Here is a 57,671-nt window from a genome sequence, read left to right on the forward strand (position 1 = left end):
GTCGCGCTGAACTTGAGAAAGCTGAAGCTGATGTTTTAGCTGCTGCTCAAGCACGTGCTAGCCAATTAGACGAAGTTAACATCGTAATCACTGCGAAAGCTGGTGACGAAGGTAAACTATTCGGTTCTATCGGTACTCGTGATATCGCTGACGCGTTAACAAATGCTGGTCTTGAAGTTGACCGTGCAGAAGTTCGTTTACCGAACGGTGCACTTCGTCACACTGGCGAATTCAACATCGCAATCCAATTGCACCATGATGTTGTTGCTGAAGTTCTCGTTACTATCGTATCTGAGTAATTTTTTGCAAAAAAAAGAGCATGCTTTTGCATGCTCTTTTTTTTATCTCTATGAAAAAGTAGTTTCTTCGCTCAGCTTAAAACTTCATCAGCCTGCCCCGCAAAATGCCAAATTTGAATATTATGGGTTTTATCCATAAGCCTTGAATTCAGCACACAGCAGCTGCATTTTTTGATAAAGTGCATAGAGTTAAATGGCTGTAATTTTTTCCAAATTTACAGTGAAATTTATCTTAAGTTATCCCTCTTACTGTATTAAAAATCAGGGCGTTATATGTCACAGGCGAATGCCACTGCTCAAAAGAGCTCATCGAAACAAGACAATAAACCGAATGAGTCAGGGCAACTGAAAGAATTCCGTACACCTCCGCATAACTTAGCATTGGAACAAGCCGTACTTGCCGCTTTAATGACGGTTGCTGAATCCTTTGAACAAGTTGGCGATGTCCTAACTGAAAATGACTTTTATGCGACGCGCCATAAATATATTTTTCGTGCGATTGCGCAACTCTCCAAAGACAGCTCACCCTATGATGCGGTTTTAGTCCATGACTGGCTCACCACACAAAACCTACTCGATGCGGTTGGTGGTGAAGAGTACCTGATGCAATTGATGGCAGACTCCCCGTCTAGTTTCTATAACATGGAAACTTATGCCACCAAGATCAAAGAATTTTCAACTTTGCGTAGCATGATTAAGGTCAGCTCTGAAATTTTACAAAATGCCTATGACACCAAAGGTCGTAACGTCAGTGAAATTTTAGATTTGGCCGAAACCAATATTTTCTCCTTGGCAGAACAACACAATAACAACGCCAAAGCTCAAGGGCCTAAAGCCATCAATACAGTTGTGGCCGATGTCTTTGATAAGCTGAATGAGCTGTCGCAAATGGAAGGCAGCATTACAGGCTTAACCACAGGCTTTCTTGAACTCGACAATAAAACTTCGGGTATGCAAGCAGGTGATTTGATTATTGTTGCAGCGCGTCCATCGATGGGTAAAACCACCTTTGCCATGAATTTGGTTGAAAGCGTGCTGTTCAATAATGACCTACCTGCCTTGGTTTACTCCATGGAGATGCCAGCCGACTCCATCGCCATGCGTTTGATTTCATCTTACGGAAAAGTCCATCAGGGCCATTTACGTTCGGGTAAACTCGATGGTGATGAATGGTCAAAAGTGACCGGGACCATTTTGCAACTGCAAGAGAAAAAGCTCTATATCGATGACTCCTCTGCTCTTCCACCTACAGAAGTTCGAGCACGTGCACGTCGTATTGCCAAACAGCACGATGGTAAACTCGGCTGCATCATGGTCGATTACTTACAGCTGATGAAAGTACCAGGTATGGGTGATAACCGTGTCGGTGAGATTTCAGAAATTTCACGAAGCTTAAAAGCTCTTGCCAAAGAAATGATGTGCCCTGTAATTGCACTATCGCAGCTTAACCGTTCCCTCGAGAATCGTCCCAACAAACGTCCCGTGATGTCAGACTTACGTGAATCCGGTGCGATCGAGCAGGACGCCGACTTGATCATGTTTATTTACCGTGACGAAGTCTATAACAAAGAGTCCAAAGAAGCGGGCACCGCTGAAATTATTATTGGTAAACAACGTAACGGCCCTATTGGTACCGTTCGACTTGCTTTTGAAGGCCAATATACCCGCTTTAGTAACTTATCCCCTGAGTTTTATGCTCAGTACGATGATGAGGAATAATTAAAGCCTCATCGTCGCCCTTCCATGACCCTGTAGGAGTAATTAGGGTGCGTCAAGCAACAGTTTATATTGATAGCCAAGCGCTCCAATATAATTTAAACCGTGTCAAACAACTTGCCCCAAACGCGAAAATCGTCAGCATGGTCAAAGCCAATGCTTATGGACACGGAGTCAAAGACTGTTTAGCAGCCTTAAGTGAAACCGATGTCTTTGGCGTCGCCTGTTTAGAAGAAGCACTAGAGATTCGTGCACTCGGCTTTACACAACCGATTACACTGATTGAAGGTGTATTCTCAGCAGATGAAATGCCAACCGTCATTGAGCAAAATATCGAGTGTGTGGTTCATCAGCAACAACAAGTCGATTGGTTAATCTCACATAAAACCGCGTATATCGCACAAAAGCTTAAAGTATGGGTAAAACTCAATAGCGGTATGAACCGTTTAGGCTTTAAAGTTGCCGAAATCATTGATGTCATCAACACTTTAAAAGCAGAAGGCTTTACATGTGTACTGGCAATGCACTTTGCTAACGCCGATGCGGATCACCCACTCAATGAGCAGCAACGTGCGCAATTCCTACACATCAAAGAAGCGTGCTCACCCATCCTAGCCTCATGTTGTAACTCAGCTGCTATTTTTAAATGGCCTGAACTTCATTTTGATTTTGTTCGTCCCGGCATCATGCTATACGGTGCATCACCTTTTGCCGATAAAAATGCACACGACTTAGACTTAAAGCCAGTTATGACCTTCACGGCGGAAATTATTGCATTAAATACCATTCAAGCAGGTGAAGGTGTCGGCTATGGTTCACATTTTGTCGCAAACCAAGAAACTGAACTGGCCATTGTTTCGATTGGTTATGGTGATGGCTATCCACGTGCATTTCCAAAGCAAAACTATGTTGCTATAGATGGTCAGGCAGTAGCTGTTGTGGGCCGAGTAGCAATGGACATGATTGCAATCGATGTGACGGGGTTAAACGCCAGACTCGGTACAAAAGTTGAGCTCTGGGGTGAAAGCCGCTTAGTTGACGATGTTGCGGAAGCCAATGGAACCATTGGCTATGAGCTACTTTGTCGGTTAAGCAATCGCCCTACACGTAAGCAAATCTAACCATAAAAGCCCAAGTAGAACTTGGGCTTTTTTCAACCTAGACTCTCATCAGACTGGGCATCATAAAGGTCTTGCAATAGTTGATCAATTTGTTGTTGACTCATACTCTGCGGTTCAAATTTTGCAAAACCCATCTCACGCATTTTGGTATGTACGCTACTCATACGTTGCACATACTTCATGCCCCAAGCTCTAAAATGTGCCGCGTGAATCGTTTTCGCCTCAAAGACTTTAATATCTTTATGTCTAGGGTCTTTCAATAATTTTGACATTAATAATTCTAAAGCAGCTTCATCCCCTTCTAAGCACTGGAAATAATGCTGATCTGCATAATAAAGAACGCCTGAAATATTATGTACTGTATTAAAATCACATGCTTCGCTTAAAATGTCCCGAACATCTTGAAGAAGCTGTACATGATCCGAAGTTGAAGTACTTGCATAGCAAATTTGCCGCATAGACTTCCCCAATTGATTGATTTCATTATTTTTAGCATCTAACACGTTTATACTAAATAGTCATCCGTCGGCTTTGCCAATTCTTGCAATCCTTTTCTTAAGGTATCTGACCATTGCTTACTAATGCTTGAAAAATACGGATCTTCTTCATCAATCCGCTTACCCACTGGAATATGTAAACTATCTTTCGTATATACTAAAGCATCTAAGGGCAATCCGACAGAAACATTGGAACGTAAGGTTGAATCAAAAGAAATCAAACTACACTTCACCGCTTCGGCTAAGGGCATGTCATACCGTAATGCACGATCTAGAATCGGCTTGCCATATTTACTTTCACCAATTTGAAAATACGGCGTATCTTTGGTCGCACAAATAAAATTCCCCTGCGGATAAATATTATAAAGTTGCATTTCTGCCCCTTTAATTTGTCCACCGACCAATAAGCTACAGTAGTAATTACTCTGTTCTTGCGTGTCTGGTGCCATATCCGCCAAGACTTTTTTCAAAGTGTGCCCGACCAACTCAGCCGCTTCGAACATGGTATTGACACTATATAAATTCGGTTCTTGGCTTAACTCCAGATGATTTTTTAAATGTCCAATCACCGCTTGGGTCGTGGCTAAGTTTCCTGAGGTTTGAATCGCAATAAAGCGTTCACCCTCTACACCAAAGGTATACAGCTTCCTAAACACGGATATATGGTCTACACCTGCATTCGTACGCGTATCACTTATAAAAACCAAACCATCTTGAAGACGAAGTGCACAACAATAGGTCATAGAACATCCTTTTTCAGCTAAACCTTAACAACTTAAAACTTGTACCATGGAATGCATCGATTCCACTCCACCTTTTTCACGTACACCACGAACGGGAGCCACATCCCAATAATCGCGCCCAATAGCTACATAGATATGTGACTGTGGTTTGAACAATTGATTACTGGTATCAAAACAATACCATGCATCATCAATGTACACCTCGGCCCACGCGTGACTGGCGAGGTGTGAAGTTTCAGGCACATGCAAATACCCCGATACATAACGTACCGGTAAGCCAAGATGCTTACACATGGCAATAAAAACATGACTATGGTCCTGGCATACGCCTTGCTGCCCATTGAATGCATCGATTGCTGAAGTTAGCACCGAGGTTTCAGCAGGTACATAAGGAATATGCGCTAAAACTGCTTCTGACAGTTTCATCAAATTTTCCCGATTCAGCTCAGGCACATACTGATGTGCAAATGCCTTCATTTCGGCATTGCACTGGGTATTGTGCGTCGGCTGTAAAAATAAATTGGGATTCAGACGATCTTGGATGCCATGTTCTGCCAAGCTATTAATTTCAACAATGCCCTGTGCCATTATGGTCAGCTGTTGATAGGCTTCACGTTGCGAACTGGTAATCCAAATATTTTGGAAGGCATCCCGTTTTTCTTCACGCTCTCCTGGCACACTCACATGCCAGTGACATACCTTTTGGTGTGAATTATTCGTGGGTGTCATTTTGATATATTGAATGCTATTCAGGGCCAATTCACTATATTGATAATGCGTTTGATGATTGATCATAAGTTTCATACATCAACCTCAAACAATTGTTGAATATAATCACTAAAATGATAAAAATTCATCGCATCAGGTTGTGATTTGAGCTCTAGCCAAGCCTGTGCCAAATTTAGCCAGCCCATTTCTTTTAACAACATGACGATGTTTTCTATTTCAACTAAAGTATTTTGTGCATCCTGTTTCAGGCGAATTTGACGGTCGAGCTGCTCAATCATTTGCCCCAAACTAAAGAATAAAAAGACATCACTGGCTTCAGACTCAAGCACATCTTGACACTCTCCAACCACATCACAAATATAGGCGGTGTTTTCAGTGGCATTTTTGATAAATTGATTCAGTTCCGCATATGCCTTTGCAGATAAAATCCCGCGCAAGTCTTGAACATTACTCTTAGCGCTTTGAAATTGCTGGTTAAATGAAGCAGGATTGTTTGGGTTTAAAATCAGCTCATTCAGTGAGCACGCATCAAAAGCAGGCAAACAAAATGCATGCGCATAATCCATTGCAGGCTGGTCTTGGGTAAAAGGAAACTGAGCACACAAATATTGAGTACGTGTTAAATAACGCCCTAACCAAAAAATATTTTCAGCATTGGTGCTTAATAAAATCATAGTTCTACCCTCATATTTGTTTATTTTATGAATGTAAGTTTTCCACGACCCAAGTGTCTTTAATTCCTCCTCCTTGGGATGAGTTGACCACCAACGAACCTTCTTTCATCGCAACACGTGTTAAACCGCCAGGGACAATTTCGGTACGATACGGTGAACTGAGCACAAACGGTCTAAGGTCAATATGACGCTCAGAAACACCCGATTCAGTCATGGTTGGACTGACTGAAAGCTCTAAAGTGGGCTGGGCAATATATAAATGCGGCGTCGCCATGAGGTTATCTCTAAATTGCTCAATTTGACTTTTACAGGCTTGCGGTCCAATCAGCATACCATACCCACCCGAACCTTGCGCCTCTTTGACCACTAACTGCTCAAGGTTCTCCAGTACATAAGCCAAGTCTTGCTTGTTACGGCATTGATATGTCGGAACATTTTTTAAGATAGGTTTTTCACCTAAATAAAACTGAATCATTTTGTCGACATAAGGATAAATCGATTTATCATCCGCAACCCCTGTGCCTGGTGCATTCGCAATAACCACGTTATGACTCAGATAAGCTGACATCAACCCTGCGACACCTAAAGTGCTATTCGGCATAAAGCACAGCGGATCAAGATAAGCATCATCCAAACGTCGGTAAATCACATCTACTCGTTGACGGCCACGAATGGTTTTGACATAGACTTTATCATGCTCTACAAACAAATCACGCGATGTCACCAAAGGCACATCCATTTCACGGGCTAAAAAAGCATGTTCATAATAGGCACTATTAAAACGTCCCGGTGTCAACACCACGATGAAAGGCTGATCGACATAAGCATTTTCAGCCAAGATTTCTTTGAGTAATTGTGGGTATTGTTCTATGCCTAAAATATGGTTCTTCTGCATCAAATCAGGCATAAGTTTTTCACTAATCTTACGACTTTCAAGCATATAAGATACGCCCGATGGCGTTCTTAAATTATCTTCAAGTACATAAAACTCTCCCTGCCCATCACGGATAATATCAATTCCACTAATTTGGCTATAAATCTGACCTTTTAAACGGTGCTCATACATATGCGGTTGATAAGCTTCATGCGTCAAAACTTGCAGTTCTGGAATAATTTTAGCTTTGAGAATGTCTTGTTGATGGTAAATATCATGTAAAAATAGATTTAAAGCCCGCACACGTTGTGCAGAGCCAAGGGAGATTTTATTCCATTGTTGTTTAGCGATCACACGTGGAATTAAATCATAAGGAATGGTGCGCTCAATGCCCTCAGATTCACCATATACAGTAAACGTAATACCTTCATATAAAAAATGCTGTTTGGCAATTTGGTTCAGTTCTTCGAGTTCTTCTACACTATGCTGTGACAACCAGTGCTCAATACGCGCACAAGCCTCACCAGACATCGCTTGGTCATCTGTCATTTCATTAAAGAAATTCGAGGTCATTTGATGAAACAATCCAACAGACTGGCTCGATAGACGATCATGAGAGTGTATCGGATTTAATACAGGAGAGTTAAGCTTATATCCGTCCAACATCGTATTTACATTTGTATCTTTATCTTCTTTAAACATACAAACCTCTCAATTGTTATCGATATGTAACCCATACGTAGCAATATCTATGCCATGGATTTCTAAAGATGCTTTGTTTATTAATCGATAAAAAACGCATTGCTTCAATTCTATTTCGCATTAAGTTGTGTCAAAAAATATAACTGAAAAATTTCAAGCAAAGCTTGCTTAAACGAATGAGTTTTCTTATTGTGTTCACATTCAAGTAAGTAATTTCGACTCCTATATTTTATTAAACTATGTCTATACAAGAAAAAGAAACGTCCAATAGTCTCTATCGCCAATGGCAAATTTTGTCTCGCCTTTCCTCTGGAAAATGGATGGGCACTCGAGAGCTGCAAGAGATTTTACAACGTGAAGGCATCGATATTACTTTACGGACCATTCAACGTGATTTAAACCAAATCTCTCAACGCTTTCCGATTGAAAACAATGGGGCTGTGCCTCAAGGCTGGCGTTGGCGTTCTGATGCCCCGATTCAAAGCTTACCGCACATGACCAGCTCTCAAGCGGTGACATTTATGATGGTTGAAGAACACCTTAAACATCTTCTTCCACCCAGCTTAATTGAAGAAATGAATCCATGGTTTGACTTAGCACGTCGTAGCCTATCGACCCAAAACAATGTGCGCCAATGGATTAACCGCGTACGCATTGTGCCTGCGACACAACCGCTGATTCCCCCAATTGTGGAGAAAACAGCACAGCAAGCCATCTATGAAGGGCTGCTCCAAGACAAACAACTGGAATGCGTTTATCAAGGTTTAAACCAAGCGGCTGAAGCAAAAACCTATACGCTCAATCCACTCGCATTGGTTCAAAAAGGTGCAATTATTTATCTAATTTGTACGCGCCACGACAAAACCGATATTCAAACCTTTGCACTGCACCGTTTCAAATCAGCGACGGTTTTAAACACACGTGCCTTACACCCAGTCAATTTTGATATCGATGAATACATCGAATCGGGTGCATTAGGTTTCCGTGTAGACTTTTCAAAACCTACAGAAACCGTTGCACTTACCCTGACTATGACTGAAATAGATGCGCTGTATTTGGAGGAAACCAAACTCAGCACCAATCAGGTTTTAGAACCGCTTGGAAATGGGCAAATCTTGGTTCATGCGACCGTACCTTTTACCAATCAACTGGTGTGGTGGTTACGTAGTTTTGGGCATAAAATTAGTCACATTGAACCCAAAGAAGTTCGTGATGCAGTTAATCAGACCATCACCGACTAAAATAAAAAAAGCCCCAAGTATTAGGGGCTTTACAGTCTTTTTAGTATTAGATATTTGAATTGCTTGGGTTTGTCGTTTTCATTGCTCATCTTGGTTTAATGCCTCCCCTAAACCAAGATAAGTGCGCTGTTTTTGGTGATTGATACAAACTAGCATTGGCATGCAAGCTCTCCACTGTTAAAACGGATCGATTTCATTGTCATGGTGTTGACCTCATGTTAAGAACGTAAAATCAATTTAAAAGACGGCGATACTTTTGTGAAATAACATGATTGGCTATTTTTATCTGTTTTTATGTTAAACAACTCTTATGCTTAGTTTATCTGTCAAAACAAAAAGCAGGTCTATTAAATAAGACCTTAATTTGATAGTTTGAATCTAATACCTCAACTTTTCAAAATTTATCGTATAATAAAATTAATCATCAATTTTAATAACTTAAATAACATGAGCTTTAACGTAAAAGAAGTCGCACAGCTTTTAAAGCAAGCCAAAGAAAATGAAAAACCGTATGTATTCTTTACGGGTGCTGGTTGCTCCGTGAGAGCAGACGTTCCAACTGCAACAGAACTTATTCAAGAGATTTGTAAGAAATTCCCAATCCAAGTCAAAAATATTGACCCTAAAAAAGACAAATTCAATTACGGCAAGTATATGTCTGCTTTAGATAAATCTGAGCGTAGGGAATTACTTAAACCACATATTATCGACAATAAAAAAATCAATTGGGCGCATATTGCGCTCGCTTGTCTTATGCAAAGCGGATATATCCAACGTGTTCTAACATTTAATTTTGACAGCATACTATCACGTGCTTGTAATCTGCTTGGTTTACATCCTTCTATTTATGATTTTGCAACAGCGAATCCACATCTTTATCATTTAATTAATGATCCATCTATTGTTCACTTACATGGGCAAGGTACAGGATTTGTTCAACTGAATACTCAAGAAGAAACACTAAAACATACCGAACAATTGGGTGATTTTATTGCCTCAACATTAAATTCCAATCCAAGTTTATTTATTGGTTATAGTGGAAACGCAGACGAATTTTTCCCCCTACTCGAAAAAAAATATTCAGAACAACATCGCTTAATTTGGACAGGGCGAAAGGAAAATATTGATCAAATTGAAGCTGAGTCTGTTAAAGGTTTCTTAAAAAAAAATAATAATTTAACACATTATATTGGTGGCGTTGATGCTGACGACTTTTTAATTCAACTTGCAAAAGAATTAGACTGTTTCCCACCTCAATTATTTTTAAATCCCTACAACTTTTTAGAAAAACAACTACAAGTTATTCAACCATATCCACTGGATGATGGTCTCGATATGTTATCTAACTTATCAAAATACTTAAAACGGCGTTCAAAAAATTCATTAACAAATATCTTGTATACTTCATTTATACATAAATACCCTTCAAAGGACTCTACGCAACATTTAACAGTAGATGAAATTGATGACGTCATGTGGGCTTATGACAAACAAGCTTGGTTACTCCATAGCACAAAAAAAGCAAAACAATGCTTTGCTTTATATGAAAAAGCTTTAAATATTGAGCCAAATCATTTTGGGTGTTTACATAACTATGGATTAGCTCTATGGAATCAAGGAGAAGAGCTAAAAGATGCTAAGCTTATATCGCATTCCCTTGAAAAATATACAAAAGCCTTAGACGTAAATAATGAAGATTCAGGACTCTTGCAAAATTACGCACATGCATTAAATAGCTTAGGAGAATTAGAAAAATCAAAAGACAATTACCATAAAGCTTGGGAAATTTATATGAAGCTTTTAGACATTGATGAGGATACAGATATATTAGGAAATTACTGTCACTCGCTATTAAGTTATGCCAATACTTTCAATGACAGTAACATATACGAAAAATCTAAATATTACTTAGAGCTATATATTGAGAAAAATCAGGACGACCCATCTGCCCTAGTTAATTACGGGTTTACATTGTACAAACTTGCTACTTTTAATACGGATATGCAAAAATATCAAGATTGTCTTATTATTTTAGAAAAATTGATAAAATTAGGCCAATCAGATAACTTTATTACTAAATTATACGTAAATACCTTAATTCGAATTGCATCACTAAATAATGACGAAAAATTTTATGAAAAAGCATTTGAACATCTAACCACTTTAATTAAAGATGATCCTTATGCAACTTACGATTTAGCCTGTTATTACAGTGTAAGAAAACGTTTTGAATTAGCAAAAAAATATTTGCTAGATTGCGAACTAAACGGTTATTTACCCAAATCTGGTCATAATCATCTAGTCAACGATGAAGACTTATCGAACCTAAAAAATGAACAATGGTTCATTGAGCTTCTCGAACGATTAAAAGAAAAAGAGTTGAAGAACAAAGCTGCCTAAATAAAAAAACCCGCTCTAAAGCGGGTTTTCTCAAATCAAATGAACTTAAGCAGATTTTTTCGCTTGTGCATTTTTACGGATCGTAATCATGATTAATTGCACTGCTGCAGGTGTTACCCCCGGAATACGATTTGCTTGAGCTAATGTCTCAGGACGTACATCTTTCAATTTTAAAGTAATTTCACGAGATAAGCCTGAAACGACATCATAATTAAAATCGGCTGGAATTTTAGTTTCTTCCAAACGCTTCATTTGCGCAACATCTTCATGTTGACGGTTAATATAACCTGCATATTTCACCGCGATCTCAATTTGATCGCCCACTTGCGCAGAGACTTCAGAACCTGTGAGTTCCGCAATTTGAGCAAATGAAATATTCGGACGTTTTAACAAATCAATCGCCGAGCATTCTTTCGATAAATCTGCACCCGTCATTTCAACAAACTTTTTGCCCATTGGGTTGTTTGGTGCCGCCCAAAGGTGTTGTAAACGGCCTGTTTCTTGTTCAACAGCTTCCATTTTTTCACAGTAAGCAGCCCAACGCTCATCATCCACCAAGCCCATTTCACGACCCACTGGCGTTAAACGTTGATCCGCATTGTCTTCACGTAGCATCAAACGATATTCGGCACGTGAAGTAAACATACGGTACGGTTCTTTCGTGCCTAGCGTGATCAAGTCATCCACCAATACGCCCATATAGGCTTCATCACGTTTTGGTGTCCATTGCTCTTGATCCCACGCACGACGCGCAGCGTTTAAGCCTGCAAGCAAGCCTTGTGCACCCGCCTCTTCATACCCTGTCGTACCATTGATTTGACCGGCAAAGTACAAGTTATTGATGGCTTTGGTTTCTAAAGTAAACTTCAACGCTTGCGGGTTGAAATAATCGTATTCAATAGCATAGCCCGGACGTAAAATGTGCGCATTTTCCATCCCGCGAATTGAACGAACCAGCTCAAACTGCACATCAAACGGAAGTGACGTTGAAATACCATTTGGATAAAGCTCATGTGTATCTAGACCTTCAGGCTCTAAGAATACTTGGTGCGAGTCTTTATCGGCAAAACGGTGAATTTTGTCTTCAATGGATGGGCAGTAACGTGGCCCCACACCTTCAATAACACCAGTGTACATCGGTGAACGGTCTAAACCGCCGCGGATGATGTCATGGGTTTTTTCATTGGTATGTGTAATATAACAATTCACTTGTTCAGGGTGCATAGATGCATCACCCATGAATGACATAGTCGGTGATGGGAAATCACCCGGCTGTGGAATCATCACAGAAAAATCAACCGAACGCGCATCAATACGTGGTGGCGTACCTGTCTTTAAACGACCCACGGGCAAATTCAATTCACGTAAACGGTGTGCCAGTGAAATTGAAGGTGGATCACCTGCACGGCCGCCACTTGATTTTTCAAGACCAACGTGGATTACACCACCCAAGAACGTCCCTGCGGTGAGTACAACTGTTTTCGCATCAAAGCGAATACCCGTTTGAGTTACAACGCCCTTTACAGTATCACCCTCAACAATCAGGTCGTCTGCGGCTTGTTGGAAAATATCGAGATTTGCTTGGTTTTCTAAAGTGTCACGAATCGCGGCTTTATAGCGAATACGGTCTGCCTGTGCACGTGTTGCACGAACGGCTGCACCTTTACGTGAGTTTAGGATACGGAACTGAATACCACCTTTATCGGCAGCCAATGCCATTGCACCGCCCAAGGCATCAATTTCACGCACCAAATGCGATTTACCAATACCACCAATTGCTGGATTACAGCTCATCTGCCCTAAAGTCTCAATATTATGAGTTAAGAGTAAAGTCTGTCGCCCCATACGTGCCGCAGCCAATGCTGCTTCTGTACCTGCGTGACCGCCGCCGATAACAATGACATCGTAAACTTTAGGATAATGCATAGTGGTAAAGGAGATTAAAAAATGATAACGAAAGATTATAGCAAATTTTCGATTGTAAGTTGACAGATTCCGTGGAATTTATTGTATATACGGTGCTGTGCTTACTGCGCCAGCGCTAGGTTTATGTAATTTTACTTGCAGAGTAGTAGCAAAAACTCAACAAAGGATGCGTTTTGTTACCTGAAAAGCCTTGTATTAATTTGATCATTTTTTATCCTATAAGTTGATCATACAACAACCAAAGGTAAGCATTATGAATAAGAAGATTTTTTTTTCATCCATTCTCTGCGGTTTATTTTTTTCGCCTTTTGTATCAGCCAACGACAAAGTTGAAAAGGTCTATGATAGTCAACGTTATCAACAAGTCTGTAAAGGTAAGTCACAAGGAACAGCGGTTAGTTTTGCCTATCGAGGCATTATTTGGAATGGTACCTGTGAACCTCAATTTTTCCCAAGCTCAAAAAATGCCAATATTCATGGTGATGAAGCTGAGTTAGCCAGCATTTGCCAAGGCGACTCAAAAGCGACATCAATCAATATCGAAGGTAAAGAAATCAAAGGCAAATGTGCCCTTGGTTTTGTAGCACCTAAACCAAGAATGTAAGCAAAACAACTTAAAGTTCATGCTGTATTGAGGGTAAAAAATAGTCCATTTTTTGCCCTTTTTTCTACCTTGTAAATTATTGAATTCTGTATACACTCAAAAACACAAAAGATAAAAACGAATAAAAAAGGTATTCCATGGATTCGGAATTGTTTACAGTTTTTTTGCCTTTGACTTTGGCCTTGATGATGATGGGTCTTGGTTTACACCTACGCCCAGCTGATTTTTATCGCCTCACCCTGCACCCCAAAGTCATTTTCATCGCGCTATTTTCACAGTTAGTTCTACTGGTGGGCATTGCGTTCCTCATTTGCCAATTTTTAAATTTAGCGCCTATTTTCGCGATTGGTTTGATGCTCGTTGCAGCTTCACCAGGTGGACCAACGTCAAACCTATTGACCTATTTATTTAAAGGTGATGTTGCGCTCAACATTACTCTTACAGCCACGAACTCCATCATTTCAACACTAACTCTCCCTTTTATTATTAATTTTTCACTGATGTACTTTCTACAAACATCACAACCCGTTGACATGCCCGCCATGAAAATGATGAAAGTTTTTTTCATCACTCTACTTCCAGTCAGCATGGGCATGTTTTTACGTTATTACTTTCCAAAACTTGCCGACAAATTAAACCGCCCAATGCGTATTTTGTCTGCAAGCTGTCTTCTTTTTATCTTTTTTCTCGCACTGTACTTAGAGCGACATAATTTTGTTGAATATGTGTTTGAGATTGGGCCTGCCGTAGCCTTATTCTGCTTCTGTAGCATGTTTATTGGTTTTTTTGTGCCACATCTTGCCAATATTCCAGAAAAACAAGCCTTAACCTGCTCTTTTGAGATCACCATTCACAACACCGCACTTGCCATTACGGTTGCCCTGTCAGTCTTAGGCAACACCGCCATGGCTATTCCTGCCGGTATTTATTCTATTTTCATGTTTGTATTTGCTGCGTTATTAGGCCTATTAATCTCGCGAAGAAATGACAGTTTATTTTTGAAGAAAGAGACCGCAGTTGAATAATTTCACGGTCATGATTTATATAATTTTAAGGAGAATATACACCTATGGATTCAGGAATTATCACTATTATGTTACCCCTAGCTCTTGCCATCATCATGATTGGTTTGGGCTTAGAGTTAACCCCGAAGGATTTTGCACGCGTCAGCAAACATCCCAAAGCAGTATTGGTTGCTTTATTTTGTCAGTTGGTACTTCTTGTTGGGATTGCCTTTGTAATTTGCAAAGTACTCAACTTACCGCCACTGCTTGCCGTCGGCTTAATGCTCTTAGCAGCTTCTCCAGGTGGTAGTACTGCAAACTTATTTAGCTATTTGTTTAAAGGTGATATTGCGCTCAATATTACTTTAACCGCAATTAACTCCGTTATTGCAGCGTTTACCTTGCCGCTAATTGTCAACTTTGCCATTCAGTACTTTATGCAGGATGGACAACACGTCAGTATGCAGTTTAGTAAAATCTTGCAGGTATTCTCGATTATTCTTATCCCCGTCTGTATTGGTATGTTGATTCGCCACTATGCACCTTCTTTTACCAAGAAGCTGAATAAGCCATTGCGTATTTTTTCTGTTGTATTTTTGGTCTTAATCATTGTTGGAGCAATAGCCAAAGAACGCGCACATATTCTGGAGTATCTGACTCAGGTCGGTTTAGCCACCGTCATTTTCTGTATTTGTAGTTTAATGATTGGTTATTTTGTACCGAGACTACTGGGGATCAACAGTGCTCAAGCACGGGCTTGTGCCTTTGAAATTGGCATTCATAACAGCACCCTTGCCATGACCATTGCACTCACCGTGATGGCCAGTACCACCATTGCCATGCCTGCAGCGGTCTATTCTATTTTTATGTATATCTTTGCTGCCATCTTTGGGACATTACTCAACCGTTTTGCCCCATCGGTTCAAACCAGTACAGAACAAGCCTAGAACAGGTGTAGATCTAAGGATGCTTCGGCATCCTTTTTTATTTTGAGGAATGCTGTCGAACTGCCCCCTGTTCCGCTACAATATTTATTTATACATAAATATTAGGTTATTCCTGTGAAGTGGTTACAAATTCATATTACGGTTGATCAAGCGCAAGTCGATTTTACTGAAACCCTTTTAGAATCTTTGGGTGCAGTCAGTGTCACATTAGATGATGCAGAAAACCAAGACTTACTTGAACCACTTCCAGGTGAAACTCCACTTTGGAATAAAGTCATTGTGACAGGTATCTATGCGCAAGAAGACGACGAAGAAATTGATGTCAATGCATTAGAAACGTTTATTCGCACTCAAATGCCTGATGCGCCGATGCGTAGTGAATTTCTTGAAGACCAAGAATGGGAACGCACATGGATGGATGCCTACGAACCGATTCAAATTGCTGACAAATACTGGATCGTTCCTGAATGGATGGAAGCACCAGAACCAGATGCAGTCAACATTAAACTTGATCCAGGCTTAGCGTTTGGTACAGGGAACCATGCATCTACTTTTCTTTGCCTGCAGTGGTTAGGTAAAACTGATGTTAAAGATAAAATCGTGATCGACTATGGTTGCGGTTCAGGTATTTTAGGGGTTGCTGCTCTACTCCTAGGTGCAAAAAAAGTCTATGCGACAGATATTGATCCACAAGCAATTTTAGCCACTGAACAAAATGCGGCACTCAATGGTGTGGCTGAGAACCTTTATGTCGGCTTACCAGACGAGTTCAATTTAGAGCTGGCTGACCAAAAGGCAGATGTCTTTGTTGCAAATATTTTGGCAGGCCCGCTTATGATGTTAGCGCCAGAATTCGCAACTTTGGTCAAATCTGAGGGAGAGTTCGCACTTGCAGGTGTAATTGAAGAGCAAGTTTCTGATGTTTCTAGTGTTTATTCTGAGTTTTTTGATATATTAGAGGTCGAGAAACGTGATGAAAACTGGTGCCGAATCTCGGGTAAACGCCACACCCTTTAAATGAACCCTTAATACACTATGAGCGACAAACAAACCTCTTGCCCTAAATGCCTAACCATCTACAAAGTAAGTGTTGCACAACTCACTGTTGCGCAAGGTATGGTTTGTTGCCCAAAGTGTTCGATGACCTTTAATGCGCTGTCGCATTTAACCACGGGTCATACTTGTGACACTGGTGAGGAAAGATCAGCGAATCAGAATGACAAGAGCCTGTCTTCAAATTCCGCATTTTCCTCTCCTCGTGTAGACAGCATTCATTTTGATTTATCACAATCTACTGCGCTTTCAATGTCGACATCAAATTTGCTTGATATTTTCAACCTGAAAGTTGAGCACTCCAACATTGACCTTAAAACCTATTTAAACAATTTAAACTATTTTAGTACCGACCCGATTGGTAACTATCCTGCCATGAATTTGGCAGACAACAATCCAGCGAAACCGCAAAAAAGCCCGATGTACTATATGCTTTGGTGTGTGATTAACTTCAGCTTATTGGCATTATTGTGTTTCCAATACCTATGGTTTAATCCACATATCCTCAATAACAGCCCAGCATTAGGTGCAACCTATAATAAAATTTGTCTCGTACTGAACTGTAGCAGCCTACAAGAACGTTACAGTCTGATCAGCATTAACAAATTAAAAGTAAAACGTCTCGATGCACAGAAAACTCAATTTTCAGGTGAACTGATCAACTATCATGACACCAGCCTTCCCCTACCAGATCTTAAGGTCATTTTAAAAGTGGATGGTGAAGTCGATTCAACCTATCAACTACATGCAAATGAATATTTGATTGATAGTCTGGTTGGAATCAAACGAATTCCTAAAAATAGTCCGTTCAAATTCAAATTTAGCCTGCCAGTCAGCCGTAAAAGCTTCAATCATTACAGTTTAGAAATAGTCCAGCCCTAAAATTTAAAAAAAATGTAAAAAAAGTGAAAAAAAATGCAGTTTTCTTGCTCACTTTTTCTTAGACAATGGTATGATACGCGCCACAAAAGCTTAGTGCTGCAATCTCCTCAGTCTTTTAATACAAATAGAACATCAGCAAAAATGCGCGTTATCGAAATATCGCGTATTTAGCAGATTTTTTTGTTTAAAAAAGGTCGGTAACAAATATTTAACTATTGTTACGCTTATATTTCGACCAACTTAGCGATATTGTGGCATGCTAAATGTACAGTTTTAGAACTAGTCGTTTTAGGATCTAAAACGAAGTTCATTTTAATTTTAGACCACTTTATATATGTCACTTTACCCAAGTGATATTTAGATTTTTCGGATTACTTCGCATGAATAGCAAATCTCCTATTTTTACTGCACAGTCTGATGTCGCTCTTCGTATTCACGTAGATCGCGCAGTTCGCCACTATTTTGCACAACTGCAAGGCGAGCAACCATCTCAGGTCTACGACATGGTGCTGGCAGAAATGGAGAAACCTCTTCTATCTGTAGTTTTAGAATATACCCGCGGCAACCAAACACGTGCTGCGGAGATTCTAGGACTTAACCGTGGAACTTTACGTAAAAAGTTAAAAGCTCACGGTTTAATGAGTGAATAAATGATAAAATGCTTGCGGCTTCCGCGGGCATTTTTTTTACCTGCTATTTTTGGCTTTTTGTTTTAATTCTTGATAACTGTGACGAAGATCATGACCATTAAACGCGCTTTAATCTCTGTTTCCGATAAAACTGGCATTGTTGAGTTCGCTCAAAACCTTGTTGCTCTAGGGGTAGAAATTTTATCTACTGGCGGTACATATAAGTTGTTAAAAGACAACAATATCGCTGTAGTCGAAGTTTCAGAGCATACCGGTTTCCCAGAAATGATGGATGGTCGTGTAAAAACGCTACACCCGAAAATTCATGGTGGTATCTTAGCTCGTCGCGGTCTAGACGAAGCTGTGATGGCTGAACACAATATCGATGCGATCGATCTTGTGGTTGTAAACCTTTATCCATTTGCTGCAACAGTCGCTAAACCAAACTGCTCACTTGCAGATGCGATTGAAAATATCGACATCGGTGGCCCAACCATGGTGCGTGCTGCTGCGAAAAACCATGCTTCTGTCGGTATTGTGGTCAATGCTACAGACTACGACACTGTTGTTGCTGAACTAAAAGAAAATGGTGCTTTGTCTTACGAAACTCGTTTTGACTTAGCCGTTAAAGCATTTGAACATACAGCACAGTATGATGGCATGATTGCTTCTTACCTAGGCGCTCGCGTAGGCAAGGAAGAAGGTCAAGCAGACAAGTTTGCACGTACTTTCAATACACAGTTAAATAAAGCTCAAGACTTGCGTTATGGTGAAAACCCGCATCAGTCAGCAGCATTCTATGTAGAAAGCACAGCAACTGAAGCCTCTGTTTCAACGGCGAAACAACTTCAAGGTAAAGAACTTTCTTATAACAACATTGCAGATACAGATGCCGCACTTGAATGTGTGAAATCATTTGCAAAACCGGCTTGTGTCATCGTTAAACACGCAAACCCATGTGGCGTTGCGGTGTCTTTAGATGGTATTCAAGCGGCATATGACTTGGCTTATGCAACAGATCCAGAATCAGCTTTTGGCGGCATCATTGCATTCAACCGTGAATTAGACGTTGCAACTGCACAAGCAATTGTTGACCGTCAGTTTGTTGAAGTGATTATTGCACCAAGCATTGCTGAAGGTGTACTTGAAGTCACTGGCGCGAAGAAAAATGTTCGTGTTCTCGTTTGTGGTGAATTACCGGCACTTGATGAACGTGCGCCACAACTTGACTATAAACGCGTAAATGGCGGTTTATTGGTTCAAGACCAAGACTTAGGCATGATCACCAAAGATGATTTAAAAGTCGTGACGAAACGCGCGCCAACGGATGCTGAAATTGATGACTTAATTTTTGCATGGAAAGTTGCGAAATACGTGAAATCAAATGCCATTGTTTATGCTAAAGGTCGTCAAACCATTGGTGTAGGCGCAGGTCAAATGAGCCGTGTTAACTCAGCGCGTATTGCTGCGATTAAAGCGGAACATGCAGGTTTAGTGGTTGAAGGTGCTGTAATGGCATCTGATGCATTCTTCCCATTCCGCGATGGTATTGATAATGCTGCGAAAGCAGGCATTAAATGTATTATCCAACCGGGTGGTTCTATGCGTGATGAAGAAACTATTGCAGCAGCTGATGAAGCTGGTATTGCAATGGTCTTCACGGGCATGCGTCACTTCCGTCACTAAGTGATAGATGCAGACCGTAATGACAAAGTCATACATGTGGTTTAAAACAGATTTCTAAATCTTACATAAAGTCCTCTCCTTTTTAGGCTGAGGACTTTATGTCATTTCGATTCATGGAGTATGAACCGATGAACATTTTAGTTTTGGGTAATGGCGGTCGTGAACATGCATTGGCATGGAAAATCGCGCAAGATAAAAAAGTTGCAAAAGTTTTTGTTGCACCAGGTAATGCAGGAACTGCAACAGAAAACAAATGTGAAAATGTTGCACTCAACATTTTAGACAATGCTGCAATTATCGACTTTGCAAAAAATAATGCAGTAGATTTGATTATTGTGGGTCCAGAAGCACCGCTTGTAAATGGTGTAGTTGATGCTTGCCGCGCGGCAGAGCTTCAAATTTGGGGGCCAACTCAGTTTGCTGCCCAGCTAGAAGGCTCAAAAGCTTTTGCTAAGCACTTCTTAAAACGCCACAATATTCCTACTGCGTTCTACGATGTATTTACTGAAGTCGATGCAGCGAAAGCATTTGTTGAAAAAAATGGCGCGCCAATCGTGATCAAGGCCGACGGTCTTGCTGCGGGTAAAGGCGTAATTGTAGCCATGACCAATCAAGAGGCTTTTGATGCGATTGATGACATGCTGGCGGGCAACAAGTTTGGTGATGCTGGTTCTCGTGTTGTGATCGAAGAATTCCTTGCTGGTGAAGAAGCGTCTTTCATTTGTATGATTGATGGCGACAACATCTTACCAATGGCAACATCTCAAGACCATAAGCGTATTTTTGAAGGCGACCAAGGTCCAAACACGGGTGGTATGGGTGCTTACTCTCCTGCTCCTGTGGTGACTGCAGATGTATTTGAAAAAACCATGAATGAAGTGATGCGTCCTACCGTTGAAGGTATGAAAAAAGACGGTCACATTTATACAGGTTTCTTATACGCAGGCTTGATGATTGATGACAAAGGTCAACCAAAAGTGATCGAGTTCAACTGTCGTTTTGGTGACCCTGAAACTCAGCCGATTATGATGCGTTTAAAATCATCATTGGTCGATCTGGTTGAAGCTGGTATTGCAGGTAATCTTCCAGCTGATGCTGAATGGGATGAACGCAAATCAATTGGTATTGTTCTTGCGGCAGCAGGCTACCCAGAAACTGTTCGTCAAGGTGACGTCATCTCTGGTCTTGGTCAATCTCCTGAAAACACAAAAATCTTCCATGCGGGCACTACAATGAGTGCCGACGGTCACATCTTGACTGCGGGTGGTCGTGTTTTATGTGTCACAGCTCTTGGCGATACCGTACTTGAAGCGCAAGTCAATGCTTTAGAAGTTTGTGGTCAAGTTACATTTACAGGTATGCAATATCGTACAGACATTGGTTATCGTGCTATTGCGCGTGAAAATGCTTAAAAACATTCATACCGTAAAAACCCGCTAAATGCGGGTTTTTTTATTGCAAACCGCTGCGAAGCTTTTTTAGCTGTCTCGGTGTTACACCAAACCAATTTTTACAAGCACGGCTTAATGCGGACTGCTCGGAAAAACCCTGTACAGAAGCGATTTGACTCATCGATGCTTTTGAGTCTGCTAAATATTGCAACAACAACTGTTGTCTGAGTTTATCTCGAATCTGCTCAAAGCTGGTCCCTTCTTCATCTAATTTACGTTGTAAGCTTCGAGGATGCATCGCGAGCATATTTGCAATATCTGTTTTATTGGCTTTTGGACCAGATAAATGAATGCGTATCGCATGTCGTACACGATCACTAAATGAACCTTGATGACTCCGAAAACTCCGCTCCAGATAACTATCGACAATTTCACGTAAGCCATGATCAATACTATCTAACCTGAGTTCGATATAAAAAAGAGTAGAAAAAAAGCCCTGAATTTATAACATATTGGTTCTCAATACAAAATGTTATAAAACAAGGCTTCTCGATGGATCATATTACCGAATTATTTTGTATTTTGGACGATTTCTGCAAAACATTTAATGAATCTTTAGAAAAAGCTTTAATTTCTGATCAAAAATCCAAGCTGAAAAAGTCAGCCTTGAGCTTGTCTGAAGCAATGACCATTGTCATTTTATTTCATCAATCCGGTTTTAGATTCTTCAAATATTTTTATTGCCAAATGATCGTTCCATTCTGGAAATCTGCTTTTACTAAACTGCTTAGCTACAACCGATTTATTGAAATCATGCCCCGTTGTTTGCAAGCTCTGAGTAGTTTCTTCCACCAGGTGAAAGGAAAAGATACGGGAATCAGTATCATTGACTCCACTAAATTGGTAGTTTGCCATAATCTTCGGATTAAAAGGCATTGTGTATTTAAAGGCTTGGCCGGCCGTGGGAAAAGTAGTACGGGTTGGTTTCATGGTTTTAAATTACATATCGTTATCAATAATTTAGGTGAAATTATTAATCTCAAACTAACATCGGGAAATGTTCATGATGTTGCTATATTAGAATCTTTAACTCAAGAATTAAAAGGAATCCTACTCGGAGACAAAGGCTATTTGAGCAAAGCAAAAGCCGAAGCTTTAGCAGCAAGAGGACTGAAAATATTGACCCCATCACGTCGGAATATGAAAAATAAACCCATCCAAACTGAAGAAGAAAAACAATTACTTTGCAGAAGAGGATTGATCGAAACCGTGAATGATCAATTAAAAAATTTACATCAACTTGAACATTCACGTCATCGTTCGGTAAATAACTTCATGGTGAATATCATGGCTGCTGTAGTGGCTTATTGTTTGAATCCCAATAAGCCAACTTTCCAAAATATGCTAAAAGGCTAAGCAGATTTCGTCGAACTCAGGTTATCTAAAGTAATATTCAACATATCTTTGTGAAAATACAAAGCTGCATGCTGTTGATCTATCATGACTTCGGCATGAAAAAACCGTTTATACACAATTAAGGGCGCAATTGGACTGTACGGTAGTGCAACTCGGAGCGGCTGATAACGCTCACCACTCAAATAACGTAGAACCCGATGACACACAGCAAGCCCCAGATCCATGGTTTGTCGTTTACTCAAAATATGCGTAGCGTCATGGAGCTGAATATCAAAAATAAGCTCTACAATATCCGAGCTGGGTTCAAATGCATCTGTGCTAACACGATCATTGATATATAAACGTAGTGCAGAACCATGTAAAAACAGTAAATCTGAACTGTATTTAATCACTTCATGAAGTGTCGATGCACTGTAAGATCAGCCCAAGTACACCCAAAATGCCAATATCTTGATACTGTGAGATCCGTAAACCTAAATCGGCACAGTTGGCCTGTTGCGCACTTTCTTCTAGAAGTTGGATTAGTGCTGTATGTGAAATCCATGCATTGTCATCTTGTAATTGTGCAAGTTGAATTCCATGCTTGGCCAACAACGGCATTGGGTCGATGCCCAAATGTTGCATTACCTCTAGATAGCCACGTAGCCCTGAACTATGCACCATATCCTCATGGATATTTCTCGGGTACTCAACTGCGATCGAATCATCCTGATTCATTTCCACAATCCCTGTCTCAATACGTCAAAAAATTGACTCATTACGTCAAGTTAGCATAAAAAAGCCACGGCAGAATAGCCCTATGAGCAATTTATTTGTTCATCAATTTTGCGCTTCAAACGGCTTTGTTGCACAAAGATTGGAAATGCAAAGCGCCCCTAATTGAGCTAAATTTAAGGCGTAACTTGGGTAAGTGGTCGACCTAATTCCGTAAATCTGTTAAGCACTGCTACACGTGCATGGATCTCATTCACTTGGCTATCAAAACTCCTTGCACTGAGTTTATCTCCTAATAATTTGATGCAATGCATCTTAGTTTCAACCAAACTTCGCCGATGATAGCCTGACCATTTTTTCCATAGTGTCCTGCCTAAACGTTTAATTGTTCGAAGTAATTCATTTCGCTCTAGCGAGCTACTCTTTGTATCTTTCCATTGTTTCGCATTTTTTCTAGGTGGAATCACCGCATGCCCTTGCCGATCTGCAATGACCTGACGGCATTGCTTGGTGTCATAAGCTCCATCGGTATAAACAGAGTCAATCCGCTCATCTTGTGGAATCTGATTAAGTAAATCACCAAGCACCTGTGAATCACTGACATTATTGGTTGTAAGCTGAACTGCTCGTATTTGTAGGGTTTTAGCATCTATACCAATATGAAGTTTACGCCATTGGCGACGATATTCAGGTCCATGTTTCTTGCGTTTCCATTCGCCCTCACCTAGAAACTTCATGCCTGTAGAGTCCATGAGTAGATGCAGTCCATCGCTACTTTTTGGTAGCTGATTACAATATCAATATGCTTTTGTCTTCTACAAAGCGTGGTGTAATCTGGAGCTATCCAATTTAATCCGCAAAGTTTAATCAGACTTTGCACAAAGCCAGTGACCATACGTAAAGACAGACGGAATAAGGATTTAATCATTAAGCAGCATTGGATGGCTGCGTCGGAGTAGGTTTGATTTCGCCCTTGTTTGCCTTTTGATGGCGCATACCATTGCGTAGCAGGATCAAACCAAATGGCAATATTTCCGCGACTCATGAGTGCTCGGTTATATGCGGGCCAATTGGTTGTGCGGTAGATTTTGTGTGTAGGCTTCTTCATTTGAAAATTATATCGCTGAAAAACCCTTTACAGATAGGTTTGTGCAACAAAGCCCTTTATACTCGTTATATCTATTTTTTGTATTTAGTTTGGATAAAATCTTATAAAGAACAAAATTTATGCAAATTATTATTTTTAAATAGATTAATTAAGAATAATATATTGTTTTCATTATAAAATTATAAACAAAATTCAAATTACTAATCTTTAAATAAGATAAGTATTGAACTTTTATGCTCTATATCGAATATTACTTTGTTGATATGATGTGCAAAATTTAACGATTGAGCAAAGATGTTTCTAGTGATTTGAAAAAGTTAATCTTTTCCAAAGTGAAAGTACATATTCGACTGATATCGAATTGCACACTTGCAAAACTCACATTACAGTCATATGCATCAAATCAGGAATACCTGATTTAAAATCAATCGATCTCTCTATTGTTCAGCTAAGTTAAGCCTCGTTTGGGTGCTTACTCGGGAAGAAAAAATGAAAAAAATTCTAGGAATTGCGCTGGGTTTATCTGTTGTTTTAACGGGTTGTAGTAAACCTGAAGCACCTGCAGCAGATGCGGCTAAAACGGATACTGCAGCAGCTGAGCAAACAGTAACCATCGCATCGACTGGGTCTGATGCAGACATTTGGCGCTATATTGCAACTTTGCCAGAAACTAAAGCAGCTGGCTTAAAGCTAGACATTAAAAACTTCACTGACTATGTTGCAATGAACACTGCTGTTGCAAACAATGAAGTCGATGTCAATGCATTCCAATCTTATGCTTACCTTGTAGCATATAACGAAGCGAACACAGCGAAAATTGCTCCACTTTCAACGACCTACCTAGAGCCAATGGGCATCTATTCAAGCAAAGTAAAAACTCTGGCTGAATTTAAAAATGGTGCTACGATTGCAATTCCAAATGATGGTGCGAACGAATCACGTGCATTGTTATTATTACAATCTGCGGGTCTAGTGAAGTTAAAAAATGACTTTGACTTCGTGAAAGGCACTTCGAAAGACATTGTTGAAAACAACAAAGCTCTCATCATCAAGCCAATTCAAATGGCAACAGCTGTACGTGTGAAAGACGAAGTGGATGCCATTGTTCTGGGTAATACCCTTGCAATGGAAGGTGGTCTAAACGTATTGAAAGATGCGATTTACTATGAGCCAATCGACCAAACCACGAAAATGAACGTCAACGTTCTTGCTGTGGCTGAAGCGCGTCAAAACGACCCTGTACTGAAAAAAGTTGGTGAGCTTTACCATGTCGCTGCAGTAGGCAAATATGTTCAAGAGCATTTTGGTGGCACAAAAATTGATGTGAACAAACCAGTAAGCTACCTTACTCAAGCTAAATAGTAATATAATCAAATCAACGAAACAGGCAAAGTCTCTTTGCCTGTTTTTTCATTTTTGTGTAGTTTTTGACGATATGATTCAATTTAAAAACATTTCAAAGCACTATCAGCTGAAAGGCCAAATCATTCCTGCACTGGACCAAATCAATTTGGACATTCCAGAAGGCAGTATTTTTGGCGTTATTGGCTATAGTGGTGCAGGTAAAAGTACCCTCATTCGTTTGATCAATTTACTTGAACGCCCAACTCAAGGCCAAGTGATTATCAATCAAAAAGACTTTACTGCATTAGATGCAAAAGCATTACGTCAAGAACGTGCAAATATTGGCATGATTTTCCAGCATTTTAATTTACTGCAAACCAAAACCGTTGCAGCCAATATTGAAATGCCCATGAAACTTTTAGGTTATAGCAAAGCTGAACGTGAAAAACGTTTGAATGAGCTACTTGAATTTATTGATCTCAAACACAAAAAAGAAGCTTATCCAGATGAGCTCTCGGGTGGTCAAAAACAACGTGTCGGTATTGCACGTGCGCTTGCCAACCATCCTAAAATATTACTTTGTGACGAAGCGACTTCTGCACTAGACCCACAAACCACCAAGTCAGTTTTAGACTTGCTCAAAAAAATCAATCAAGAGCAAGGCATTACCATCGTCATGGTGACACATGAAATGGATGTGATTCAAAGCATCTGCTCACATGTGGCCGTGATGGAACTCGGCAAAGTAGTTGAAACTGGGAAAACGGTGGAATTATTTAGTCGCCCACAACATGCAACGACACAGAATTTTATTCAAACGATTTTGCATCAACAGCTACCAATTAAACTTCTGAATAACCTCGAACATAAGCATCATCATAGTATTTACCGCTTACAGTTTCTTGGTAACTCTGCACACGAAACCGTAATTCAAAACTTAATTAAACAGTTTGATATTAGTCTCAATATCTTGTTTGCCAACATGATTGAAATTGATGGCAATGTGATTGGACAAATGTTTGTTCAGCTCTTGGGCAATGAAAGCCTGATCGCTGAAGCGGTTGAGTTTTTAAAACAACATGGTGTGGCTGTTGAACAATCAGGAGAGCTGGAATGAGAGATTTAATTGTCCAGTGGTTAACTCAAATCACAGCACCTTTTTGGAAAAGCTCTTTATCGATTGACCAGTTTATTACTGCTTTGCAAGAAACATTTCATATGGTGTTTTTTGCAATGCTATTTGGCTGTATTTGGGGCTTTATTCAGGCCATCATTTTATTGGTCACACGTCCTGATGGTATTTTGCCAAACAAAGCGATTTATCACAGCCTGAACCCAATTGTGAATGCCCTGCGCTCTCTGCCCTTTATTATTTTGCTGATTGCGGTTTTACCTTTAACCAAACTCATCGTCGGAACATCGATTGGCACGTGGGCAGCGATTGTTCCGCTCACCATTTATGTTGGACCATACATTGGTCGTTTGGTGGAAACTTCATTACTGGAAGTGAATGAGGGGATTATCGAATCTGCACAAGCCATGGGTGCAACTCCACTACAAATCATCTTTAAATTTATTTTACCTGAAGCACGCAGTTCACTGATTTTAAACTTAACCACAGCCACGATTAGCTTAATTGGTGCAACCGCGATGGCCGGTGCAGTGGGTGCAGGTGGTATTGGTGACCTTGCTATTTCTTATGGTTATCAACGTTTTGATACCAGTGTCGTGATACTCACAGTGATTGTGCTGTTAATCATGGTGCAAATTGTACAATCCGTTGGCGATTGGCTATCTAAACTGCGCTAACAAAATTAAGCTCTCAATATTGGGAGCTTTTTTTCAGGTCTAAGTTTTATATCATGCGGCAAACAAAACTTTTAAAAGCTATAACGATGAAAATAACAACTCTATTGATCAGTCTAAGTCTTTTGCCGATGCTCAGTCATGCAGCTTCAAATCCCTATAACTACGTCACCAGTGTGAAAGTGAATCAGGTTGAACTCAATGCATCTGTGACAGCACATCAAGTTAGTGAATTACTCGCTCCTCCGAATGGAATAACCAGCAAACAATATGCAGAATGTACAGGCAACTATGAATACAGTATTACAACTGCCCACCCCAAAACCCTAAAATTTGAGATTTTTAGCGAAGATAATCCCAAAATTCAGGCTGAAAAATTCTATAAAGACAAAGCGAGTTTAAAACAACTCGGTCACACCAAAGGCCGTGTTTGGCTTGACTGGAAAAGCACTCAAGCGATGAGCGAAAATATACGTGTGCAAAATATTCAGATCACACCGAATTATACTTTACAGCAGTTTAAACAAGACTTTAAATACAGTGCACAAGGTATGGCAACATCAGGGGAAGCCCTAGTTTTGCTCTTACAACCCAATGAAATCAAAGCCTTTCTGAAAGAACCGCAAGACTTTGCCCCACCCTACACGGCTTATCTCAACTTTGGTTTTAAAAATGGACAGTTAAGCAGCTTTGCCATTCAGCAAGCAGTGGCCTGCTAAAGGCTTTTATTCCAAGAAACAATGCGACTGACATTGCCTTTTTTAAGTCGTTTAGAACTTACTGACAATAAAATAAACAGTCCAAACACTGTAGCCTATTAAATTTTGCCAATTCATTTGAATCGCACTCAGAATGAAGGCAGAGCATGTTAAACTATTCAGCGGTTTTTGCAGGGACTCACTTATGCACTTTGTACATCTTGGTATTCATACAGAATTTTCAATCACAGAATCAATTGTACGTATACCTGATTTAGTCAAAGCTGCTAAGGCAGAAGGTATGCCAGCCCTTGCCATTACTGACTTATCTAACTTACATGCTGCTGTAAAATTTTATGGTAAATGCTTAGATAATGGTATCAAACCGATTATGGGTTCAGAAGTTCGCTTGAACGATGCTGAACATCGCGTGACATTATTGGCGATGAGCAATGTTGGCTGGCGTAATCTAACCGAACTGGTTTCAGAAGGTTTTATCCGAGGTCAACAGCTTGATATTCCTTGCGTTGCAAAAGACTGGATTTTAGAACAAAACCATGACCTGATTGCGCTACTTGGCATGCGATCTGATGTCGGCAAAATGCTCTGTACATCGAATCCGCAAAAAGCCGAACCTTTACTCGAAGAATGGATTTCAAAATTTGGCAATCGTGTTTATTTGGCTCTATGTCGAACAGAACGCTCAGGTGAAGATGACTTCAATTATGAAGCCTTAAAACTGGCTAAAAAATATAATATTGGTGTAGTTGCACACAACGATGTGCACTTCATGAAAGAAATCGACTTTGAAGCACACGAAGCCCGAGTCTGTATTGCCGATGGTTATGTATTAGGGGATAACCGCCGACCAAAAAATTACTCTCCAGAGCAATATTTTAAATCTGGCCAACAAATGGCGGAATTATTTGCAGACATTCCCTCTGCAATTGAAAATACTTATCAGATTGCTAAACGTTGTAACGTTACCCTGCAATTAGGTAAATACTTCCTGCCTGACTACCCTATTCCTGAAGGCCATACCATCGACACCTACTTTGCACATTTATCCAAAGAAGGTTTAGAAGAGCGTTTAGACTTTTTATATCCACCTGAAACGCGTGATGAATACTGGCCTCAAAAACGTAAAGAATATGATGATCGTTTAGAGTATGAAATCGGGACCATTCTTAAAATGGGTTTCCCAGGTTACTTCTTGATTGTCATGGACTTCATCCAATGGTCTAAAGGTAATGGCGTTCCGGTTGGTCCAGGCCGTGGTTCAGGTGCAGGTTCACTTGTTGCCTACAGCTTAAAAATTACGGATCTCGATCCTCTCCCATACGGACTACTCTTCGAACGCTTCTTAAACCCAGAACGTGTTTCAATGCCCGATTTCGACGTCGATTTCTGTATTGCTGGTCGTGATCGTGTGATTGACTATGTGGCGCGTACATACGGACGCGATGCAGTATCACAAATTGCCACTTTCGGTACTATGGCAGCTAAAGGTGCCATTCGTGATGTGGCACGTGTCTTGGGTAAATCCTATGGTTTGGCAGACCGAATCTCAAAAATGATTCCGACCAAACCTTTAGGTTTAAGCCTCGAAGAGTCGATTGAAGCAGAGCCACAGCTTAAAGACATTGTCACCAACCCATCTAACCCAGACAATGACGATGCCGCTGAAATTTGGGAAATGGCATTAAAACTCGAAGGCATTACCCGTAACACAGGTAAACACGCAGGTGGCGTGGTCATTTCCCCGACTAAAATTACCGACTTTTCTGCCGTGATGTGTGATGCAGATGGTACAGGCCGTGTTGCGCAGTACGATAAAGACGATGTTGAATCTGCAGGTCTAGTAAAGTTCGACTTCTTGGGTCTGCGCAACTTAACGGTCATTGAAGATGCCGTGAAGAATATCAATAAGCGCATTCAGCTAGATGTGCCTTTAGACATTGCGTTCATTCCGCTTGACGACAAAGATGCATACCTCATCTTTGCCAATGCCAACACCACAGCGGTCTTCCAGTTTGAATCCGTGGGCATGAAAAAAATGCTCAAGGAAGCACGTCCAAGTAAATTTGAAGAAATTATCGCCTTCGTATCCCTTTACCGTCCGGGTCCGATGGACCTGATTCCAGACTTTATCCACCGTATGCATGGTGGCGAGTTTGAATATCTCCATCCCCTACTTGAAGGTGTACTTGAGCCGACTTACGGCATTATGGTTTACCAAGAACAGGTAATGCAGGCAGCACAGTATTGTGCGGGCTATAGCTTGGGTGGTGCGGACTTACTACGTCGTGCGATGGGTAAGAAAAAGCCCGAAGAAATGGTCAAACAGCGCCAAATTTTCACGGAAGGTGCAGCAAAAAAAGATATTGATGAAGCCACTGCCAACCATATCTTTGACTATATGGAAAAGTTCGCAGGTTATGGCTTTAACAAATCGCATGCCGCAGCTTATGCCTTAGTGGCCTATCAAACGGCATGGCTCAAAGCGCATTATCCAGCTGAATTCTTAGCAGCGGTGATGTCTTCGGAAATGCAAAACACCGATAACGTGGTGTTCTTGATTGACGACTGTCGACACAATGATATAGAGGTATTGCCGCCTTCGGTCAATATGTCTATCTATCAATTCCATGCTTCGGACGACAAAACGATCGTTTATGGACTCGGCGCAATTAAAGGTGTCGGTGAAGCGGCGATGCAGTCGGTCATTGACTCGCGTATTCAAGATGGGCCTTATCGTGACTTGTTTGATTTCTGCCATCGTATTGATCTGAAAAAAATCAATAAACGGACTTTAGAAGCATTGATTCGCTCAGGTGCTTTAGACTGCCTCGGCATTGAGCGCTCAAGTCTAATGGCGCAGCTACCTGAAGCGGTACAAGCGGCAGATCAAGCTCGCTCAAACCGTGAAACAGGCATCATGGACTTGTTTGGTGAGGTTGAAGAAGTACAACGTAAACCCGCCAAACCTGTTAAACCTTGGTCAGATGAAGTCCGTCTCAAAGGTGAAAAAGACACTCTAGGGTTGTATTTAACCGGCCACCCAATTGATGTCTATCGCACTGAGTTGAAAGCGTTTATTCCGAATAAAATTAATGAACTTACCCCAACTCGTCGTGGTGTTACTACGGTTTTTGCAGGTCTTGTGGTTGATGTAGCTAACTTCCCGAACCGAATGATGGTGACCTTAGATGATGGTACCTCACGGATTGAAGTCTCTGCGAATCATGAACGCTTTATGCGTTTTAAAGACATCATTCAAAATGAAAAAGTGGTGGTGATTGAGGGTGAAATTTACGAGCGTGAAGGTTTTGACCGCCCAATGGGGCGCTTAACCAAAGCATTTACGCTGAATGAAATTCGTCAAAAACGCGCCAACTGTATTCAAATTCGTCTCGACCCAACACATAGCACAAAAACACTAAGCCAAGATTTAAAAAATATTCTTGCACCCTTTTGTAATGTCGATATGTGTAACCACATCCCGCTGCAATTGCTGTTGGACTACCCGTATGCCACGGCTGAATTACACTTAGGGATTAATTGGAAAGTGGCGCCGCAGGATGAACTACTTTCTAAACTCCGTGACTATTTTGGTAAAGAAAATCTTCATGTGGAATATCAGGTCAAATCCAAAGCCGCCAAAGCGGTGAGCTATGAAGAAGCCAAACCTGTAGATGTACCACCGCCACCTGCGGATATGAGCATGGATGATGCCATGGACTTATATCAAGCTGAAGTCGGTCAGTTCTCTTAATTATTTAAATTTTAAAGATTCATTGGAAAAATCATGAGCCAATTTGACAATGCCGCTATTTCAGCGCATCTCTCCCATGTGCGTATTGTCATGGTCAATACCACACTCCCTGCGAACATTGGTAGCGCACTGCGTGCCATGAAAACAATGGGACTCTCAAAGCTGGTGTTGGTTGCGCCAAAAACCTATCCGCATCCCGATATCGATGCTTTGGCTGCAGGTGCAACGGATTTAATCGAGCAGATTGAAATCGTTGAAACCCTTGCCAATGCCATCAAAGACTGCCATTTAGTGTTTGGCACGAGTGCACGTAGTCGTACCATTCCTTGGCCTTTGCTAGACGCACGTCCCGCGGCTGAAAAATCAATTTCAGCAGTGGTCAATGATCAGCAAGAGGTTGCTGTTGTATTTGGCCGTGAAGACCGCGGACTGACCAACGAAGAACTGGCTATGGCCAACTACCATGTCACCATTCCTGTAAATACAGACTATGGCGTGCTAAATGTGGCTCAAGCGATTCAAGTGATTTGTTATGAAATGCGTATGGCAACTCTTGCTGCTGTAGAAAGCGCTGAAAATGAAGCTGCAACCATGCCTGTCACAGATACAGAGTCCATGCAGTGGGATGAGCCTTTGGTCACACATGAGCAAATGGAACAGTTCTACCCGCACATTGAAAAAATGTTGGCCGAGATTGAATTTTTAGATCCCAAAAATCCTCGATTACTGCCTTTACGCTTGCGTCGTCTTTTTGGACGTATACAATTAGATCGTATGGAATATCATTTACTTCGTGGTATTTTTAGTCGTGTACAAGCCTTAAATAATGGCACATGGAAAAAGTCAAATACGGATCAGACAGAGGATCAATCTAATGCTTAAACAGCTCAAAGAAGATATACAAGCTGTATTCGCGCGCGATCCTGCGGCACGAAACACTTTAGAAGTTCTAACCACATATCCAGGCATTCATGCCTTGATCATGCACCGCATGGCGCATGAGTTATGGAAAAAAGAATGTAAAGGCTCAGCTCGTTTATTGTCTTCTTTTAGCCGATTTGCAACAGGTATTGAAATTCACCCGGGTGCTAAAATTGGTCGTCGTTTTTTTATTGACCATGGCATGGGCGTCGTGATTGGTGAAACCGCTGAAATTGGCGACGATGTGACCTTATATCACGGTGTCACTTTAGGTGGAACCACATGGAATAAAGGCAAACGTCACCCGACCTTAGAAGACGGCGTGGTGGTTGGTGCTGGTGCTAAAATTTTAGGCCCTTTTACTGTCGGTAAAAATGCGAAAGTCGGCTCAAATGCAGTCGTCACCAAAGCTGTTCCAGCCGACACCACCGCAGTTGGTAACCCTGCACGCTTTATTTCTAAAGATAAACCGAAAGATGAAGCAGAAACACGTCGTCGCGATTATGCAGAAAGTATTGGTTTCCAACCTTATGCTGCAACGCAAGACCAGTCTGATCCAATTCTTGAAGGTATGCGTGTTCTACTTGACCGCATTCAGCTGAATGAGAAACGGATGAACACCCTTTGCCAACGTTTGTCTTTGCTTGATCCAACTTTTAAAAAGCAACAACAAAATGAACAACCTTTTAGTGCTGAAGAATTGAAAATTTTGGAAGATGTACGCCGCGAATGTGAAGCTCAAAGCCTGCCATCTAACGACTAAACATGAAAAGTGTTAGTTTTTGAAAACCTGCCTATAGCAAACCTTGCATGTTCATCAGAGTTTTTTTAGACTGACGAACATGCCTTTTATACCACTTCTTAAAATAATGAATGGAAGAACCTTATGATGCTTAAACCCTTAGCGGTTGCTGTTCTTGCTGTCTCGTTTTTAACAGCGTGTAGCTCAAACCCAACGAAGAATAACAACGATACCATCGTTTTTACAGAGCCTGAATTAACTGCACCATTTTATGCACTCAATCCATTTAATTATGATGCGCCACCTCCATTTGAAATTAACTTAAAAAAAGCAGCGGCTCAACCCGTAACTAAAATGGAAGTGACTCGCTCTGACGACCCAACTAAAAAACTGGTTTTAGACACCAATAAACTGATTATCCCGACCGTAAACAGCAAAGACCGTCAGTTGAAGTTTGCCGTACTGGCAGGCGACAATGAAGTCGACATTACTGAAATTGATGACTTCTTACAGTTGGTTGAAGGCAAAGCCCGTCACTACCCACCACGTTTTACAGAACGCCAAGAACGTAAAGGTTTTGAGTTAAAACTAAAAGAAGTGACACAACAGCTTGATACGTTAGCATCGAAAGACAATGCCTCATTTGATGTACTGGTTCGTGCGTTCAAAGCTAGCGTTATGGCACGTAATTTAGACCTCGGTTCAGTCTATACCACCAAATCTTTGGCTTATGCACAGCGTATTTTAAAAATTAACCAAGAAGACCCTGAAGCAAACTTCTGGTTCGGTTTTGCTTTGTCTGAAGGTGGTGGCCAACGCGAAGCGATGCCATACCTCGATAAAGCAATGAAATCTGGTGTTCAAGAAGCCTATTTAGCGACAGCAAATAACTACATTGCTATGGAACAAAAGAAAAATGCGGTGCAAACCTTGAAAAACTACAAGCTGAAATATCCACAAGAAGCCGAAGTTGCGGATCGCTTGATTAATGAAATTGAAAAACAAGGTCGTTGGAATGTTTGGCAAGTTCTAAATACTGCAAAATAATTCCATCACTTCTGATGTACCTAAAAATAGACCGAATTTTCGGTCTATTTTTATTGATAAATCCGAGAATTATCGTATGATTTAAAAAATTCAAAAGAATAAACGGTAGTCGACGCTTTTTATGCCTAAATACATCCGTAGCACCTTGATGATGACCACTCTCGTTTCGCTTTTGAGTGGTTGCCAAGTGGTCAGTGTGAAAAATCAATCACTGAACGTCACAATTACCAATGAGCGTGAGAGTATTTTAACGCGGGATAAGCTCAGTGAAGCGAGTCTAAACGTACTGTCTATGACAGGTCGAGAAGCCAAAATCTGTTCAGAGCAACCTGAAGAATGTGTCAGCGAACTCAGACAAATTCCACAAATTCAGGATGAACAACTTCTCTCTACTGCCAGCGAACTGTATCTCGCTAAAGCAATTTCCTTAGAAAAATCATCTGCCTGTAAAGTGAGTATTTTAGCCAAGACCCAGTCTGCAGAAAAAAAAGCGCTACAAAAACAAAACTACCAAAGCTGCCTAGATCAGCAACTCGGCATGCTAGATAAAAGTATTCGTTATAGTTACGCCTACATGTTTAACACCAAACGTGGCCCGCAAGATCGTATTTTTGATAACCGTCAAGTCCAACTCCGTGACTTTTATAACCAAGCTATCGCTAAACTTGTAAATAGTTATGGCTTACGCCATGGGCCATCTGAAGTCGGTAATCAAATAAAAGTGGGGCAAAGTATTTACCGCATAAATTACGATAACTACCCACTTTTAAAAAACCGTCAAGTTGAACAACTGATGTCAACTTACAATATGAACTTTTCAGGCCTACGCTCTATCACACGTCGCGATGGTTTTGGTTCAGAGTTTCTGATTGTCCTCCCACCCGAGCAAAACGACACCTCCCCCGAAAAAGCCAAATATATTGTCGATCCACTGCATTATCAGTATACCAATGGTCGTAATCCTAACATTCACAATGCCCGTTATTTGGCGGCAACTATTACCGCACAGCCACGCTCTGCATCTAGTATCGATGAGATCTTAAACAACCCTGAGTTTGAAATCTCAGCTTATGATCCCTATAAGTTTGAATCTGCGAAAATTGCAGGTAAAAGTTACCCTCTTGCTGCAAACTTTTCTGCACCTTATGGCTTATGGTTGGCACAAAACAATTTAGGCAAGGCCGCGTATTTATCCCTGATTGATCGTGATGCACGCCTCACTATGCCGCACCTATTCATGCTTGAGCCGTACAACCCAAATAAAAAAGTGGTGGTGCTCGTTCACGGACTAGCCAGTAGTCCAGAGGCATGGATTCGTTTGACGAATGATGTCATGGGCGATCCCGTGCTACGTGAGCACTATCAAGTCTGGCAAGTGTTCTACTCGACCAATATGCCAATTTTAGAAAGTCGTTTCCAAATCTATGCAATCATTCAACAAAGTTTTAATTTGGTCGACAGCAAAGCGCCTGCTAAAAAGGATGCCGTGCTAGTGGGTCATAGTATGGGCGGTATTATTGCGCGGCTTTTGGTGAGCGATGCTGACTTAACCCCTGCTGCAATGAAACTGCTACCCAATCGACGTGTGCAACAATTTAAAAATGACCCTCTGTTTAAATCACGTCTCGACATTCAACCGATTCCAAACTTTAGTCGGGCCATTTTTTTGGCAGCACCACATCGTGGGACAGAGTTTGCTGACCGCTGGTTTACCCTTGCGGCACGTAAAGTCATTCGTCTACCAGGTGCGTTTTTGGGGGCACTGACCGATGTTATACAAAGTAGTGACCCTGACCTACAAGCCTTCATTAAAGATGTCGATAATGGACTCATTCAAAATGGGCCAAGTGATCTCAGTAAAAACTCTAACTTTACTCGGTTAACTAAAAATGTCGTTCCATACAAAGGCATGAAATTCCACAGCATCATGGGGAATGCGACCAAAAGTAATGACCTCAATATCATTACAGACGATGTCGTGCCTTATACGAGTGCCCATCTAGATGGTGCATTGTCTGAGAAGATTATTAAAGGTGGACATTCTATTCAAGAAACGCCTGAAGCTGTTCTTGAGTTACGTCGTATCCTACGGTTGCAGCTGACTGAACTCGGTCTGTATAAGCCTTAAATCTTAAAAAGCCTAAACAGATGTTTAGGCTTTTTTATTTTTGCTTTACACCTAATGCCTACAGCAATAATCACTTGGCTGTTTAACAACTGTTCGCTTTATAGATGATTTATTGTTTAGTCGTTTTCAATTTTGCTAAGATATTGCCATTCATACAATAGCTGTTCATAGCGCATAAATACACACGGTAAGCGGTGTCGCTCGGTCTATTTTTATATTGTGCATTTTCAAAGATTTAAGGATTTCACCTACATGAGCAATTCGGGAATCATAACTGATTTGTCCACCCTCACTCCCATGATGCAACAATATATGGGTGTCAAAATGCAACATCCGCACTCTTTGATGTTTTATCGTATGGGAGACTTCTACGAGCTGTTTTTTGAAGATGCACACAAGGCCGCTAAACTTCTCGGAATTACCCTAACCCATCGTGGCAAAGCCAATGGTGAACCTATCCCTATGGCAGGCGTTCCTTACCACGCAGCTGAAGGCTACCTTGCTCGCTTGGTGAAAAAAGGCGAAACCGTCGTCATTTGCGAGCAAATTGGTGAGGTTACAGGTAAGGCCCCTGTTGAACGTGGCGTTGTCCGGATTATTACACCAGGTACGCTGACAGATGATGCCTTACTGACTGCACATCAAAGTTCAAACCTTGTGGCGCTTTGCGTACAACAAAATGAAATTGGTATTGCATTGTTAGATTTAAGTGCAGGTTTATTCAAAGTTCAGCAACAAGAGTTTCAGCTTGAGCAACTCGGTATTGAACTGTCTCGTCTGATGCCAAGTGAAATTTTGGTCGATGAAAATATTGTCGACCCCAATATCATTGAACACATTAAAAAACTGCTCGACTGCCCTGTAACACGCCGTCCCAATGTCGACTTTAATTTAAACAATGCACAAAAAACCTTATGTGATCAGTTTGCAGTATCGACTTTAGCTGGTTTCGGTATTGACCATTTGCCGCTTGCCAAAGCAGCAGCAGCATCGCTGATTCATTATGCCAAAGAAACGCAAAAGACTGCCTTGCCGCATATTCGTTCGATTCAACTAGAACAAAGCAGTGATTTCATTGCGCTTGATCCTGTGACGCGTAGAAACTTAGAGTTGGTTGAGCCTCTGTTTGAACACGGCACGTCATTATTCCAACTCATCAATGACTGTCAAACTGCAATGGGTGGACGTTTACTTAGTCGTACACTGATGCAACCGTTACGTGATACCAAGCTCTTAGACGCACGTTTAGATGCTACCAAGAGTCTTGTGGATGGCTACCATGAATCGCCAGTCCGTTTAGTATTAAAAGAGATTGGAGACATTGAACGTGTCCTCAGTCGGGTGGCTTTAGGTAGTGCCCGTCCGCGTGACTTAGTGCAACTGCGCCAAGCCTGTGCGCAAGTCCCTTATTTACGTCATGCCATTCAACCCGTGATTCAAAGTAAACAGTCTGCACTCATTACCCAATTGAATGAAGAATTGGGAGATTTCCATGGCTTACATCAACGTTTAATGTCTGCCATCGTTGAACATCCACCTGTGCTTTTACGAGATGGAAATGTGATAGCGGAAGGTTTCGATCAGGAACTTGATGAACTCCGTAAAATCCGCGATCATGCAGGACAATACTTGATCGACCTTGAAATTCAAGAACGTCAAAATACTGGAATTTCGACCTTAAAAATTGGTTATAACCGTGTCAGTGGGTACTACATTGAACTGACCCGTGCACAAGCCGAGCAAGCGCCTGATCACTACATTCGTCGTCAAACCTTGAAAAATGCTGAGCGTTATATCACGCCTGAGCTGAAAACCTTTGAAGACAAAGTGCTTTCGAGTGAGTCCCGCGCATTAGCCCGCGAAAAAATGCTGTTCGAAATGCTTTTAGATGAACTCCGCGCCGACATTGGTCATTTACAAATGATGAGTAGCGCTATTACGCAAATCGACCTCTTAGCCAACTTTGCACATCAGGCTCGCTTACGCAATTGGTCACGTCCTGAGTATAGCCCAGAAATTGGGGTTAAAATTATTGCGGGACGTCATCCAGTGGTTGAGGCTTTGAACAAAGCCTCATTTACACCGAATGACACGACACTTGATTTTAACCACCGCATGGCCATTATTACGGGTCCTAACATGGGCGGTAAATCAACCTTTATGCGTCAAACGGCTTTAATTAGCCTATTGGCCTATTGTGGCTCATATGTACCAGCCCAATCAGCAGTCTTAGGTCCTATTGATCGAATCTTTACCCGTATTGGTTCTGCGGACGACCTATCTACAGGCAAATCGACCTTTATGGTGGAAATGACTGAGACCTCGCAAATCCTACATCATGCAACCAATCAGTCGCTGGTTCTGATGGATGAAGTTGGTCGTGGCACCAGTACCTATGATGGTTTATCCTTGGCATGGGCTTGCGTACTTGACTTAACCAAACGCATTAAATGCTTATGTTTATTTGCCACACATTACTTTGAACTAACCGAGCTAGCCAAAGAAACTGCTATTGATAACTACCATGTCACCGCAAAAGAACTCAATGGCAACCTCATTTTGTTACATAAAGTCCAACATGGGCCAGCGAGCCAAAGTCACGGCTTACAGGTAGCAAAATTGGCGGGTATTCCTGCCAGTGTGATCAAAGAAGCACAAAATCGTCTGAAAATTTTAGAGAAGCAACAACTGCAAAAACCTAAAGTCGTTCAAAATGATTTGTTTGCCGCGATAGAAACACCTGAACTTGAAATCATTGAACGTGTGGTCGAAATTGAGAAGCCTTCTGCCGCACTTGAACTACTCAAGAGCATTGATGTCGATAACTTAAGTCCACGTGAAGCCTTACAGCAGCTTTATGCATTGAAAGATCAGCTACATTCATAGTAGTTTTCTATTTTTGTAAACCGTCTAGACCGTCAAAATGACGGTCTTTTTATTGTAAAAAGCAATTTTCAGCAGAATGTTCAGTTTTTATCAAATTTAACAGCCGTGCATATAACAAATATCAATAAAAGCAATTGTTAGTTGGTGCTGTTTTTGCCTAAAATACACATTAGTTATTAGAACCATATTTTTAGGTAGCCTTCGCCATGACCTTTGTTGTCACTGAAAATTGTATTAAATGTAAATATCAAGACTGCGTAGAAGTTTGTCCAGTAGACTGTTTCTATGAAGGTCCAAACTTTCTAGTGATCAATCCTGATGAATGTATCGATTGCGCACTGTGTGAACCTGAATGTCCAGCAAATGCAATTTTCTCTGAAGATGAACTGCCAGAAGGTCAAGAAGTATTTATTGAACTAAATGCTGAATTATCACAAACTTGGCCGAACATTACCCAGATTGGTGACCAACCTGCTGACCGTGAAGAATGGAACGGTAAAGCAGATAAGTTACAATACTTAGAAAAGTAAGCCAGAAAAAGATCAGCATAAGCTGATCTTTTTTTATACCTAAAACACACATTTGATTGCAATATTTCCAATTTTTCCTCACAAATTTGGATTAAAATAATAGGCGTATTTTTTAAATATTTGATTTCTATAATGAAGAAATTTTTAAAGGGATTATTTACGGTTAGCATAATCCCCTTGGTGATGATTGGCTGTACGACTTCATCTCACAAAGGCAAGACCATCACAACACCTGATGGAAAACGTATTTTTATCCCACAAGAGCAAATTAGTTTTGACCGCCCTGCACCACCTAAAATTATTCCTTATACCTATAATGCTTGGATGTCTGTAGGTGACACACTAGCACGCGTACGTGAGTATGAAGTTTTCCTTGAACGTAATGGAGTTGGGAATATCATCCCAAGCTTTGAACTGCTCAGAACCGCTCGTGACTGGCAAAAATGTGGTCGCTCACAATATATGATTCCAAATCGTGAACTTTGGAAAAACCAAATTGCCACTTTAAAAGTATTTAAATATTTAGTTGCAGCCAAAGTACTGACCGATTTTGAAGTCACTTCAGTTTATCGTGATCTGCCTTTAAACCAATGTGCTGGCGGTGCAAACTCGTCACGCCACTTATTCAATTCTGCCATCGATTTTCGAATCGGACCTGAAAACCCGCAACCCGAAGATTATGCTTATATTGAAAATACAAAATATCGTCTATGCCAATTTTGGACCCAACATGGTCAGAGCTTAAACATGGGCTTAGGTTTATATGCTTCTGGTCAGATTCACATTGATACCCAAGGATATCGCACATGGGGCCCAGACCTCAGTCGCAATTCTTCGATGTGTAGTTACTAGTTTTTAAAAATTAAAAGAGGTCAATATGACCTCTTTTTTTGAGCATTGATTTCAACAAATATGGTCGGAAAAATTGCACTCTGAAAATAAAAGTTTAAAATGCTCCACATCGCAACCAAGGTGAACATGCTATGCAACAAATGTGGACAGAGATTGATAACTATATCGATGCACATTTAATTCCTGAAGACCCAATTCTACTGCAAACTTTAGAAAATACTGAGAAGCATGGTTTTCCAGATCACTTAGCTGTTGCACCAAACCAAGGCATGCTTTTACAAATGCTGATTCAAATGAATCAATGTAAGCGTGTGCTAGAGCTTGGCACTTTTGCTGCCTATAGCACCATGTGGTTAGCGCGCGCTTTACCTGAAGACGGCTATATTTTAACGATTGAAGGGCGTGATACGCATGCCGCGATGGGCCAAGAAAATATCGACAAAGCTCAGCTTAAACAAACCGTTGAACTCAAATGTGGACGTGCAACAGATATCCTTAAATCACTGCCTGCAGACATTGAACCTTTCGACTTTATTTTTATTGATGCCGATAAACAAAGCTACCCAGAGTATTTGGAATTAAGCCTGAACCTATCTCATTCAGGTACTTTGATTTTCCTCGATAACGTGATTCGTGCAGGCGATATTATCAATCCTGAAAATCATAAACCAAGTATTGAAGGGATTCGAAATATGTTCAAAGCGATGCAAAACCATCCGAAAATTTTGTCGTGCACCGCACTTCAAACTGTTGGTAGCAAAGGACATGATGGATTTGCCTTAGCTATTGTAAAATAAGCTAAAACTTAGATTAAAAAACAATCGATTAATTTAAGCTTATATAAATTATAAACTTACATTTACTGTCCATATAGTTATCCACAATTAATGCGGATAACTATGGATAAAACAGTTTCAATTTAGATAAATCACTCTAAATTAACGGGCGACCAGTAAAGGAACTTTGGCATTCCTAAAGATGGTGGTTGCAATGCTGCCCAAGAAGAACTGATGAATTTTACTGTGGCTGAATGCACCGAGTACAATCAATTGTATGCCATGCTCATTTTGGTATTCCAGAATATTCTCAGCCACGTCACCATAACGATATTCTGTAATCACATCTAAATTTGCATCTTTCAGATATTGTTCAGGCTCTCTTAAAATTTCAGGGTGGTCACCGACATAGACTAAATGGCATTGTAAGAGACGCAGTAGATCACTTTGCGCAATCCGTTTCATCATCTTCACACAGGTCGGTGAATACTCATAGGCAAAGATAAAGCGCGTAGGTGGCTTAAAGCTATCGCCTACCGTCATGACGGTACAGTTTGCGCCACGGATAAAGTTCTCAACATTACTGCCCAATGGTTTATTGCGTTCAGCCGATTTCTCACCCACACGGCCAATCACCACAATGTCATCTTCATGCAATAAGTTAAAACTTTGCTCTAGAAAGTCACCCTTTTCTTGAATATGCGTTGTATGTAGGCCATGCGTTTCGAGAATGAGTTTAGAAATATGATCGAGTAAATTATTGCTATAACTGAGCGCAAGTTCACTTTGTTTTTGCTCTAATTCAGCCAGCTCTTTGAGCAACATTGCATTGCTTTCAAATCCAATTACCCCGCTAATTTCACCTAAGTGATAACTTGCAGGATAATAATCCAAAACTTGTAAAAGGACCAATTCCCGCCCCGTCTGTTTTGCAATCCACGCCGCAGCTTCTGCTAGGGCATTGATACAAGGGGAAGAATCGATACATGCAATGACTCGTTTCATTATCGCCTCTCATTACACCGCATTTGGTATAAGGTCTCATTGTTGTTCTAAACTTAGCATATCTTTTTTTTTGATGGCAGGTTTTTATGTAATTAAGTATCGATAAATGTTCAATATTCTTTGATATCTTAATCACGTAAACGAATAAACTGAGCAGGATTGCCAGCAACAATCGATTGCTCCGCGATATCTTTGGTGACCATACTATTCATTCCCACCACTGCATGTGCACCAATTTTCACTCCATCTTTCACGCCCACATGCGCACCCAACCAAACATCCCGTCCAATTTCTATCCCTTGTGAACGCATAGGTTGTTGATAAATCGGATCACTGAGTGCCATACCATGATCAAAGGCATATAAGTGACAATATGCCGCAATACGCACTTGATCATGTAACTTAATCCCCACACGACCACCATCTAAAATACAATGGTGGTTGATCGCGACTTCGCTGCCAATATCTAAAGGCCCATGCAAAGTACAATCGGCAGCAATAAACGTGTTGTCCCCAATGACAATTTTTCGACCAGGCTCTGCAAATATGTGTGCCAATGGAGAAATAAAACAGTTTTGACCAATTTCAACCGTTTCCATTTCCATTAGATAAGCTTGGTATTCTTGCTGCCATACATCAGCCCACACACGGTTTTTAGGCTTGAGCGACCAATACAACCAGGGCATATAGTTTAAGCGATGCTTATGCTGCTCACGATATTTTAATAAGGGATCAGTCATGATGGTCATCCACAATTTTTAAGGCTTCACGTCCACGGGTCACATCTTGTATTTTAAGTGCGAGCACTTCAATCTGATGCACTTGTAATAATGCCTCTACAAGCACGCCATCCGCAGTATATTGCTCATTAAATTCAATCTGCTGGCTATTCAGCTCGTACTGGAAAATCGCCCATTCATTAAATTGGCAGGCAAAATGCACTTTTTTCTTTTCAATGAGTTCTATTTTTTCAGCCAACAGTAAACACTGACCTGCTGTTCCACCATAAGCACGTACCAACCCGCCTGTGCCTAGCTTGACGCCACCATACCAACGATTGACCAAAACCAAAACATTGGTCAGTTCATTGCCTTCAATGGTCGCTAAAATAGGACGACCTGCGGTACCTGAAGGTTCACCGTCATCATTGAAACGAACATTGTGGCCAATTTTCCATGCCCAGCACTGATGTGTGGTGCTGATATCTTTATATTGCTCTAGAAAATCTTTAACGGCCTGTTCATTTTCAACAGGCACAGCAAAAGCTTGAAAACGACTTTTTTTAATGTCTTCTTCATAGCTCACTAAACTAGAGATGGTAAATGGCATAGCGTAATTTTTAAAAATTTCACAAAAAATTATAACGTATTTTCAATTAGCTATCGTATGAAAATGGCTTTTCGCTTTAAGCCCACACAAAATAAATAGATATGCATACTGTGTAACATGCTGAAAAAGCGATTTCAAAAGGATGGCAGAGCGCGCAGTTTGAATATAAAGGGATGCCCTATTCTTAATTCAATGCAAAGAGATCGATTAAACATATTGGGGGGAAAATCTGCGCCAATTATTTTCATTGGCGCAGAATAATCTTATACAGTGAAGTCATCACCAAGGTAAACTTGACGCACGGTTTCATTGGCTAAGATTTCATCTGGAGAACCTTCAGCAATCACCGCACCCTCACTCACGATATAAGCACGTTCACAAATCGCCAAAGTCTCACGAACGTTATGATCCGTAATAAGAACGCCAATACCACGGTCTTTTAGGGTACGAATAATATCTTTAATATCACCCACTGAAATTGGGTCAACCCCAGCAAAAGGCTCATCGAGTAACATAAATTTTGGATCGGCTGCCAGCGCACGCGCAATTTCAGCACGACGACGTTCACCACCAGACACACTCATACCCAATGAATCTTTAATATGGCTAATTTTGAAATCCGCCAGCAATTCATGCAAACGCTGTTTACGTTGTTCTTTGTTGAGGTCTTTACGCGTTTCCAAAATCGACATAATATTTTCAGAAATAGTGAGTTTTCTAAAAATTGATGCTTCTTGAGGTAAGTAACCAATACCTTTACGCGCACGTTCATGCATGGCCAAATCAGACATATCTAGGTCATCAAGATGAATTTCACCTTTGTCCATACGCACCAGTCCAACCACCATATAGAAGCTGGTAGTTTTCCCTGCACCATTCGGACCTAGTAAACCTACGATTTGTCCACTTTGCATGCTAAAAGATACATCTTTCACTACCCAACGCTTACTGTAGTTTTTCGCGAGATGCTTAATACATAGGGTTTGTGGCTGATTGAGAGTTTGCTCCATTAGTCACGCGCTCCCGGGAAGGATTGAGAACCTGAAGGTGGGATCACAATTTGAACACGACCACTCGACGAACCACTGTTATTTGGTGTACCAATCGCTTCGATGTCACCTTTATTCATACTATAACGTAATGTATTACCGCGAATACTGGCACCATCTTGTTCTAGAAGTGCGCTGCCGGATAAGGTAATAATGCCTGTTTCTGCATTATAAATAATTTTTTGCGCCTGACCTTTGGCAATACCTTTATTGGTACTGACTTGCTGCTGGAAACGTGCAGGCTTACCATTGGCCGTAATGGTGCTAATTTGACGGGTTTGATTTAAATTGGCAACAATCGAATCCGCTTGTAGTTTCATCGTACCCTGTTCAATGATGACATTGCCTGTGTACGTCGTAACACCCGTTTTTTCATTAAACGTTGCTCGATCTGCCACCAACGAAATCGCTTTACTACGGTCACTTGGCAATGCCAAAGCAAAAGTTGAAACAGCCACACCTAAACTCAGTGCAAGTGTTTGCTTGAGGAAAGTTTTCGAAATAGAAAATTTTGGATTATGGTTCATACTTCCCTCGAATATGGAAAAAGTCATATTGACCCGTATTTAAATTCGCTTTTAAGCCCTGACTGACAAATTCAGCTTGTGGCGTCGTAACAACCACTTGATGCTGAGATTCAAGTTCGCGCGTCTGTGGAAACGCAGTCAGTTCTGCGGTCTCAAACTGCATCTGACCTTGATCCAACATTTTCTTTGCAACCACTTCATTTGTCAGAACGACTTTTTCGTTGTCGTTGATGCCATTGGCTTGCTTGGCATAGAAAGTCGCATCCACTTTTCCATCTTTATACATCTCAGCATTTAAGTTCTCTAACTTAGAGGTCTTCTTTTGCATGTCCTGCTCAAGACGGTCTACTTTTGCGCGGACGTATAAATTACCCTGCTCATCTGTTTGAGTCAGTTGGATCTGCTCAGCAGAATAGGTCATGCTTTGCGCACCATCGACCTCGAGCTTTTGCCCTTTTCCGCTGTAATAGTAATAACCACTACTGATAGCCGCAATGGCTACAGCAGTGATATATAAAACTTTAGTATCCATAAATGTTAACTAAACTCTCATGCATGCATACAGATTAATGCGGGACTGCGGTGTACTTTTCAAGTAAAGTTTCGTATACACCTTTGGCTTGTAAAATCATATCGCAGATTTCACGTACCGCGCCACGTCCACCCATCGCTTGAGTCACCAAATCGGCACGACGACGTACTTCTAAATGACCATTTGGCACGGTTACTTTCATGCCTGCAATGGCAAATGCAGATAGGTCAGGCCAGTCATCACCCATGTATAAACAATCTTCGGGTGAAATACCAAATTTTGCACAAGCCTCGCGCAGTGCAACACCTTTGTCTTCACGGCCTTGATAAACAAGGTCAACGCCCAAATCAGACATCCGTTTTTCCACGATCTGACTTTTACGTCCTGTGATAATAATCACTTTCACACCAGCTTGCTGAACAAGTTTCATACCTAAGCCATCACGGATATCGAAAGATTTGATTTCGTCCCCCGAGTTGGTCAAAGTCACAAAACCATCACTTAAAATACCATCGACATCCAAAACTAGAGCTTCTACATAACGCGCTTGTTCTAACAAAATATAAGAAGCCATTTTTTAATTTACCCCAGCTTGAATCAGGTCATGCATACTTAAAACACCAATGACTTTATTGCTCTCATCAACGACAACAAATTGGTTAATTTTCTTTTCATTCATTCGCTCTAATGCCTCAACAGCACGCGCTTCCGGTGAAATAGTAAGCGGGCTCTTAATCATCACATCAGACACCGCCAAGTTCACATCAAAACCTTGCTGTTTATCAATCAAACGGCGTAAGTCACCATCGGTAAAAATCCCCAATAGATGATCATTGTCATCCACAATTGTGGTTAAACCTAGGCGTTTGTTAGAGATTTCGTACAGAACTTTGTTCATTGCTGTATCTGGAGACACTTTCGGTAGTTCGTCTCCAGTGTGCATTAAATGCTTCACATGTAATAACAAGCGTTTACCCAAAGCACCCGCAGGATGCGAGCGTGCAAAGTCATCTGAAGTAAAGCCGCGTGCATCTAACAGTGCAACAGCCAATGCATCACCCAAAGCTAAAGTCGCCGTCGTACTCGATGTTGGCGCTAGGCCTAATGGACAAGCTTCTTGGATATTACCCAATGTCAGTGCCACATCAGCATTTTGTGGCATCGGCCCACGCTCATCCCCACTGATGGTAATTAAAGGCACGCCCAAATATTTGATCAAAGGCATCAACATCATGATTTCATCACTCTTGCCTGAGTTTGAAATCGCAATCAGCACATCACCTGCAACCAACATCCCTAAATCACCATGCCCCGCTTCACCTGGGTGCATAAAGAATGATGGCGTACCTGTAGAGGCAAATGTAGCTGCCATTTTTCGGCCAATATGCCCTGATTTACCCATGCCAGTAATGACTAAGCGACCTTTACACTTTAAGATAATTTCACAAGCACGGCTAAAACGATCATCGATTTGCTGAGCAAGTACAGAGAGTGCCTGACGCTCTATCTCTAGTGTTTCTAAAGCAACTTTTTGGAAATCAATGGGATTTGACATATTTTCAGAATTCAACGTTGTTTTACCTGAACCGTGTGACGAAATGAAACGTCAGCACATAAAAAATAATTTTCGCAATTTTATCATATCTCTGTAGACAACTAGCGCGGAAATCTTTGGATTTTCACAACATATCTACAAATGTGTTTTGCCTATGCTGGAAGACCTTTGTTTCAAGTACATATAGCTCGTTTCCTTTTTATTATTTTTTCTTTCGACCACGTATAACCTGCACACCTTTCACACTGAGAGGCTCTTATTTATTCCCTAACTTAAGTGAAATAAAAAGTAGCCATCACAAAACTAAACAATGTCGCTAATTCAATCATTTCAATACTTGCACCAATGGTATCTCCAGTCACACCGCCAATACGCTGTATAAATTTATACCGCAAATACCACAGTACCAGATAAAAAGTGGCAATCACCACAGCACCAACCCATGCCCAATACAAAGCCACCAAAGGCATCAGCAGTAAAAGTGCCATTGCAATTGGTCGTGCTAAATGTTGGCTCAACTGACTGCCGAGTCCTTTATCGCGCACATAGTCTGTACTTAAAAAGAAGAATAGCGGTACGAGACGTCCTAAGACAGGAAATAAAATGAGTGCGCTATAACACTGCTGCTGCAATAACACATACAGTGCAGACCACTTTAATATGCATACCATGATAAGACTGAGTACACCTATCGGCCCACAACTTGGATCTTTCATGATCTCAAGTGTACGCGCTTTATCGCCAAAACCACCGACCCAAGCATCTGCAGTGTCGGCTAAACCATCCAGATGTAAACCACCCGTCAGCCAAATCCATAGCACCAGAACCACACTGCTTAATAGCACAAGTGGCAAAGCATGCAATAACAGGACAATCCCATACAGAATGCCGCCTATGAGCAAGCCCACCACAGGATAAAATAACAGTGCTTGCGCATTTTGCTGAGGCGTTGGCGTTGTGCTTAAACGAACTGGGAATGTCGTTAAAAACTGTAATGCAATCCAAAAAGGTGTCATTACACGCCCTCACTTTGAATAACCTGAAGTTGCCCTTGATCGAATACAAAGCGGTTCAACTGCCCCAACTCCGCAGACATTTTTAAAAGATCGTTATCATGCTGTTTCAGCGCTTGGCATTTTAATAATTTGATTACGCCACCATGGGAAATAATCAATGCGCGTTGCCAGCCTTGCACATGCATTTGCTGGGTTAACGTCTCTACAGACTCTAGAACGCGGCTTTTAAATGCCATTAAACTTTCCGCCTGAGGCGGGGTAAAGCTTAACGGTGTTTGCCAAAATTGAGCCAATTCATCTGGGTAGAGTTGATAGAGTCGCTCAGTCGACTGAGCCTCCCATTCCCCAAAATCCATTTCTTGCAAATTCGGTTCTATAAAAAAAGGAAGCTGTTTTTGCTCCGCCCACTGCTCTGCAAATAGACGGCAGCGCTGTAATGGTGAGCTATAAATAACATCCCACGCCTGCCCAGTCTGCTCAGACTGGGTGATGGTAGAACGCATTTGCACCCAACCCTTCGCAGTCAAAGCATCATCCGTTCTACCCCGTAGGGTATGGCTTAAGCTAGTTTCGCCGTGGCGTAGAAAATCTAAATACAACATCCTTAAACTTTCTCACCAATCACGGCTGCTTCAGCAAATGTTGCCATCTCATTGTTTAAGCGACAGGCTAACTTGATCAGACCCAGTGCAGCCCCTGCGCCACTCCCCTCACCCAAACGTAGGTTCAGCTTCAATAAAGGCATCGCTTTAAGTTCTTCTAACAAACGGACATGACCATATTCAGCCGACTGATGCCCAAAAAGCATCCAAGCGCGAACATCTGGATTTAAACGTACTGCGAGCAAAGCCGAAACAGTACTGATAAACCCATCCACCACCATCGGCAGACCCAATTGCGCACAGCGAATATACGCGCCTGTCATGGCTGCGATTTCAAGTCCACCCACGGCACATAAGGCTTTAAATGGATCGTTCCCGACATATTGGGCATGAAGTGCAAGTGCTTGATCAATCACCTGTTTTTTATGTATCAATTGTTCAGTACGGATACCCGTTCCAACACCCGTGAGCTTTTCAGCGGGTTCAGCCAATAAAAAACAAGCCACGGCTGAGGCTGAACAGGTATTTCCAATGCCCATCTCACCCGCGACATAGATATCTGCCCCATAAGCGATAGCATCTTCTACACTTTTTTGCCCCAAAGCAAAAGCTGCTTCACATTCAGCTTCAGTCATGGCTTGGGTTTGAGCAAAGTTAGCCGTCCCAGCGCGGATGCAGTGGCGTTCAACCCCGACATATTCATACGCTTCACCGACTGAACCACAGTCGATGACTTGTAACTTGGCTTGATACTCTTTGGCAATCACACTAATACACGCCCCGCCAGTTGCGAAGTTCTGCAACATTTGACGCGTCACCGCTTGTGGATAGGCAGAAATATTTTCTTCCATCACCCCATGATCACTTGCAAAAATCGTAATCCATGGACGGTCAATCTTGGGTTTTACAGTGTTTTGCAAACTGGCTAATGTCACTGCAACCGATTCAAGCTCCGACAACGAGCCTGTCGGTTTGGTCAACTGTGACTGGCGTGCTAGGGCTTGAGCCAATACAGACTCACTCGGACTTTGACATGCTTCTAACCACCAACTCACACTTGTTCTCCTTTTAAAATCATGGGAAATCCTGCCACGCAGAACACCACTTTATGAGCGATTTGACCTAACTGCTGATGCAATCGCCCTGTTTCATCGACAAAGCGTCGGCTAATTTGTCCTATAGGAACCACACCTAAGCCTGTTTCATTACTCACTAAAATCAGCTCGGACTGTAAATTTCCTACAACATCTAACAACTTCTGGCATTCTTGAACTTGCAAATCAGGGTCAGCATGCATCAGTAAATTACTCATCCATAAGGTCAGGCAATCAACCAAAATAGTTTGGTTTGGACGGTCTAATTTGACCAACTGCTCGGCAAGATAAGTGGGTTCTTCACACAGCCCCCAATCTTCGGGTCGTTGTTGCTGATGGTGTTGAATGCGCACTTGCATCTCCCCATCCAAGGCTTGTGCAGTTGCCACATAAACCACAGGCTGCGCCAACTGTTGTGCAATCTGCTCCGCCAAGCGACTTTTCCCCGAACGTGCACCACCTAAAATCAGCTGCATTGCGCATTCCCCAACTCAATTTGTGCATGTGAAAACAATAGCCCTTGTAGCACATGGGCCTGATAAAAACCAAACGTGAGCTTTGAGATGTTTAAGCTAGAGTTGATATCTTCAATTTCAGCCATCCGTGCCAATACATGATCACTACTCACCGCTTCACGGTATAGACCTAATGTAATATGTGGACAATAACTTAATGCTGCGACTTCCTGCGAGGTTTGCAGCAATGTCTTTCTAATTTTATCCAACACGCCTGCGGTATCATCCACTTTTAAAAATAAGGCACTTTCAAAACTATTTAATTCACCCATCTGTAACTGAAAAGATTCTAGTTTTAAATTTTTAAGGCGTTCAAGCTGCTGATTCAGTTGCACTCGACTAAAGTCATCCGACTGTGTTGCCTGTTCTACCCAAAAACCTGCAACAAATAAAGTGATATGAAACTGCCGTTGATTTGGTTGATAAAGCAAATCTGAGAACTGCTCACGAAGCTTTGTTAAATAACTGATCAAAACGGGATCATCCACTTCAATATACCAAAGTGCATAGCGTTCTCGTCCCAAATGCCATTCAGGATAGTCTCGAGCTTCGGTCGGTACTACAGTGCTATGGGGTTGAAGAAACACAATTTTAATCACAAATGAAGATGAATAATTTAAGCATATTTTTGTCAAAATTATGGGCTGAAACACCAAGATAATTTCACATTTAAATGAATTATTTTCAACACACTCAAATTACAGGCATAAAAAAACCCCAAGTTAAACTTGAGGCTTTTTAAATTTTGGAGCGGGAAACGAGACTCGAACTCGCGACCCCAACCTTGGCAAGGTTGTGCTCTACCAACTGAGCTATTCCCGCAATATGGATGTGCATTATAGAGAGTTTCATCAAACTGTCAACACTCTATAATGCAATTGCTGAATTAATCAGCACGACGCCAGATTGTCCCTTGGCGAGTGTCTTCCAAAACCACACCTTGATCTAACAAGGACTGACGAATTTGATCCGCTTTGGCAAATTCTTTGGCTTTTTTCGCATCTTGACGTTGTTGAATCAAATCTTCAATTTGCTCTTCAGACAAAGCCAAAGCCTCTTGCCCAATGTCAGACTTCAGGAACTCTTCAACATTGTGCTGAACCAAACCTAGAATATTGGTTAAATGACGCAAAGTTGCATAGTAAATCGCCGCTTGTTCCGCTTGTTGCTCTTTCACGGCACGGTTCAATTCTTTGTTGACTTCAAACAATACCGCAATGGCTTCAGCGGTATTGAAGTCATCACGCATGGTACTATTGAAACGCTCAAGCAATGTTTCATCTAAGGTATCGACTTGTGTATCGCCATAGGCTTGTTGATAAGCTTTGAATGAATGATAGAAACGTGACAGCGCTGTTTTTGCTTCTTTTAAAGCAACATCAGAGAAGTTCACAGGGCTACGATAATGTGATGACACAATGAAGTAGCGAATCACTTCAGGGTGGAACTTATCCATCACATCACGAATGGTAAAGAAATTGCCCAATGACTTCGACATTTTCTCGCCATCAACGTTGATGAAACCAACATGCATCCAATAGTTGACATACTGCTCGCCAGTTGAAGCCTCAGACTGTGCAATTTCATTTTCATGGTGCGGGAACATGAGGTCCGAACCACCACCATGAATGTCAAAATGGTTCCCTAGGCAGCAAGTCGACATGGCAGAACATTCAATATGCCAACCCGGACGACCTTTGCCCCACGGTGAAGCCCATGCAGGTTCATTTTCTTTGGCATGTTTCCAAAGTACAAAGTCAAAGGGATGTTTTTTCTCAACTTCAACATCGACACGTTCAGATGCACCCGCCTGCATATCTTCCAGTTTACGACCCGAAAGACGACCATATTTAGCGAATTTTTCCACTTGGAAATACACATCACCATTGGCAGATGGATAAGCTGTGCCCTTTTCAACCAAATTACCAATCATGCTTTGCATTTGATCAATATAACCCGTTGCACGTGGTGCTTCATCTGGATGTAAACAACCTAGATTTTCAGCATCTTCATTCATCGCTTGAATAAAGCGGTCTGTCAGCTGCGTAATCGACTCGCCATTTTCATTGGCACGTTTAATGATTTTGTCGTCAATGTCGGTAATGTTACGTACATATTTAACGCTCCAACCTTGGCTACGCAGGAAGCGAATAATATAGTCAAATGCAACCATCACGCGCGCATGTCCAATATGACAGTAGTCATACACCGTCATACCGCAAACATACATATCAATATGCCCCTCAACACGAGGTACGAATTCTACTTTTTTGCGTTGCTCTGAGTTATATAGAACAAATGGTTGCATAGCGATTCAAAAGACTTCAAATATAAGAATGGATCATCTTAACCTAAGCATTATTTTTCATAAAGTTTTCAGAAGATTTTTCTTTCAATTATCTCGCCACTTTTCATTTATACGCAACTATTTCCAAATTTCCATTATCCAAATCTTAAACGGGTTACCGGTAAATATTGGCATTGCATGATGCATTTACTAGGGATGAACATGTACATGCTCGCAATGCTCATGGCTATGAGGTTTTGGCGCTTCATGATCTGTTCGAATACAACAGCCCTCGACATACTGACTGGTACCATCCACATAAAACTCCTCTTTCCACACAGGAACTTCATGTTTCACCCGCTCTACTGCTTCCTCGCAAGCTTGGAAGGCTTCACGACGGTGCGCGGCATAAGCCATCGCAATAATCGCAGTATCGCCAATATCTAAAGCACCAATGCGATGCACCACCCGAACATAAGACACGCCATATTTTAATTGGATCTCTTGTTCAATTTGACGAATCATTTTTTCAGCGACTGGTGCATAAGCGGTATATTTTAACGCTTTTACAGCTTTACCTTGATGATGATTCCGCACCGTACCAATGAATATGCCAATACCACCACACTCAGGAAAATGCTGAATGCCATCAAAGTCATTTTGGCTAAAAGTCACTGTTTGAATCCGTGGAAATTGTTTTAATTCCATATCAACCTCCTGCCACAGGGGACAACAACACCAAAGTACAATCTCGACTTAAAATGGTCTGCCTTGGAATAATGTCTTCACCGATTGCACAGGCACAGCGCTCCAATAATGTGTGGACCGCTGGGTATTTGGTAACGAGATCCTTTAATACCGCCGCAACCGATGAATCAGGCTCACATTGCAGCATTAAATTGCGGGGCAACTGGCGTTCAATCGCACCAAAGGCTTCAATCTTCACTCTAATCACGTTGTTTAACTCCTGAGTCATCCTAACCTCCAATCATATGCATACTGATTTTTCGCACAGGCTGATGCAACTGCTGTTTTTGAATGGCATGAAAACCTTGCTCTTTATGCCAAACATAAGTTGAAAGTTTACTTTCTAAAACAAAGGATTCGTGCTGATTGAGTTGGGCAAGTTGTTGAATGTCTGACTTTAAATTTAAGCCTTGCTTGGCAAAAAGACAATTATAAAACTCACCCTGTGCATTCAACCGCAGTCGGTCACACTCCCCACAAAACGAGTTGCTAATGGTGGAGATAATCCCAATGTTCGCACCATCTACTCGATAACTACGCGCTGGATTGGCGCCTTGTCCTTCAAGCACTTGCACCGTAAATTGCGACCTGAGTTGGGACAAAATCTCTTGTTCAGTGACGACATCGGCTTGCGACCAATTTTGATCGCCATCTAAAGGCATAAACTCAATAAAACGCAGTTCTACCTTTTGCTGCTTTGCCCACTGCACCAAAGGGACAATTTGATCGTCATTGATGCCTTTCATCAGTACGGTATTCATTTTGATGTTAAAACCAAGCTGTTGTGCGGCCTGAATGCCTTCCAGCACTGTATGTAGTTGTTTTTTTGTGAGGTGTTGAAATTGCTCGGCATCTAGACTGTCTAGACTAATATTTAAATCATCTAACCCTGCTTGCTTTAAAGCAACGGCATATTGTTTTAAATAATGACCATTGGTGGTCATGGAAATACGCTTCAGCCCCTGTTTTTTTAGGCTTTGTAACTGTTCGATAAAATGCACCACACCTTGGCGCATCAACGGTTCACCCCCCGTGATACGAATTTGCTCAATGCCATGCTGCACCATCAATTTGCAAAAATGATAAAGTTCTTCAAAACTGAGCAAGTCGTGTTTTTTCATCCATTCGGGATGTTCGGGCATGCAATATACACATTTAAAATTACAACGATCCGTCACCGAGATTCGTAGTTTGCGCTTTTCACGTCCAAACTGATCTTGGAATACTTTAACTGCGGATACATGGGTCATGCTGTTCATCTGTCTTGCCTATGCGTCCTTTGAGCGGTGTGGGTGCAGTTCATATTTCACGCCCTATTTTCTGAAGTATATTTTGCAATAACTGTTCCAACTTTGTGCACTTTCTAAATTTTGAGTATTTCAGTTCAATGCCGTATTGAGTGATCACTGCTACATACATTTATAATTTAAATAAAAAACGATTTTTCCGAAAAAAATATCAAGTTATTGTTTTATAAAAATTTAATATAAAAATAAGTATTTATTTAGTTCTTTTATAGATTTTTATTTAAACAGTCAAATCGGTTTATGGCAACATCTTTTGCTCTCAACACACACCTCCTCTCTTCAATATCTGAGGTATTTATAAAAAATTAAGTTGCCGATGCTGCTGTAACTCATCCAACGAGTTAATGCTGTGAAAAAACAGTGCATGATTTTTAAATCGTGCCACTTGTGGGTGCAAATCTGCAAAACACTGCCTTAAACTGCGCTGATTTTGCTCAAGGTGCTGAATCAATGTCGGTAAACTGCTCCGTTTTAACAAACAAAACGGATACAGTGCACGGTCATTGATTTCTACAATAACGACACCACAGTTCGGATCTTGTTGCATCGCCTGATGTAACCGTGAAAACACTTTTTTAGGAATAAAAGTCACATCACAGGGTACGAACAGCACATAGTCTGATTGCACATGTGTCCATGCACTTTTCATCCCCATCAAAGGCCCTTGAAAGCCTGTTGTCTCATCTTCAAAAAAACCAATCGACGGAATCAACCGCTCATAAATGGAATGATCCCTATGGCTGTTGACCCATACCTTGGTTGCACGTGACTTTAACTGCTGATGAATTTTGATAAGTTGAATTTCATCATCAAATTTTTGCAAGAGTTTATTAATGCCATTCATACGACGCGCCTGACCGCCCGCCAAAATGACAACTTCAGTTTCTGGGTAGCTCACGGGTTTGAATATTTTTCTTTTCATTCGACATCCTCCGTTTGACACGCTTTGATCAGACCTCGAATTTCAGGTAAGCAGGAACCGCAATTGCCTCCTGCCTTTAAGCATGCAGTGACTTGTTTTTCATGGGTGATATTTTTTTCTTTAATGACATCGATAATACGATTTTTCCCAACTTTAAAACAGCTACAGACCAGTGGGCCATCGCTATTAGTCATTGACATGGCTTGCCCTGCCAATAAAGCCTTCCGATGCATCGCGCTTAAGCGTTCGCGCTTAAACAGACTTGCCACCCAGTCTCGATCTGGCAATAACGCTTTAGGCGCAATATACAGACTTGCAACGAGGTGTCCATCTTGTAACACCACACTATGACTGATATGAGCGGTTTGATCTTCTACATTGAGCCATTCAAAACTTTCATCATCAAAAGGCAATAAAGCTTTGAGTTGTTCGGTCGTTTCCGTAAAACGTCGACGGTCTGCCAGCTCATAACGAATAGCTTTGGACGTTTTGATTTTTGTCCACCAAACGCTTTGTTCAATGCTTTGTTGCACCAAATGTTCAAAGCCCGTTCTGACATAAAATACGCCCTGCCATTGCGTATAAAACGGATGAATCATCACAGGGGTATGTTTGAACTCAGGTTCTCCTGAAATCGCATCCACCACAGGATTCACCACTTTGCCAATCCGTGCATCTGATGCGAATTGATCACTCCAGTGAATCGGTGCAAAAATCTGTCCACGGCGGATATTGTCACTGACCGTGGCACGCAGTACGCAATTTCCCCAAGCCGATTTGATCTCTACCAGTTCCCCATCTTTCAAACCATATTTCAGTGCATCATTTGGGTGAATTTCACAATAAGGTTCTGCTTTATGTGTACTTAAATTGGCTGATAAACCTGTACGTGTCATGGTATGCCATTGATCGCGGATGCGTCCTGTATTCAGCACCAATGGATACTCACTGCTGGTTGGATTCACTGCACCAACTGCCGTTGTTGCAATAAACTTGGCTTTACCATCTAGGTGACTAAACTGACCATCTTTAAATAATTGGGCAAAAGTGTTTGGTGTGGTTTGGCCATTTTTCAAAGGTACGAGCACAGGCCATTGCGTCGGTTCAAGCTCTTGGTAGTCATCAAATGAAAGATTCTTCAGACCTGCCAAATTGAAATAGCGGAATGTTTCAGTCGATGAACGTAAAGCAATTTCTGCATTTTGATAGGCTGAGAGCTGGGCATGTTCTTTGAAAATGTCATGACTACTTTCAAAGTCAAAACCCTGAAATCCTAATTTTTTCGCCACTTGTGAAACTGACCACCAATCCGCTTTAGCTTGT

At 41.3% G+C, this 57,671-nt stretch carries 55 protein-coding genes, 1 tRNA gene and 1 pseudogene (2 of these 57 only partly in view); 27 read left to right on the forward strand and 30 right to left on the reverse strand.

Annotated elements, in window-relative coordinates:
• From rplI to alr, 3 genes are all read left to right on the forward strand, one after another.
• A protein-coding gene (gene rplI / locus MN200_RS10100; RefSeq protein ID WP_004696433.1) for a 50S ribosomal protein L9 crosses the window boundary here: on the forward strand, positions 1–299 show its 3' portion. 148 nt of this gene lie to the left of the window's left edge; the window shows 299 of its 447 coding nt (coding positions 149–447); its start codon lies beyond the left edge, outside the window; the stop codon is at positions 297–299.
• A 273-nt stretch (positions 300–572) separates the two neighbouring features.
• Positions 573–2,018, forward strand: a complete 1,446-nt coding sequence (dnaB, locus tag MN200_RS10105) for a replicative DNA helicase (protein WP_004696432.1) — start codon at positions 573–575, stop codon at positions 2,016–2,018.
• Between the two features lie 47 nt (positions 2,019–2,065).
• A complete protein-coding gene (gene alr / locus MN200_RS10110; RefSeq protein ID WP_242759323.1) occupies positions 2,066–3,136 on the forward strand; it encodes an alanine racemase in 1,071 nt (356 codons plus the stop codon).
• 32 nt (positions 3,137–3,168) lie between these two features.
• Here alr and MN200_RS10115 read toward each other — a convergent pair whose 3' ends face one another.
• Genes MN200_RS10115 through MN200_RS10135 form a run of 5 tightly spaced genes read right to left on the reverse strand, consistent with a single transcriptional unit; the run spans position 3,169 to position 7,355 of the window.
• The gene (locus MN200_RS10115) at positions 3,169–3,594 is read right to left on the reverse strand and encodes a BLUF domain-containing protein (RefSeq protein WP_242759326.1); all 426 of its coding nucleotides are present in this window, start codon (positions 3,592–3,594) and stop codon (positions 3,169–3,171) included.
• A gap of 47 nt (positions 3,595–3,641) precedes the next feature.
• The gene (locus MN200_RS10120; RefSeq protein WP_205667843.1) at positions 3,642–4,376 is read right to left on the reverse strand and encodes a proteasome-type protease; all 735 of its coding nucleotides are present in this window, start codon (positions 4,374–4,376) and stop codon (positions 3,642–3,644) included.
• A 24-nt stretch (positions 4,377–4,400) separates the two neighbouring features.
• A complete protein-coding gene (locus MN200_RS10125; protein ID WP_205667842.1) occupies positions 4,401–5,180 on the reverse strand; it encodes a transglutaminase family protein in 780 nt (259 codons plus the stop codon).
• Positions 5,177–5,779: an alpha-E domain-containing protein gene (locus MN200_RS10130; RefSeq protein WP_004982053.1), complete on the reverse strand. Its 603-nt coding sequence runs from the start codon at positions 5,777–5,779 to the stop codon at positions 5,177–5,179. The genes MN200_RS10125 and MN200_RS10130 overlap by 4 nt, the downstream gene beginning before the upstream one ends.
• 25 nt (positions 5,780–5,804) lie before the next feature.
• The gene (locus MN200_RS10135; RefSeq protein ID WP_205667840.1) at positions 5,805–7,355 is read right to left on the reverse strand and encodes a circularly permuted type 2 ATP-grasp protein; all 1,551 of its coding nucleotides are present in this window, start codon (positions 7,353–7,355) and stop codon (positions 5,805–5,807) included.
• Between the two features lie 239 nt (positions 7,356–7,594).
• Here MN200_RS10135 and MN200_RS10140 point away from each other — a divergent pair, with 239 nt between their 5' ends.
• Positions 7,595–8,596 carry a WYL domain-containing protein gene (locus MN200_RS10140; protein ID WP_058869874.1) on the forward strand — a complete coding sequence of 334 codons (1,002 nt, stop codon included), beginning with the start codon at positions 7,595–7,597 and terminating at the stop codon, positions 8,594–8,596.
• 447 nt (positions 8,597–9,043) lie between these two features.
• Entirely contained in the window at positions 9,044–10,996 is a 1,953-nt protein-coding gene (locus tag MN200_RS10145; protein WP_242759328.1) for an SIR2 family protein, read from the forward strand.
• A gap of 45 nt (positions 10,997–11,041) precedes the next feature.
• Here the strand turns inward: MN200_RS10145 and mnmG are convergent, their stop codons facing one another.
• Positions 11,042–12,922, reverse strand: coding sequence for a tRNA uridine-5-carboxymethylaminomethyl(34) synthesis enzyme MnmG (gene mnmG / locus MN200_RS10150; protein WP_125274430.1), 1,881 nt, complete (start codon positions 12,920–12,922; stop codon positions 11,042–11,044).
• Between the two features lie 253 nt (positions 12,923–13,175).
• Between mnmG and MN200_RS10155 the strand changes: the two genes are divergently transcribed.
• The 8 genes from MN200_RS10155 (at position 13,176) to purD (ending at position 21,139) form a co-directional block, all read left to right on the forward strand.
• Positions 13,176–13,526, forward strand: coding sequence for a hypothetical protein (locus tag MN200_RS10155; protein WP_242759329.1), 351 nt, complete (start codon positions 13,176–13,178; stop codon positions 13,524–13,526).
• A gap of 137 nt (positions 13,527–13,663) precedes the next feature.
• Positions 13,664–14,551, forward strand: a complete 888-nt coding sequence (locus MN200_RS10160) for a bile acid:sodium symporter family protein (protein WP_242759330.1) — start codon at positions 13,664–13,666, stop codon at positions 14,549–14,551.
• Positions 14,552–14,595: 44 nt separating this feature from the next.
• On the forward strand, positions 14,596–15,477 hold the full coding sequence (locus tag MN200_RS10165) for a bile acid:sodium symporter family protein (protein ID WP_010327049.1): 882 nt from the start codon (positions 14,596–14,598) through the stop codon (positions 15,475–15,477).
• A gap of 114 nt (positions 15,478–15,591) precedes the next feature.
• The gene (gene prmA, locus MN200_RS10170; protein ID WP_004696394.1) at positions 15,592–16,494 is read left to right on the forward strand and encodes a 50S ribosomal protein L11 methyltransferase; all 903 of its coding nucleotides are present in this window, start codon (positions 15,592–15,594) and stop codon (positions 16,492–16,494) included.
• An 18-nt stretch (positions 16,495–16,512) separates the two neighbouring features.
• A complete protein-coding gene (locus MN200_RS10175) occupies positions 16,513–17,412 on the forward strand; it encodes a DUF3426 domain-containing protein (RefSeq protein ID WP_058869880.1) in 900 nt (299 codons plus the stop codon).
• Between the two features lie 380 nt (positions 17,413–17,792).
• On the forward strand, positions 17,793–18,062 hold the full coding sequence (gene fis / locus MN200_RS10180) for a DNA-binding transcriptional regulator Fis (protein WP_001086304.1): 270 nt from the start codon (positions 17,793–17,795) through the stop codon (positions 18,060–18,062).
• A 90-nt stretch (positions 18,063–18,152) separates the two neighbouring features.
• Positions 18,153–19,727: a bifunctional phosphoribosylaminoimidazolecarboxamide formyltransferase/IMP cyclohydrolase gene (purH, locus tag MN200_RS10185; protein WP_058869881.1), complete on the forward strand. Its 1,575-nt coding sequence runs from the start codon at positions 18,153–18,155 to the stop codon at positions 19,725–19,727.
• A gap of 128 nt (positions 19,728–19,855) precedes the next feature.
• Positions 19,856–21,139, forward strand: coding sequence for a phosphoribosylamine--glycine ligase (gene purD / locus MN200_RS10190; RefSeq protein ID WP_058869882.1), 1,284 nt, complete (start codon positions 19,856–19,858; stop codon positions 21,137–21,139).
• 40 nt (positions 21,140–21,179) lie between these two features.
• On the opposite strand, the gene MN200_RS10195 is transcribed toward purD, so the two are convergent.
• A complete protein-coding gene (locus MN200_RS10195) occupies positions 21,180–21,425 on the reverse strand; it encodes a helix-turn-helix domain-containing protein (RefSeq protein ID WP_004696387.1) in 246 nt (81 codons plus the stop codon).
• 245 nt (positions 21,426–21,670) lie between these two features.
• Between MN200_RS10195 and MN200_RS10200 the strand changes: the two genes are divergently transcribed.
• Complete coding sequence (locus tag MN200_RS10200; RefSeq protein WP_114392860.1) at positions 21,671–22,534, forward strand: IS982 family transposase; 864 nt, start codon at positions 21,671–21,673, stop codon at positions 22,532–22,534.
• On the opposite strand, the gene MN200_RS10205 is transcribed toward MN200_RS10200, so the two are convergent.
• The 3 genes and pseudogenes from MN200_RS10205 to MN200_RS10215 all read right to left on the reverse strand — a co-directional run bounded on the left by MN200_RS10205 (position 22,531) and on the right by MN200_RS10215 (position 24,356).
• The gene (locus MN200_RS10205; RefSeq protein WP_058870626.1) at positions 22,531–22,926 is read right to left on the reverse strand and encodes an AraC family transcriptional regulator ligand-binding domain-containing protein; all 396 of its coding nucleotides are present in this window, start codon (positions 22,924–22,926) and stop codon (positions 22,531–22,533) included. The genes MN200_RS10200 and MN200_RS10205 overlap by 4 nt on opposite strands.
• A 1-nt stretch (position 22,927) precedes the next feature.
• Positions 22,928–23,251, reverse strand: coding sequence for an AraC family transcriptional regulator ligand-binding domain-containing protein (locus MN200_RS10210; RefSeq protein WP_228290437.1), 324 nt, complete (start codon positions 23,249–23,251; stop codon positions 22,928–22,930).
• 173 nt (positions 23,252–23,424) lie between these two features.
• Positions 23,425–24,356, reverse strand: a pseudogene (locus MN200_RS10215) (IS5 family transposase).
• A gap of 489 nt (positions 24,357–24,845) precedes the next feature.
• Between MN200_RS10215 and MN200_RS10220 the strand changes: the two are divergent.
• The 13 genes from MN200_RS10220 to MN200_RS10280 all read left to right on the forward strand — a co-directional run bounded on the left by MN200_RS10220 (position 24,846) and on the right by MN200_RS10280 (position 41,882).
• Positions 24,846–25,718: a MetQ/NlpA family ABC transporter substrate-binding protein gene (locus MN200_RS10220; RefSeq protein ID WP_242759331.1), complete on the forward strand. Its 873-nt coding sequence runs from the start codon at positions 24,846–24,848 to the stop codon at positions 25,716–25,718.
• A 73-nt stretch (positions 25,719–25,791) separates the two neighbouring features.
• Positions 25,792–26,817, forward strand: coding sequence for a methionine ABC transporter ATP-binding protein (locus tag MN200_RS10225; protein ID WP_242759332.1), 1,026 nt, complete (start codon positions 25,792–25,794; stop codon positions 26,815–26,817).
• Entirely contained in the window at positions 26,814–27,509 is a 696-nt protein-coding gene (locus MN200_RS10230; protein ID WP_004696373.1) for a methionine ABC transporter permease, read from the forward strand. The genes MN200_RS10225 and MN200_RS10230 overlap by 4 nt, the downstream gene beginning before the upstream one ends.
• 86 nt (positions 27,510–27,595) lie before the next feature.
• A complete protein-coding gene (locus MN200_RS10235) occupies positions 27,596–28,225 on the forward strand; it encodes a hypothetical protein (RefSeq protein ID WP_058869890.1) in 630 nt (209 codons plus the stop codon).
• A gap of 184 nt (positions 28,226–28,409) precedes the next feature.
• Positions 28,410–31,979 carry a DNA polymerase III subunit alpha gene (dnaE, locus tag MN200_RS10240; protein WP_242759333.1) on the forward strand — a complete coding sequence of 1,190 codons (3,570 nt, stop codon included), beginning with the start codon at positions 28,410–28,412 and terminating at the stop codon, positions 31,977–31,979.
• Positions 31,980–32,012: 33 nt separating this feature from the next.
• Entirely contained in the window at positions 32,013–32,861 is an 849-nt protein-coding gene (locus MN200_RS10245; protein ID WP_242759335.1) for an RNA methyltransferase, read from the forward strand.
• Positions 32,854–33,663, forward strand: coding sequence for a serine O-acetyltransferase (gene cysE, locus MN200_RS10250; RefSeq protein WP_004696365.1), 810 nt, complete (start codon positions 32,854–32,856; stop codon positions 33,661–33,663). Before MN200_RS10245 ends, cysE begins: the two co-directional genes overlap by 8 nt.
• 123 nt (positions 33,664–33,786) lie before the next feature.
• Positions 33,787–34,689 carry a hypothetical protein gene (locus tag MN200_RS10255; RefSeq protein ID WP_058869892.1) on the forward strand — a complete coding sequence of 301 codons (903 nt, stop codon included), beginning with the start codon at positions 33,787–33,789 and terminating at the stop codon, positions 34,687–34,689.
• Between the two features lie 121 nt (positions 34,690–34,810).
• Positions 34,811–36,817, forward strand: a complete 2,007-nt coding sequence (locus MN200_RS10260) for an alpha/beta fold hydrolase (RefSeq protein ID WP_058869893.1) — start codon at positions 34,811–34,813, stop codon at positions 36,815–36,817.
• 252 nt (positions 36,818–37,069) lie between these two features.
• Positions 37,070–39,703 (forward strand): DNA mismatch repair protein MutS, encoded by a 2,634-nt coding sequence (gene mutS / locus MN200_RS10265; protein WP_114392858.1) that lies wholly within the window; start codon positions 37,070–37,072, stop codon positions 39,701–39,703.
• 206 nt (positions 39,704–39,909) lie between these two features.
• A complete protein-coding gene (fdxA, locus tag MN200_RS10270) occupies positions 39,910–40,233 on the forward strand; it encodes a ferredoxin FdxA (RefSeq protein WP_004696359.1) in 324 nt (107 codons plus the stop codon).
• A 132-nt stretch (positions 40,234–40,365) separates the two neighbouring features.
• Positions 40,366–41,085, forward strand: coding sequence for a D-Ala-D-Ala carboxypeptidase family metallohydrolase (locus tag MN200_RS10275; protein ID WP_058869895.1), 720 nt, complete (start codon positions 40,366–40,368; stop codon positions 41,083–41,085).
• Positions 41,086–41,216: 131 nt separating this feature from the next.
• Entirely contained in the window at positions 41,217–41,882 is a 666-nt protein-coding gene (locus MN200_RS10280; protein ID WP_242759338.1) for an O-methyltransferase, read from the forward strand.
• A 141-nt stretch (positions 41,883–42,023) separates the two neighbouring features.
• Here MN200_RS10280 and MN200_RS10285 read toward each other — a convergent pair whose 3' ends face one another.
• From MN200_RS10285 to MN200_RS10380, 20 genes are all read right to left on the reverse strand, one after another.
• Positions 42,024–42,866: a universal stress protein gene (locus MN200_RS10285; protein WP_004696353.1), complete on the reverse strand. Its 843-nt coding sequence runs from the start codon at positions 42,864–42,866 to the stop codon at positions 42,024–42,026.
• Positions 42,867–42,994: 128 nt separating this feature from the next.
• On the reverse strand, positions 42,995–43,606 hold the full coding sequence (locus MN200_RS10290; protein WP_242759340.1) for an acyltransferase: 612 nt from the start codon (positions 43,604–43,606) through the stop codon (positions 42,995–42,997).
• Positions 43,599–44,195, reverse strand: a complete 597-nt coding sequence (locus tag MN200_RS10295; RefSeq protein ID WP_159152910.1) for a YigZ family protein — start codon at positions 44,193–44,195, stop codon at positions 43,599–43,601. The genes MN200_RS10290 and MN200_RS10295 overlap by 8 nt, the downstream gene beginning before the upstream one ends.
• A gap of 263 nt (positions 44,196–44,458) precedes the next feature.
• Positions 44,459–45,205 carry an LPS export ABC transporter ATP-binding protein gene (gene lptB / locus MN200_RS10300; protein ID WP_004696348.1) on the reverse strand — a complete coding sequence of 249 codons (747 nt, stop codon included), beginning with the start codon at positions 45,203–45,205 and terminating at the stop codon, positions 44,459–44,461.
• Complete coding sequence (gene lptA / locus MN200_RS10305; protein WP_004696346.1) at positions 45,205–45,771, reverse strand: lipopolysaccharide transport periplasmic protein LptA; 567 nt, start codon at positions 45,769–45,771, stop codon at positions 45,205–45,207. The genes lptB and lptA overlap by 1 nt, the downstream gene beginning before the upstream one ends.
• Complete coding sequence (lptC, locus tag MN200_RS10310; RefSeq protein WP_058869900.1) at positions 45,761–46,303, reverse strand: LPS export ABC transporter periplasmic protein LptC; 543 nt, start codon at positions 46,301–46,303, stop codon at positions 45,761–45,763. Before lptC ends, lptA begins: the two co-directional genes overlap by 11 nt.
• Before the next feature lie 34 nt (positions 46,304–46,337).
• The gene (locus tag MN200_RS10315; protein ID WP_004982122.1) at positions 46,338–46,877 is read right to left on the reverse strand and encodes an HAD-IIIA family hydrolase; all 540 of its coding nucleotides are present in this window, start codon (positions 46,875–46,877) and stop codon (positions 46,338–46,340) included.
• Between the two features lie 3 nt (positions 46,878–46,880).
• On the reverse strand, positions 46,881–47,858 hold the full coding sequence (locus tag MN200_RS10320) for a KpsF/GutQ family sugar-phosphate isomerase (protein ID WP_058869901.1): 978 nt from the start codon (positions 47,856–47,858) through the stop codon (positions 46,881–46,883).
• 272 nt (positions 47,859–48,130) lie between these two features.
• Positions 48,131–48,874: an adenosylcobinamide-GDP ribazoletransferase gene (locus tag MN200_RS10325; protein ID WP_058869902.1), complete on the reverse strand. Its 744-nt coding sequence runs from the start codon at positions 48,872–48,874 to the stop codon at positions 48,131–48,133.
• On the reverse strand, positions 48,874–49,476 hold the full coding sequence (locus tag MN200_RS10330) for a histidine phosphatase family protein (protein WP_058869903.1): 603 nt from the start codon (positions 49,474–49,476) through the stop codon (positions 48,874–48,876). Before MN200_RS10330 ends, MN200_RS10325 begins: the two co-directional genes overlap by 1 nt.
• A gap of 2 nt (positions 49,477–49,478) precedes the next feature.
• Positions 49,479–50,531 (reverse strand): nicotinate-nucleotide--dimethylbenzimidazole phosphoribosyltransferase, encoded by a 1,053-nt coding sequence (gene cobT / locus MN200_RS10335; RefSeq protein ID WP_058869904.1) that lies wholly within the window; start codon positions 50,529–50,531, stop codon positions 49,479–49,481.
• Positions 50,528–51,046, reverse strand: a complete 519-nt coding sequence (gene cobU, locus MN200_RS10340) for a bifunctional adenosylcobinamide kinase/adenosylcobinamide-phosphate guanylyltransferase (RefSeq protein WP_242759342.1) — start codon at positions 51,044–51,046, stop codon at positions 50,528–50,530. Before cobU ends, cobT begins: the two co-directional genes overlap by 4 nt.
• The gene (locus MN200_RS10345; protein WP_242759344.1) at positions 51,037–51,684 is read right to left on the reverse strand and encodes a 2'-5' RNA ligase family protein; all 648 of its coding nucleotides are present in this window, start codon (positions 51,682–51,684) and stop codon (positions 51,037–51,039) included. The genes cobU and MN200_RS10345 overlap by 10 nt, the downstream gene beginning before the upstream one ends.
• Positions 51,685–51,831: 147 nt before the next feature.
• Positions 51,832–51,907, reverse strand: a tRNA-Gly gene (locus tag MN200_RS10350).
• 64 nt (positions 51,908–51,971) lie between these two features.
• A complete protein-coding gene (cysS, locus tag MN200_RS10355) occupies positions 51,972–53,393 on the reverse strand; it encodes a cysteine--tRNA ligase (protein ID WP_242759346.1) in 1,422 nt (473 codons plus the stop codon).
• Between the two features lie 189 nt (positions 53,394–53,582).
• The gene (locus MN200_RS10360; RefSeq protein WP_148825788.1) at positions 53,583–54,080 is read right to left on the reverse strand and encodes a molybdenum cofactor biosynthesis protein MoaE; all 498 of its coding nucleotides are present in this window, start codon (positions 54,078–54,080) and stop codon (positions 53,583–53,585) included.
• Between the two features lies 1 nt (position 54,081).
• Complete coding sequence (locus tag MN200_RS10365; RefSeq protein ID WP_242759347.1) at positions 54,082–54,348, reverse strand: MoaD/ThiS family protein; 267 nt, start codon at positions 54,346–54,348, stop codon at positions 54,082–54,084.
• Between the two features lies 1 nt (position 54,349).
• On the reverse strand, positions 54,350–55,378 hold the full coding sequence (gene moaA, locus MN200_RS10370; RefSeq protein WP_242759348.1) for a GTP 3',8-cyclase MoaA: 1,029 nt from the start codon (positions 55,376–55,378) through the stop codon (positions 54,350–54,352).
• 343 nt (positions 55,379–55,721) lie between these two features.
• Positions 55,722–56,348, reverse strand: coding sequence for a molybdenum cofactor guanylyltransferase (locus MN200_RS10375; RefSeq protein WP_039890087.1), 627 nt, complete (start codon positions 56,346–56,348; stop codon positions 55,722–55,724).
• Positions 56,345–57,671, reverse strand: the final stretch of a protein-coding gene (locus MN200_RS10380; protein WP_242759350.1) for a nitrate reductase. Its footprint extends 1,466 nt past the window's final position; the window shows 1,327 of its 2,793 coding nt (coding positions 1,467–2,793); its start codon lies beyond the right edge, outside the window — the gene reads right to left on this strand; the stop codon is at positions 56,345–56,347. The genes MN200_RS10375 and MN200_RS10380 overlap by 4 nt, the downstream gene beginning before the upstream one ends.

The sequence above is a fragment of the Acinetobacter sp. LUNF3 genome (assembly GCF_022699605.1).
GTDB lineage: Bacteria > Pseudomonadota > Gammaproteobacteria > Pseudomonadales > Moraxellaceae > Acinetobacter > Acinetobacter johnsonii.

Excerpts from the sequence above, each read along its gene's own strand:
- fis (WP_001086304.1), top strand. The coding sequence starts at position 17,793 with ATGAATAGCAAATCTCCTATTTTTACTGCACAGTCTGATGTCGCTCTT.
- MN200_RS10315 (WP_004982122.1), bottom strand. The coding sequence starts at position 46,877 with ATGGCTTCTTATATTTTGTTAGAACAAGCGCGTTATGTAGAAGCTCTA.
- MN200_RS10325 (WP_058869902.1), bottom strand. The coding sequence starts at position 48,874 with ATGACACCTTTTTGGATTGCATTACAGTTTTTAACGACATTCCCAGTT.
- MN200_RS10175 (WP_058869880.1), top strand. The coding sequence starts at position 16,513 with ATGAGCGACAAACAAACCTCTTGCCCTAAATGCCTAACCATCTACAAA.
- MN200_RS10375 (WP_039890087.1), bottom strand. The coding sequence starts at position 56,348 with ATGAAAAGAAAAATATTCAAACCCGTGAGCTACCCAGAAACTGAAGTT.
- MN200_RS10320 (WP_058869901.1), bottom strand. The coding sequence starts at position 47,858 with ATGTCAAATCCCATTGATTTCCAAAAAGTTGCTTTAGAAACACTAGAG.
- lptB (WP_004696348.1), bottom strand. The coding sequence starts at position 45,205 with ATGGAGCAAACTCTCAATCAGCCACAAACCCTATGTATTAAGCATCTC.
- MN200_RS10120 (WP_205667843.1), bottom strand. The coding sequence starts at position 4,376 with ATGACCTATTGTTGTGCACTTCGTCTTCAAGATGGTTTGGTTTTTATA.
- MN200_RS10295 (WP_159152910.1), bottom strand. The coding sequence starts at position 44,195 with ATGCCATTTACCATCTCTAGTTTAGTGAGCTATGAAGAAGACATTAAA.
- MN200_RS10285 (WP_004696353.1), bottom strand. The coding sequence starts at position 42,866 with ATGAAACGAGTCATTGCATGTATCGATTCTTCCCCTTGTATCAATGCC.
- MN200_RS10330 (WP_058869903.1), bottom strand. The coding sequence starts at position 49,476 with ATGTTGTATTTAGATTTTCTACGCCACGGCGAAACTAGCTTAAGCCAT.
- MN200_RS10145 (WP_242759328.1), top strand. The coding sequence starts at position 9,044 with ATGAGCTTTAACGTAAAAGAAGTCGCACAGCTTTTAAAGCAAGCCAAA.
- MN200_RS10235 (WP_058869890.1), top strand. The coding sequence starts at position 27,596 with ATGAAAATAACAACTCTATTGATCAGTCTAAGTCTTTTGCCGATGCTC.
- MN200_RS10220 (WP_242759331.1), top strand. The coding sequence starts at position 24,846 with ATGAAAAAAATTCTAGGAATTGCGCTGGGTTTATCTGTTGTTTTAACG.
- MN200_RS10155 (WP_242759329.1), top strand. The coding sequence starts at position 13,176 with ATGAATAAGAAGATTTTTTTTTCATCCATTCTCTGCGGTTTATTTTTT.
- MN200_RS10360 (WP_148825788.1), bottom strand. The coding sequence starts at position 54,080 with ATGGAATTAAAACAATTTCCACGGATTCAAACAGTGACTTTTAGCCAA.
- MN200_RS10365 (WP_242759347.1), bottom strand. The coding sequence starts at position 54,348 with ATGACTCAGGAGTTAAACAACGTGATTAGAGTGAAGATTGAAGCCTTT.
- cysS (WP_242759346.1), bottom strand. The coding sequence starts at position 53,393 with ATGCAACCATTTGTTCTATATAACTCAGAGCAACGCAAAAAAGTAGAA.
- cobU (WP_242759342.1), bottom strand. The coding sequence starts at position 51,046 with ATGCAGCTGATTTTAGGTGGTGCACGTTCGGGGAAAAGTCGCTTGGCG.
- moaA (WP_242759348.1), bottom strand. The coding sequence starts at position 55,378 with ATGAACAGCATGACCCATGTATCCGCAGTTAAAGTATTCCAAGATCAG.
- MN200_RS10225 (WP_242759332.1), top strand. The coding sequence starts at position 25,792 with ATGATTCAATTTAAAAACATTTCAAAGCACTATCAGCTGAAAGGCCAA.
- MN200_RS10200 (WP_114392860.1), top strand. The coding sequence starts at position 21,671 with ATGGATCATATTACCGAATTATTTTGTATTTTGGACGATTTCTGCAAA.
- MN200_RS10280 (WP_242759338.1), top strand. The coding sequence starts at position 41,217 with ATGCAACAAATGTGGACAGAGATTGATAACTATATCGATGCACATTTA.
- MN200_RS10255 (WP_058869892.1), top strand. The coding sequence starts at position 33,787 with ATGATGCTTAAACCCTTAGCGGTTGCTGTTCTTGCTGTCTCGTTTTTA.
- MN200_RS10135 (WP_205667840.1), bottom strand. The coding sequence starts at position 7,355 with ATGTTTAAAGAAGATAAAGATACAAATGTAAATACGATGTTGGACGGA.
- purH (WP_058869881.1), top strand. The coding sequence starts at position 18,153 with ATGACCATTAAACGCGCTTTAATCTCTGTTTCCGATAAAACTGGCATT.
- lptC (WP_058869900.1), bottom strand. The coding sequence starts at position 46,303 with ATGGATACTAAAGTTTTATATATCACTGCTGTAGCCATTGCGGCTATC.
- MN200_RS10245 (WP_242759335.1), top strand. The coding sequence starts at position 32,013 with ATGAGCCAATTTGACAATGCCGCTATTTCAGCGCATCTCTCCCATGTG.
- lptA (WP_004696346.1), bottom strand. The coding sequence starts at position 45,771 with ATGAACCATAATCCAAAATTTTCTATTTCGAAAACTTTCCTCAAGCAA.
- MN200_RS10115 (WP_242759326.1), bottom strand. The coding sequence starts at position 3,594 with ATGCGGCAAATTTGCTATGCAAGTACTTCAACTTCGGATCATGTACAG.
- MN200_RS10210 (WP_228290437.1), bottom strand. The coding sequence starts at position 23,251 with ATGAATCAGGATGATTCGATCGCAGTTGAGTACCCGAGAAATATCCAT.
- MN200_RS10165 (WP_010327049.1), top strand. The coding sequence starts at position 14,596 with ATGGATTCAGGAATTATCACTATTATGTTACCCCTAGCTCTTGCCATC.
- dnaB (WP_004696432.1), top strand. The coding sequence starts at position 573 with ATGTCACAGGCGAATGCCACTGCTCAAAAGAGCTCATCGAAACAAGAC.
- MN200_RS10275 (WP_058869895.1), top strand. The coding sequence starts at position 40,366 with ATGAAGAAATTTTTAAAGGGATTATTTACGGTTAGCATAATCCCCTTG.
- purD (WP_058869882.1), top strand. The coding sequence starts at position 19,856 with ATGAACATTTTAGTTTTGGGTAATGGCGGTCGTGAACATGCATTGGCA.
- MN200_RS10125 (WP_205667842.1), bottom strand. The coding sequence starts at position 5,180 with ATGAAACTTATGATCAATCATCAAACGCATTATCAATATAGTGAATTG.
- MN200_RS10260 (WP_058869893.1), top strand. The coding sequence starts at position 34,811 with ATGCCTAAATACATCCGTAGCACCTTGATGATGACCACTCTCGTTTCG.
- MN200_RS10160 (WP_242759330.1), top strand. The coding sequence starts at position 13,664 with ATGGATTCGGAATTGTTTACAGTTTTTTTGCCTTTGACTTTGGCCTTG.
- MN200_RS10130 (WP_004982053.1), bottom strand. The coding sequence starts at position 5,779 with ATGATTTTATTAAGCACCAATGCTGAAAATATTTTTTGGTTAGGGCGT.
- fdxA (WP_004696359.1), top strand. The coding sequence starts at position 39,910 with ATGACCTTTGTTGTCACTGAAAATTGTATTAAATGTAAATATCAAGAC.
- cysE (WP_004696365.1), top strand. The coding sequence starts at position 32,854 with ATGCTTAAACAGCTCAAAGAAGATATACAAGCTGTATTCGCGCGCGAT.
- MN200_RS10140 (WP_058869874.1), top strand. The coding sequence starts at position 7,595 with ATGTCTATACAAGAAAAAGAAACGTCCAATAGTCTCTATCGCCAATGG.
- mutS (WP_114392858.1), top strand. The coding sequence starts at position 37,070 with ATGAGCAATTCGGGAATCATAACTGATTTGTCCACCCTCACTCCCATG.
- MN200_RS10290 (WP_242759340.1), bottom strand. The coding sequence starts at position 43,606 with ATGACTGATCCCTTATTAAAATATCGTGAGCAGCATAAGCATCGCTTA.
- MN200_RS10195 (WP_004696387.1), bottom strand. The coding sequence starts at position 21,425 with ATGCTCGCGATGCATCCTCGAAGCTTACAACGTAAATTAGATGAAGAA.
- dnaE (WP_242759333.1), top strand. The coding sequence starts at position 28,410 with ATGCACTTTGTACATCTTGGTATTCATACAGAATTTTCAATCACAGAA.
- mnmG (WP_125274430.1), bottom strand. The coding sequence starts at position 12,922 with ATGCATTATCCTAAAGTTTACGATGTCATTGTTATCGGCGGCGGTCAC.
- MN200_RS10230 (WP_004696373.1), top strand. The coding sequence starts at position 26,814 with ATGAGAGATTTAATTGTCCAGTGGTTAACTCAAATCACAGCACCTTTT.